Here is a 54,909-nt window from a genome sequence, read left to right as displayed (position 1 = left end):
GGCACCCGCCTCCACCGACGCGGGCTCCAACTCCGACTCCCGCTCCGGGCGGGCCTCCGGTCCGGCGAACGGGGTCGGTGCCGTCGCCCCTGCCGACCCGGACTCGGCACCGGCCCCGGCCCCGTACGCCGAAGCCTCCGCCTCCGCCGGCAGTTCCACCGGCACCAGGTCCGACTCCTGTTCCCGTTCCTTCTCGGCGGACACCCACTCCACGATCGCCGCGACCTCGGGCACCGTCCCGCCGTAACAAGCTTCCGGGTCGGGCTCCGCGGGAACCTCCGCCTCCGCAGGTCGTTTCGCGAACATCTCCGTGCGCTCCGCCGTCGCCACGGGTCCCGGCGGCTCCCCCTCGTGCGGTGGATCGGGCTCGGCCGGTGGCTCCGCCAGCAGGCGTACGTTCTGGTACCAGCCGGCCTCGTTCCAGCCGGTCGTGGCGACCGCCGGAGGCTCCGCAGGGACTTCGGTGTCGGTGGGCGGCTCGGCCGAATCCTCGGGGTCCACGGGCTCGATCAGCTCCACGGGCTCGACCGAATCCAGCGGCTCCGCCGGCCCTCGTGCCGTCAGGGCGTTGCGTGCCGCCGCCCGCAGCGCCGGTGCGCCCCGCAGCAGTTGCCCGTCGCCGTTCGGTTGCGATGTCTGTGTGGTCATCCTTGCCTCCGTCGTCATGCGAAGAGTCGTCGCCAAGTCTCGGGGCCGGGGTACCCGTCAGCGGCGCTGCCGCGCCAGCCCTGCGCCCGTTGGAAGTCCTCCACGTTGCGCCGGTCGGCCTCGCCCCACCGCGGGCCGGGGCCCGAGACGTAGTGGCTGCCGTAGCCGCGCTTCACCAGTTGGTGGCCGAGCTGGGTGACGTACGCGCCGGACCGGCCCGGCCGGAACTGACCCGCCCCCGGGTACTCCGGCCGTGCGCTCGTACCGCCGGGGCCGCCGGCCCCGGCCGTCGCCCCCGCCGCCGGGATGTCCTTGCCGAGCCCGTTCGCCAGATACCGCCAGGTGTCCGGTCCCGGCAGCCCGTCGGCCTCCGCGCCCCGCCAGCCCTGCGCCCGCTGGAACGCCTCGGTGGCACGCCGGTCGGCCTCGCCCCACCGGGGTCCGGGGCCCACGTCGTAGAAGCGTTCGCCGCCCCGGGCGACGAGCATCTCGCCGAGCCGGGTCACGTTCGCGTTGTCGGCGCCGGGCCCGAAGGACTTCGCACCGGGGAAGGCCACCGGCTTCGGCGTGTCCGCCGTGCTGCCGCTGTTGCCTCCGGTCACGCCTTTGTAGCGGTACGCGACGTAACTCGCCGAATTGTTCCAGTACGCCATCGGCGTCGACTGCGCCCGCGTGCTCGGCTTCGTCTGCTCGTACGCGAGGTAGTACGTGTGCGTGTAGTCCGTCCAGCCGCCGAAGAGCGTCACGTGCGACCCCTTGGTGGGGTCGGACGGGTTGTGGAACAGCAGCATGTCGCCGGGCTGCAGGTCCTCCCTGGCGATCCGGGTGCCGAAGTGGGACAGGCTCCCCGTCCACTCGTTGCCGTCCAGGTTCCAGGCCATCGAGACGTACCCGGAGCAGTCCTGGCGGTAGCCGTCGGACCAGTACTTCGTCATGGAGTAGGGGACCTTCGCGTCCACCCACAGCTTGGCGCGGTTGATGATGTCGGCGCGGCTGGTCTTACGCAGCGTCTCGACCGAGTGGTCCGGCGACGGTCCCGCCGACGGGGGCCCGTACAGCGGGCCGCTCACACCCTGCGGACTCGTCGGATCCGGTTCGGCCGTCGTCGCGGCCGTCGTCGCGGTCGCCTCGTCCGGCTGCGCGGTGCCGAGCGCGGGCCCCGCGGTGTCCGCGTCGGCCTCACCCGCGCCCACGCCCGTGGCGCCGAGGGCGACGCCGGCCGCGGTGACGAGGACCAGGGCGCGGCGCGCGCCGTGGGCGGCGGGGTGGCCGCCCGCGCGCAGGGACAGGCCCTGGGCCAGTCGGCGGCGTTGCTCGGCGCATCCGCCACAGGGGCAGTCGCAAGCGGGTTCGTACTCCTCGAAGACCGGTGCGGTCATGCGATCCCCTCCACACTCGACAAGATGCTGTGCGGTGTTGCACGCGCGTCAGTCACTAACGGTCCTGACTAATCACATTTTGACGGATCAAAGGTAAAAAACGACCATCCGACAGGCCACATCGCTCATCAAATGGTTGGGAGCACTCCGGAGCGTCGGGTAGAGTTCTCCAGGTCAGCAGGCGCCGCTAGCTCAGTTGGTTAGAGCAGCTGACTCTTAATCAGCGGGTCCGGGGTTCGAGTCCCTGGCGGCGCACGCACGGCTGAGGCCCTCTCGCATCACGCGAGGGGGCCTCGCTTGTTTCCCCCGGATCGCGTCGCGCGACAGGGCGGCCTTCGCGGCAACTTCACAGTCCGGCCACAGCTCCCACTTCGACCAGCACACCAATGCGGTCATATGGCACGCAAGTAGTATCTTTCACTCTTGCGATCTTGGCGGGGGTCGTAGAACCTATCCTGAAGCCGACGGGTCCAAAGAAGCACGCGTTTCTTGCAGTTGGGGCAGCTGAACAGTTTGCTCCGGTTTGCATACCGAGCGGGGTGGGGGTCCCGTTCATGGGCTGATGTCGTGAACGGCATCATGCAACCGGAAGGTCCCGATGCGTGTCTGTACTGACGGTGGCGCGCGACCTGCCGGACCGACCGACCAATCACGCACCAGCATGCGTGCGGGGGGATGACTGATGACGTCGACGCCGAACGGCGAGCGGCCGAACAACGACGCGTCCCGGACCACCCAGCTCCGGGTTCCCTCGCAGTTCCGGACCGGCGGATCCCGGCTTCGGCCCAGGGCCAAGAAGGAACTGCCCAAGTACGACTACGAGCACTACAGCCGGCTCGCCGGTCCGCTCACCCAGCCGGACCCCAACAAGCCGTACAAGGTGCAGTACCGCTCGCTGCTCTCGCAGGAGCCGCACCGGATCCGGGCCGCCCTGCTGCTCGGCGCCGCCCCGCTCCTCTCGCTCGGTCTCTTCGCCTGGCTGATGCAGCCGCAGCACTGGACCGAGCGCGACCCGAACCTGAAGAACGACACGCTGCTCATCCTCGACATCGTGATGCTCGTCTCGATCGGACTGATCGAGCTGTTCCGCACGATGAACGTGCTGTCCAACGCGCACGCGACGCTGGTGGCACGTGACCCCGTCCCCGTCGTACCGGCGAGCGGCACCCGCGTCGCCTTCCTCACCTCCTTCGTGCCGGGCAAGGAGCCCCTCGAAATGGTGACGAAGACGCTGGAGGCCGCGGTCAAGATCCGCCACCGCGGGCTGATGCACGTCTGGCTCCTCGACGAGGGCGACGACCCCGCCGTCAAGGAGGTCTGCGCGCGGCTCGGTGTGCACCACTTCTCGCGCAAGGGCGTGGCTAAGTGGAACCAGGCGAAGGGCGCGCACCGCGCCAAGACGAAGCACGGCAACTACAACGCCTGGCTCGACGCGCACGGCGACGACTACGACTTCTTCGCGTCCGTCGACACCGACCATGTCCCGATGGCCAACTACCTGGAGCGGATGCTCGGTTACTTCCGCGACCCGGACGTCGGCTTCGTCATCGGCCCGCAGGTGTACGGCAATTACGACACGTTCGTCACCAAGGCCGCCGAGTCGCAGCAGTTCCTCTTCCACGCCCTGATCCAGCGCGCGGGCAACCGCTACGGCTCGCCCATGTTCGTCGGCACGAGCAACGCCGTACGGATCTCGGCGCTCAAGCAGATCGGCGGGCTGTACGACTCGATCACCGAGGACATGGCCACGGGCTTCGAGATGCACCGCGCCAAGAACCCGCAGACCGGCAACAAGTGGCGCTCCGTGTACACCCCGGACGTGCTCGCCGTCGGTGAGGGCCCGACCGCCTGGACGGACTTCTTCACCCAGCAGCTGCGCTGGTCGCGGGGCACGTACGAGACGATCCTCAAGCAGTACTGGCGGGGCTTCACCACCCTGCCGCCCGGCAAGCTCTTCAACTACACGATGATGATCATCTTCTACCCGATGTCGGCGCTCAACTGGATCCTGGCGGCGCTGAGTTGCGCCCTGTTCCTGGGCATGGGCGCCTCGGGTGTGCAGATCGACCCGGCGATCTGGATGATGCTGTACGGCAACGCGTCGGCCCTCCAGATCGGCCTCTACATCTGGAACCGGCGGCACAACGTCTCGCCGCACGAGCCGGAGGGGTCCGGCGGTCTCGCGGGCATGGCGATGTCCGCGCTCTCCGCGCCGATCTACGCGCGCTCACTGCTCGACGCCGTACTGCGCCGCAAGAGCAGCTTCGTGGTGACGCCCAAGGGCGACTCGTCCAGCCCGGACACGCTGTTCGGGACGTTCCGGATCCATCTGTTCTTCATTCTCGTCTTCGCCGGATCGCTGGGCTCGTCCTTCTACTTCGGGCACGACCATCCGGCGATGATCACCTGGGCGTCGCTGGCGCTGCTGATCACGGCGTCGCCGATCATCGTCTGGCGTCTGGGGATCCGGGCGGAGAAGAAGAAGCGCGGGAAGAAGCACGGGGCGCACCGGGGCGGCGGGAGTACGCCTCCGCCGGCTCCACAGCAGACCCCGGCACCGCAGCAGGCCCCGGCCCCGCAGGTACCGCCGCAGACGCCTCCCGGGGCCCTCGACCAGACCGTACAGATTTCCCTTGGGGGACCTAAGCAATGAGTGCGCTTCCCGTCCGGCCGAACCACCGCAGGAATCGCGCCCGTCGCATCGCGATAGGCGCCGCGGTGGTGGTCGTGGTGGCCGGGATGAACGGGCCGGCGATGTGGCGGTTCGGTTCGGAGCAGTACCACGAGTACAAGATCAACCGGCCCGACTACAAAGCCGCGAACGGCCACTGGGACTTTCTCGACATCCCGGCGAAATTCAAGATCAATTCGATTCACGCGTCACTGCTGCACACCGGCAAGGTGCTGCTGATAGCCGGGTCGGGCAACAACCAGAAGAACTTCGACGCGAACAAGTTCGAGTCCGTCCTCTGGGATCCGGTGACGAACGACTTCAAGATGATCCCGACACCCAAGGACATGTTCTGCTCCGGGCACACCCAACTGCCCGACGGCAAGCTCCTGGTGGCGGGCGGCACGAAGCGGTACGAGAAGCTCAAGGGCGACACCACCAAGGCCGGCGGCCTGATGGTGGTCCACAACGAGGACCCCGACAAGCCGATGACACTGCCCGCGGGCACGATGTTCACCGGCAAGAAGAACGGCAAGACCTTCGAGTCCAAGGACCCGGTCCTGGTCGAGAAGGCGAAGAAGATATTCGACCCGGTGACCGGCGCCTTTCTGCGTACCGAGCCCGGACTGGGCCGTATCTACGTCGAGGCCCGGAAGTCCGGGAAGAAGTACGAGACCGGCACCGAGGACAATTACCGGGTGCAGGGCATGAAGGGCGCCGACGCCCGCAACGTCTACGGCATCGCGCAGAAGCTCGCGCTCGACAAGAAGGACTTCCAAGGCATCAAGGACGCCTTCGAGTTCGACCCGATCGCCGAGAAGTACATCAAAGTGGACCCGATGAACGAGGCCCGCTGGTATCCGACCCTCACCACGCTGAAGGACGGCAAGGTCCTCGCGCTGTCGGGCCTGGACGAGATCGGGCAGATCGTCCCCGGCAAGGACGAGGTGTACGACCCCGAGACCAAGGAGTGGGAGTACACCGGGATCATCCGGAAGTTCCCCACCTACCCGGCGATCTTCCTGATGGACAACGGCAAGCTGTTCTACAGCGGCTCCAACGCCGGTTACGGCCCCGCCGACGTCGGCCGCAAGCCCGGCATCTGGGACCTGGAGACGAACAAGTTCGAGAAGATCCCGGGCCTGAGCGACGCGGACACGATGGAGACGTCGGCGACCGTCATGCTGCCGCCCGCGCAGGACCAGAAGTTCATGGTCATCGGCGGCGGTGGCGTCGGCGAGTCCGAGAAGTCCAGCGAGAAGTCCCGGCTGGTCGATCTCAAGGAGGACGACCCGGAGTTCAAGGACGGCGCCGCACTCGACAAGGGCACCCGCTACCCCAGCGCGTCGCTGATGCCGGACGACTCGGTCCTGGTGACGGGCGGCGCCGAGGACTACCGGGGCCGGGGCGGCTCCAACATCCTCGAAGCGCGGATGTACGACCCGAAGGCGGGGAAATACACGCGCGTCGCCGACCCCGAGGTCGGCCGCAACTACCACTCGGGCTCGCTCCTGCTGCCCGACGGCCGCGTCATGATCTTCGGCTCCGACTCGCTCTACGCCGACAAGGCGAACACCAAGCCGGGCGTCTTCGAGCAGCGGGTCGAGATCTACACCCCGCCGTATCTCTTCCGGGACTCCAAGCCGACGTTGACCGACGGACCGAAGAAGATCAAGCACGGTGGCTCCGGGGTCTTCAAGACCAAGGACGCCGCGTCGCTGAAGTCCGCGAAGCTGCTGCGGCCGAGCGCCGTCACGCATGTCACCGATGTCGAACAGCGGTCGATCGCGCTGGACATGGAGAAGACGGCGGACGGGATCGAGGTGACGGTGCCGAAGAACCAGGCGCTGGTGCCGGCCGGCTGGTACATGCTCTTCGTGACGGACGACAAGGGCACGCCGTCCGAGGGCGTGTGGGTCGAAGTGCCGTAGCCCTCAAGTGGGTTGTGACGGTGGGCGGGCCCGTACGAGTACGGGCCCGCCCACGTCGTATTCCTACTTGCTACGTGCCACGTGCCACGTGCCACGTGCTACTTGGGTACGTGCTACTTGGCGTTGCGCGCCAGCTCCAGGGCGTACTCCGGATACCAGTCGCCCGCCTTCGGCCCGCCCTTGCAGTCGCCGTCCGACTCACCCGGGCGCTTGACCCACAGATACGCCTTCACCAGCGGGTCGCCGGTCTTCGTGGTCGGCGGCTCACCGAGCGCGCGGCCCGGCGGGTTGCACCAGTTCTCGCTCGGATCGCCGCCCGTGTAAGGGCCGTTGCCGTTGCGGCTGGTGTCGATCACGAAGGGCTTGTCGCCGACCTTCGCCGACAGCTTCTTGCCGAACTCCTGGCTCACGTCGGTCGGGAAGAAGTTGGAGACGTTGACCGAGAAGCCGTCCGCCGCGTCGACGCCCGCCCGCTGGAGCGGCTCGAACAGCGCGTCGGGCGACTGCCAGCCGGCGTTGCCCGCGTCCAGGTAGACCGTGGTGGCCGGCTGCTGCTTGAGCCGTTCGACGGCGCCCTTCAGCAGGTCGTACCGCTCCTCGTGGAACTCCTGCGGTGTGCACCCGTCCACCAGGTGCAGCAGCGCGTCCGGCTCCAGCACGACCGTGGCCCGCCGGTCGCCGATGCCCTTGGCGACCTTGTCGACCCACGCCCGGTACGCGTTGCCGTCGGCGGCGCCGCCCTTCGAGAACTGGCCGCAGTCGCGGTGCGGGACGTTGTAGAGGACCAGCAGGGCGTCCCGGTCGGCCTTGGCGGCGGCCTCGGTGTAACCGCGGGCCTCCTCCTCGGGGTTGTCCGGGCCGATCCACTCGCCGACGGGCTGCGAGGCGATCTTCTTGATGAGGCCGGCGTTCTTGTCGTCGCCGTCCTTCGTGTAATCGGCGACCTGCTTGGCCGCGTTGCCGTCGGGGTTCACCCAGTACGGGTCGGTCGCCTTCGGCTGCTGGCTCGACGCGGCGTTCTTCTCGCCCTTGTCCTCGCCGTCGGAGGAGCAGCCCGCGATCAGCAGCGCCGCTCCTGTGGCCGCCGCGCATGCCGTCACTCGCAGACTGCGACGCTCGCGACCGGAATTACTGCCGTACATCCACTCCCCCTCGGTGCCCGTTCGTCGGAGCCGCCCCCCAGGCGCCTCGTTCCTGCCCTGCCTGCCGCCTGCCTGCGCCTGCCCGGACAAGACCGGTCGAATCCATCCTGGCACACGGGCCGGGGCCGTAACGGCGACCGTTCGGCTTCGTGTGCGAGCTGTGACAGCGGGGCCGCGGGGAGGCCGGCTCAGCCATCGTGACGTGCCTCTTTCACATCGGTGAGGTACGCCGAGACGACCACGTTCGCCGTGTACGTACGGCTCTTGCGGTCGAAGGTCCCGCCGCAGGTGATCAGCCGCAGTTCGGCGCGGTCCGGCTCGTGGGGGCCGTACACCTTCCGCGCGTCGAACTTCTCCCGCGGGTAGACCCTCACGTCGTCGATGGTGAACTCGGCGACCGAGCCGTCGGTCCGGGTCACCCGGACCTTCTCGCCGGGACGGGCCGCGCTCAGACCGTAGAAGACGGCCGGTTCGGTCCGGGTGTCGACGTGCCCGACGAAGAGCGCGGTGCCCGCGGCGCCGGGCCGGGCGCCACTGCCGTACCAGCCGACGGTCCCCGGCCGTTCGTACGGCGGCGGCTCGACCGCCCCCGTGACGTCGAGGCCGCGGGAGACGACGGGCGCCTTTATGCCGACGGAGGGGACGTCGACGCGGCGCGGTTCGGCGGGCTCCGGCGAGTCTTGGGCCGCCGGGGGCCGCTGCTCCATCGGGCGGCCGACGGCGGCGACGTCGCCGGTCATGGGCGAGGAGGTGCCGACGAGTCCGTCGGCTCCCCAGCCCCAGAGGCCGAGCAGCAGCACGGCCCAGGCGACGCCGGTGAGCAGTCGGCCCGAACCGGTCGGGCGGTGGGTGGTCGGCATCTCGGCCATGTCGGTCTTCTCCGCCGTCTCAGTCGTCTCAGTCGTCTCGGTCGTTCAGTCGTTCAGTCGTCTCGGTCGTCTCAGTCGGAGTCCCGCGCGGCGGAACGCCTCCGACGCGCGCTACGGACGGCCACGGCCACGGCGGCGACGCCGGCGAGGACCAGACCGATCACGGTGTGCGGGGTGCTGGGGCCCGCCTTGTCGGCGGCCATGGCGGTGCTGGTCCGGCCGCCGCCACCGGCGCGGACGGGCGCGACGGGCGAGGCGGAGGAGGAGTGGGAGGGCTCGGCGGCCCGGGAGTGCGCGGGCTTCGGGTTCTTGGACGCCGGCGGGGAGGCGGGCTTGGCCTGGGGCCTGGCGGACGCCTCGTCGGAAGGCTTCGGCTTCGTGGAGGACTTCTTGGACGGCTTCGTGGACGCCTTCGTGGAGGGCTTCGTGGAGGGCTTCGGCTTGGGCTTCGGGTCATGGTCCACCTCGAAGACCGCCGCGCCCTGGTGATCGTGCCCGTCGCACCAGACGTCGACCTCGTACCTGCCGTCCTCGGTCGACGACTTGATCTTCGCCTCACCGCGCAGAGCGTCACGGCCCGCCAGCTCGGAGTCGGCGACGAAGACATCGGACCGCGCGGCCACCGAGCGGGGGTTCTCACAGCCCGTGACCTTGATCGTCACCTCACCACCGGGGCGGACGGGGGACGGCGTGACCGTCGCCTTCACGGAGTCGTGGGCGTCGGCGGCGGTGGTACCGAGGACGGGCACCGCCACCATCGCGGCCACCAGCCCGGCGGCACGGAGAGCGAGCAAGCCTGAACGCATCGTGAACCTCCTGATGAAGGAAGCCTCACGCGTCCGGCCGGATCCCGCATCCGCAGCGGGCCTCAGAAATCCCCGTACACGGCTGTGACCAGCGAGTATTCAGTCAGATCCGGTCAGATCAGATCCACCAGATCGGCGATCGAGTCGACGATCGTGGACGGCCGGAACGGATAGCGGTCGACATCGGCCGGCTTTGTCAGACCGGTCAGCACCAGGAAGGTCTCCATCCCGGCCTCCAGACCGGCGAGGACGTCGGTGTCCATCCGGTCGCCGATCATCGCGCTGGTCTCGGAGTGCGCACCGATGGCGTTCAGCCCGGTGCGCATCATCAGCGGATTCGGCTTGCCCGCGAAGTACGGGTCCTTGCCGGTCGCCTTGGTGATCAGCGCGGCGACCGAACCGGCGGCGGGCAGCGGCCCCTCGGCCGACGGGCCCGTCTCATCGGGGTTGGTGCAGATGAAGCGGGCGCCGTCGTTGATCAGCCGGATCGCCTTGGTGAGGGATTCGAAGCTGTAGGTGCGCGTCTCGCCGAGCACCACATAGTCCGGGTCGTGGTCGGTGAGGATGTAGCCGATGTCGTGCAGCGCGGTCGTGAGACCGGCCTCACCGATGACGTACGCCGTGCCGCCGGGGCGCTGGACGTCCAGGAACTTGGCGGTCGCGAGCGCGGAGGTCCAGATGTTGTCCACCGGCACGGCGAGACCCATCCGGGAGAGCCGGGCCTGGAGGTCGCGCGGGGTGTAGATGGAGTTGTTGGTGAGGACGAGGAAAGGCTTGCCCGAGTCCCGCAGCCGCTTGATGAAGGCTTCGGCGCCGGGGATGGGGGTGCCTTCGTGGACGAGGACACCGTCCATGTCGGTGAGCCACGATTCGATCGGCTTGCGCTCTGACATGTGACGGACTCCTGCCGTACGCAGTGTGCTGGTGGCGCCGCGGGCACTGCTCCGTGCCGCTCGGCGACCCCAGCCTAATCAGGTACCGATGATCTCGGCTCTCGGGAGGCGTAACCGAGGCTCGTACGGCACGGGGCCGGGATGGGGCCCGAACGCGTACGGCACGCGGCCGGGACGCGGCGGTTCGAGCGGGCCGCCGTCAGTTGCCGGTGGCCGTCTTCCAGGAGGCGACGTAACCGTCGAGCTTGGGCTCGATGCGCTCCCAGTTGGGCTCGAAGAGCGTGACGCCGTCGATCAGCCTGGCCAGCTCGATGGCGTTCTCGTCCATGGGTCTGACGTCCGTACGCGCGGGGAAGCCGCCGCCGATGCCGCTGACCTGCTTCTGGGCCTTCTCGGTGAGCATGTAGTTCAGCAGCTTCTTGCCGTTCGCGCTGTGCGGGGCGCCGTCCACGACGCCGGCTCCGTAGTACATGGCGAACGTGGTCGGCTTGCCGCCCTCCTTCGCCGGGAACCAGATCGCGATGTTCGACAGGGTCTTGGACTGGTCGAAGTTCGTCTGGACGTCACCGTTCGCGACGAGGATCTCGCCCTTGTCGACCTTCGCCGCGAGCTTGAAGGTGGAGGGGGTGGGGCCGACGTTGTTCTCTTCGAGCTTCCGCAGATAGTCCATGGCCGGCTTCTCGCCGCCGAAGTCCTGCATGGCCTTGATGAGGAGGCCCGTGCCGTCGCCGGCGACTCCGGGGGTCGAGTACTGGAGCTTGTCCTTGTACTGGGGGTCCAGCAGCTCCTCCCAGGTGGCCGGAGGGTCCGTCAGTTCCTTCTTGTTGTATATGAAGCCGAAGTAGTTGTTGACGACCGACGTCCACCGGTTGTCGGCGGACTTCCCCGAACCGTGCACCTTGTCCGAGCCCTTGGGGTCGTACGACGCCAACACCCCTTTTCGCTCGGCGTGTTGGATGTACGGCGGCAGGGCGACCAGGAGATCGGCGCGCGGGTCGTCCTTCTCGCGGACGACCCGGTCCACCATCTCGCCGGAACCGCCCTCCTCGTACTTCACCTTGATGCCGGTGTCCTTCTCGAAGTCGGCGAAGACCTTGTCGTACCAGCCGTCGTCCTCGACCCCCTTGAGCCCGTCGGCGCTGTAGACGGTGACGACGTTCCCCTCCGAGCCGCCCGAACCGCCGCCGCAGCCGGCGAGTGAGGCGGTGAGGACGAGGCTGCCGGCGACGGCGATGAGCGGGGTGCGACCGCTTCTGGAGGTGAGGGAGTTGCGGGAGTTGAGGGAATTGCGGGGCATGACGGCTCGTATCTCCTAGCGGGAGGTGGCTCGGGGCGGGGCCGGACTGTGTCCCGTACCGCTGTGCACAGACACGCCCGTTCACCACCCGTAGATCACATAGGGACCCGCGGAAATGTCGATGTCGAGGACCACGCACGCGACTTCGTGGGTCGCGGGGGTGGTCGGACTCCAGATTCGCTTCGTTCAGGCCCAGGACGAGCACGAGGGTACCGCTCACCGCGCGGCCTGGCAGCGCCCGCGCAAGGATCGAGACAGGGTCAGGGGCGGTTACGGGGACGGCGGAGGCCGACGACCAGGGCGACACCGGCGAGGACCAGCACGGCGGCGGCGACGGCGGGGCCGGCGAGGGAGCCTGAACCGGTGTCGGCGAGTGCGCCGATGCCGAGGGGAGGCGAAGACTCCTTGTGGCCTTGCGAGTTGGGGGTGGCGTCGCGGGCGGGGTCGCCGGTGGGGGCGGGAGTACGGCGCTGGTCACCGGTGCCGGTGCCGGCGCCTGCGCTGGGGGTGCCGGGGTCCGTGTCGCTGTCGGTGCCGGTGTCCGCGTCCGTGTCGCTGTCCGTGTCGGGGTCCGTTCGCGCATCCGTACCGCCTACGGAGAAGCGGTAGTCGTTCGACTCCCCCACCCAGTCGCCGTCACCGCCGCGCCGCTGCACCGTCGCCGCGTTCGCCACGATCTTGTTGGCGTCGGCCGCGGCTGTGAAGGCCAGCCTCGCCCGTACCGTGACGGTCTGCTGGGCCGGTACGGCGAAGCCCGGGAAGCCGCCTTCGAGAACGGCGATCGTCTCGTCCTCGTCCGACTTCTCCAGCGACATGGTCCGCCATTCGCCCTTGTCGTCGGTGAGTTGGAGCCGGACCTGGGCCGCGGTGAGGGACCGGTGCCGGTCGCTGAGAACGATGACCGGGTGGATGTTGTGGCAGGCCTCGTCGGTGCTGTTGCTGAGGTCGATGGACCAGGTACCCGGCCGGCCGCCGGGGCTGTACTCGGCGGGGCCGCCATGGATGCGGGTGTCGATGGGGAAGTCCGGGTCGGACGCCTTGCCGCAACTCGGCTGCCGGTCGGCCCCGGGGCCGGAGCCCGGCCCGCCGCTCGCGTCCGCGTCCGCGCCCGCATCCGCGTCCGACACAGCGGCGTTCGCGTGCACGTTCGCGTTCGCGCTCGTCGCGGGCAGCGCGGCGGGCACGATCGTGCCGACGGTGACACCGACAGCTCCGATGACTCCAAGGATTCCGGTGACGAGGGCGGGGCGCAGTCGCATGGATCGCATGGGGGACCTTTGCTGATCGCGAAGCGGTCGGGACAGTCGGGACGGTCGGGGCATGGGGGACGGCCCCGACGCTGCCACGGGCCGACCGCCGGACCGGGAAGCCACGTCCAGCTACGGTCCGAAGATCGTACGAATACGCCCCAACAGCCCCGCCCGCCTCAGCCGCGCACCGGCCCTCGCCCGAAGACCCGCGCGTGCCCGAACACCGGCGCGAGCACCAGTTGCGCGGCGCCCTCCGCGACCGGGTGGGCTCCGCCGTCGGCCATGGCCACCGGGACCACGGGGCCACGCGCACGCTCTTCGAGTACGGCTCCGACTCCCGTGACGAACCGTTCCTCGGCGGCGGCAACGGCCCGGCCACCGAGCAGCACCCGGTCGATGTCGAGCAGCCCGACCAGATTCGCGGCCCCGGCGCCCAGCACCCGCGCGGCCTCCGCCAGGTCGCCGCGTGCGACCGCCGCCATGCACAGCGCCTCGATGCAGCCGCGGTTCCCGCAGTCGCACTGTGGCCCGTCGAGCTGGATGACCTGGTGCCCGAACTCGCCCGCGCCGGTGCGGTCGCCCCGGTAGAGGGCGCCGCCGAGTACGAGGCCGGCGCCCAGGCCCGTACCGAGGTGGAGGTACGCGAACGAGTCGCCGGGCCCGCGCAGCGCGAGGCCGAGGGCGGCGGCGTTGGTGTCCTTGTCGAGGACGACGGGCAGGCCGAGGCGGGCGGCGAGCGCGTCGCGCAGCGGGAAGCCGTCCCACTGGGGGAAGCCGGTGACGCGCCCGAGCACTCCGGCGGTGTGGTCGAGCGGGCCGGGCAGGGCGACCCCGACGCCCAGCAGCCTGCCGGGGCCCGCCGGGTGCGCCGGGTCGGCCGGGTCGGCGGCCGGGTCCGCTGTGCCCGCCGTGCCTGACCCGCCAGCCGTGCCAGGAGCGTCCGCGTGCCGCTCCGCCTCCGCCCGTACCGACTCCACCTGCGCCGCCGCGGTCTCGACGACCTCGGCCGCCCCGGCGCCCAGGTCGAACGGTGCCGTACGGACCGCGACCGGCGTGCCCGCCAGGTCGACCACCACGGCCGTCAGCTCGTCGCGGTCCAGATGGAGGCCCACGGCGTGCGCGGCGGAGGGGACCAGGCAGAGCACGGTCCGGGGTTTGCCGCCCGTGGACGCCCGTTGGCCGGCGCCGGCCGCCAGACCCTCCGTACGGAGCCTGGCCGTGATCTTGCTGACCGCCTGCGGGGTGAGGCCGGTGGATTCGGCGAGTTCCAGGCGGCTGATGCCGCCCTCCCCCGCCGTACGGAGCAGGTCGAGCACCAGCGCGGAGTTGTGGCTGCGCAGCGACGGCAGATTCGCGCCGGTGTGCGGGCCCGGGTTCATGCCGGTTCGGATCCCCACCTCCACGCGCGCGCTCCTGCCCCTGCCCCTGTCGCCGTCACTGTCTCTGACTCTGCCGCTGTTTCCACTGTTGCCCACGGTGTCATTGTCACGCGCGCTTGCACTATGGCAACACCGTTGCTTAAGTGGAACGCATGACTGGCACCGGTACCCCTCTACGCGTCGCACTCGTGGGCTACGGCCTCGCGGGCTCCGTCTTCCACGCCCCGCTGATCTCCGCGACCGAGGACCTGGTCCTCGACACGGTCGTCACCTCGAACCCCGAGCGCCAGGCGCAGGCGCGCGGCGAGTTCCCCGACGTGCGTTTCGCCGTGTCGCCGGACGAGCTGTGGGAGCGGGCCGGTGAGCTGGACCTGGTCGTGATCGCGTCGCCGAACAAGACGCACGTCCCGATCGCGACGGCCGCGCTGAAGGCGGGCCTCCCGGTCGTCGTGGACAAGCCGATCGCCGGCACCGCCGCCGCGGCGCGCGACCTGGCCGCTCTCGCGGAGGAGCGGGGCCTGCTGCTCTCCGTCTTCCAGAACCGCCGCTGGGACAACGACTTCCTGACTCTGGCCCGCCTCGTCGCGGGCGGTGAGCTGGGCGACGTACAGCGCTTCGAATCGCGCTTCGAGCGGTGGCGGCCGCAGACCAAGGGCGGCTGGCGCGAGTCCGGGGTGCCGGAAGAGATCGGAGGGCTGCTGTACGACCTGGGCAGTCACGTCGTGGACCAGGCGCTGGTGCTGTTCGGTCCGGCGGCGCTGGTGTACGCGGAGTCCGACGTACGCAGGCCCGGTGCCGCGGCCGACGACGACACGTTCATCGCGATCACGCACACGAGCGGAGTCCGCTCGCATCTGTACGTCAGCGCCACGACGGCCCAACTCGGCCCGCGCTTCCGGGTGCTGGGCTCGAAGGCGGGCTATGTGAAGTACGGCCTGGATCCCCAGGAGGCCGACCTGCGCGACGGCAAGCGGCCCAACACCAAGGAAACGGCCGGAAATTGGGGTACGGAGCCCGAGTCCCTGTGGGGCCGGCTCGGGGCCGGCGAGTCCCCGGCGACGGGTGGCGGCCACCCGGTGGAGAGCACGCCCGGTGACTACCCGGCGTTCTACGCGGGCGTGGCGCGGGCACTGCGCGACGGTACGGCGCCGCCGGTGACCGCGCACGAGGCGGCCGCGGCGCTGGACGTCCTGGAGGCCGCGCGCCGCTCCGCCCGCGAGGGCGTCACGGTCGCGGTCGGGGCCTCGTCATGACGGCGGCCCAGGGCCGGTCCCTGCCGACGGTGGCCGAACTGGAGGCGCAGGAGGCCCGGTTGGTCCTGCCGCACTTCACGTACGACGACGCGTGGGCGCTCGGGAGCCTGCTGGTCGAGCTGTCGCGCGAACGCGAGGCGCCGGTCGCGATCGACATCCGGCGGGGCGGCCAGCAGTTGTTCCACTGCGCGCTGCCGGGCTCGTCGGTGGACAACGGCGCCTGGATCGACCGCAAGCGGCGGGTGGTCGAGCGGTACGGCGCGAGTTCGTTCCTGGTCGGTACCCGCTTCCGCGCCAAGGGCAGCACGTTCGAGGACTCCTCGCGGCTGGACCCGGACCGGTACGCGGCCCACGGCGGCTCGTTCCCGATCACGGTGCGGGGAGCGGGAGTTGTCGGCACGGTGACGGTCTCGGGTCTGCCGCAGGAGGAGGACCACGCGCTGGTGGTGGAGGCCCTGGAGCGGACGCTGGAGCGGATGTAGTCCAGCTGGGCCGTGCGTGAGAAGTCCCGTCCGAGTGCCCGGGTGATGCCGACTCGTACTCGTGCTCGACCCCGTACCCGTACCCGTACTCGTCAGGTCTTGATCTCGCGGAAGCCCGGGACGCTCGCGACGAGGAGCGTCCCGTCCCACAGTCGCAGCGCGTCGTCGGGCGCCGGTGTCTCGGTGACGACCGGGCCGAAGAACGCGTGCCGGGCCCCGGAGGGGTGGGTGACGGCGAGGATCGGCGTACCCACCTCCCCGACGACCAGGCTCATCGCTTCGGCGTGCGAGGCGCGCAGGGCCGTGTCGTGGTCGGTGGACAGGCCCGCCCCGGCCAGTGCCTCCGGCAGCTCCGCGGCGCTCAGGGCCTCGGCGATGTCGCCCATCCACTCGCGCGGTCCGCCGTCCTCGGCGGTCCACAGCGCGTCGTAGAACCTGCCGAGCGCCGTGTGCCCGTGCGCCGTCAGGATCGCGGCGCAGACGCGGGCGGGGATCCAGAGGTAGCCCTCCTCGTCGCCCTCGGGGTCGACGTCCTTGCCCTCGTTCAGGATCGACAGGCTCATCACGCGCCAGCGGATGTCGATCGGGCGCTGTTCGGCGACGCTCACGATCCACGACGCGGTGACGCGGCTGAGCGGGCAGGCGGGGTCGAACCAGAAGTCGACGGTGCTCCGCTCCGTACCCATCGGAGTGCTCCCTCTCGTCGACCTCGTCGATCTCGTCGATCCGACCCCGCCAAACCGCCTCGCGGCACGGCGAGTTACGCGTCCTTGAGCTCCTGACGCTGCCGCCCCAGTCCGTCGATCTCCAGCTCGACCACGTCCCCCGCCCGCAGGTACGGCTTCGGCTCCGGCCGGCCGAGCGCCACACCCGCCGGCGTACCGGTGTTGATGACATCACCGGGGTAGAGCGTCATGAACTGGCTGACGTAGCGCACCACTTCGGCCACCGGGAAGATCTGCTCGGCCGTCGTCCCGCTCTGCTTCTGCTCCCCGTTGACGGACAGCTTGAGCGACAGCGCCTGCGGGTCCGGCACCTCGTCGGCCGTCACGAGCCACGGGCCGAGCGGGTTGAACGTCTCGCAGTTCTTGCCCTTGTCCCACTGGCCGCCGCGCTCGATCTGGAACTCGCGCTCGGAGACGTCGTGGGAGACGGCGTAGCCCGCGACGTGCGCCAGGGCCTCCTCGTGGGACTCCAGGTAGCGGGCGGTGCGGCCGATGACGACGGCCAGCTCCACCTCCCAGTCGGTCTTGACGCTCTTGCGCGGTACGAGGACGGTGTCGTCCGGGCCGACCACGGTGTCCGGGGCCTTGAAGAAGATGATCGGCTCGGACGGGATGTCCGCGCCTGTCTCGCGCGCGTGGTCGTGGTAGTTCAGCCCGATGCACACGATCTTGCCGATCCGGCCGACGGGCGGCCCGGTGCGCAGTCCGGCCGGGTCGACGACGGGCAGCTCGCCGGACGCGGCGGCGGCCCGTACCCGGTCCAGCGCGGCCTCGTCGGCGAGCAGTTCGCCGTCGATGTCCTTGACCAGTGCGGACAGGTCCCGCAGGGTCCCGTCCTGGTCGAGCAGCGCCGGGCGCTCCGCACCCGCCGTACCGACACGCAGCAGCTTCATGGTCTGTATCTCCCTCTGGTCGAGCGGATCGACCTGGTCGAGCGGTGCACCCGCCGACGGGTTGCGGCCGTCGGGGGGATTGGCCGATCCTCCAAGACATCGGATCACTCCGCAAGACCCCGTTCACACCCTGGACCGCGGGGGGCCTGCGGGCACCGTTACGCGGCGGTGGCCAGCGCCCCCGCCGCCGGGACGTCCCGGTAGAGGAAGGCCCGTTCGACGGCGGTCCATGTGGTGCTTGTCACGACGTACAGCGCGGCGGCCAGCGGCACCACGCCCACCGTGATGATCGTCGCGAAGGACATCAGCGGCATCAGCTTGGTCATCGCGCCCATGCCGGGCATCTGCTGCCCGTCGGGACCGGCCGTCGGCGTCGGCATGGCGGCCATCTGCCGCTTCGTACGCCGGTAGTTGAAGGTGGCGACGGCCAGGACGACGACGAACAGCGCGACGTACACGAGGCCCGCTCCCCCGAAGATCCCGCCGTCGGCGAGTGCGTCCTTCCAGCGGTCGCCGAGGGGCGCGGCGCCGAGGGAGTGGCCGAGCAGTTCGTTCGGCTCGCCGCCGATCCGCCGGCTGGAGAAGAGGTGGTACATCAGGAAGAAGGCGGGCAGCTGGAGCAGGCTCGGCAGGCAGCCCGAGAGCGGCGAGACCTTCTCCTTCTTGTGCAGCTCCATGATCGCCTTCTGGAGGCGTTCGGGGTTCTTGGAGTGCTTCTTGCGCAGCACGGCGATCTGGGGCGAGAGCTTGGTGCGGGCCTTCTGGCCACGGGCCGCCGCCCGCGAGAGCGGGTGGACGGCGAGCCGTACGCAGGCGGTGAAGAGGATGATCGCCGCGGCGGTCGCGCCCCCTTGGAAGAGGGGGTGGAGCAGGTCGGCGATGTGCCCGACCAGGGAGGCGAAGCCGGACAGGAAGACGGACATGGGTGAGCCCTCCGAGGGTCTCGTCGTGCCGGATGGGATACGCGGCGCCGGTGATGGGCACGGCGCGGCTCGGCATGACGACCCGCGTGGGGGTCGATCGCTCAGGGTGTGGAAGTGGCGGCTGGCGAAGGCCCTACGCGGTCGTCAGGACGGGACGACCGGGGGCTCGGGGCCTGGTGCGGCCTCGTGCGTCGGGATCTCGCTGCGGCAGGAAGGCTGTGCGTTGCTCGCGGTCGCGGATCGCGGTACGGACCCGGGTGGGCGGTACGGCGGGGGCGCACCGGGCCGAGATGGCGGCGGAGGCGGCGAACGCGGTGGAGGCCGCGGCGGTGGCGGCGAGGGCGACGGCGGCGGAGAGGCTGCCGGCGTCGACGAGCAGGATCTGGACGAGTCCGAAGAGCAGGAAGAACAGCGGGGCGGCGGGGCGGGGCAGTCGGCTGGCGCGTTGTGTGGCGCGTCGGTTCATACCCTGTCCCCTCCCTACTGTCTCGTCCTCGGTCTGCGAACACCCTCCCAGCCGTTATACACGATCGGTTTCGATGGGCAGAAGCAGACGTCGGGGGGCGAGCAGCGCCCGGCTCACCGGATTGTCGGGCTCCGGATCGAGTCCGCGCCCCGGCAGCATCTGCACGTCGCGCGGCGGTACGGCCATGCCGCAGGCCGGGCACTCGCCGTAGGAGCCCAGTTCGGTCCCGCAGGCGGCGTGGGTGAACACGCGCATCGGGAGGACGCCTTCGATGTGTTCGCGGCCCCAGAGGCCGAGGGAGCGCAGGACGGGCCAGAGGGCGATGCCGCGCTCCGTCAGGACGTACTCGTCGCGCGGCGGCGACTCCTGATAGCGCCGCTTCTCCAGGATGCCGGCCTGCTCCAGCCTCTTGAGGCGGGTCGCGAGGACGGCGCGGGGGACGCCGAGGTGGGTGAGGAAGTCGTTGTAGCGGCGCACTCCGTAGAAGGCGTCGCGCACGACGAGCAGCGTCCAGCGCTCGCCGACGACCTCCAGGGCTCGGGCGATCGAGCACTGCTGGGCGGAGTAGTCCTTGCCGAGGGCCATGACCTCACCTTAACCAATTCAAGGTTCGATGAACGAACTCACCATGTTACGGTCGACCCGCTCCTGAGTTCATTCACCGAACCTTGAAAGGCGGCATCTCGCCATGTCCTCAACGCCCGTGGCCGCGAGCCCCGCCGCCTCCACCACCACCCGCGGTGCCGGGCCCGCCGCCGGTGCCACGCTCGCCGTCACCAGCGCGGCGACGACGGTCGCGCTCATGAACTACACCGTCCCGATGCTCACCCTCCCCGACCTGACCGCCGACTTCGGCACCGCGATATCCGCCCAGGCCTGGCTCCTGAACGGCGCCCCGCTCGGCCTCGCGGCCCTCCTGCTGGTCGCGGGCAGCCTCGCCGACGACTACGGCCGCCGCAGACTCTTCCTCGCGGGCACCCTCGGCCTCGCGCTCACGACCGGACTCGGCGCGCTGGCCGGCTCCACCCTCACCTTCACCCTCGCCCGCATCGCACAGGGCGCCTCCAGCGCCGCGATCATTGCCAGCAGCCTCGGGCTCCTCGTGCAGGCCTTCCCGGCCGGGCCGGGCCGGATCAGGGCCACCGGCGTCTGGGGAGCGTTCGTCAGCGCGGGAATCGCCACCGGGCCGCTGCTCGCCGGGGCGCTGGGTACGTACGGCTGGCAGCAGCCGTACGCCGTACTCGCCACGGCCTCCCTCGTCATCGCGGTCCTCGCCTTCCGCACGCTCACCGAATCCCGTGCTCCGCGCCGCGGCCGGCCCGACCTGGCGGGCGCGGTCGTGCTCGGCGCGGCCATGACCGCGCTGCTCAGCGCGCTCACGCTGGGCCGCGACGGATGGCTGCGTACGCCCGTCGTCCTGCTGCTGGTGGCCGCCGCCGTACTGACCGGCGTCTTCGCCGCCGTGGAGCGGCGCGGCGGCGCTCCCCTGATCGATCTGCGGCTCCTGGGCCGACGGCCCTTCCAGGCGGCCACATCGGGCGCGCTGTTCACGGGGCTGGCGGTGATCGGGCTGTTCAGCTACCTCCCCGCGCTGCTCATGCGGACGCTCGGCATCTCCCCGATGGGCGCGGCCGGGCTGTTCGTCCTCTGGTCGGGCACGGCCTTCCTGGTCGCCCTCCAGACCCGCCGCCTCGCGGGCCGCGTCGCCGCCCGCCACCAACTGGCGCTGGGCTTCGCCCTGCACGCGGCCGGCGCCCTGTCGATGCTGGGCGCGGTGGGCGCGGGATCGTGGGGACGGCTGGTGCCGGGCCTCCTCGTCGCGGGCGTCGGCAGCGGCCTGTTGAACGCCGCGCTGCCCCGTCTGTCGGTCGAGTCCGTCCCCCAGGAACGCGCGGCGATGGGCTCGGGCGCGAACAACACGGCCCGCTACATCGGCTCGGCGGCGGGAGTCGCCCTGATGATCGCGGTGGCGACATCGGCGGACACCCCGGAGCACGGCACGGACCTGGCGATCCTGGTGTCGTCGGGGGTGACGGTGCTGGGGGCGGCACTGGTGCTGGCGCTACGGGAGCGGCAGTAGCCCGCGTACGTACGAGTGCGGGCCACCGCTGCTCGTACGCAAAGAGAACCCCCTCCCCCTCTGCCTCCGCCCCTCCCCCCTTCGAACCCTCTACGCCCTCTCCCCGAAGGCCCTCCGCCCCGACCGGCGTACAGCAGTACGGTGTGGACCATGCGCCCCGACATCCCTGCCGACCACACGACTGAAGCCGAGCGCCTGCTGCGCACAGCGGCCCAGTACCCCGAGGACCGCGAGCCGCTGCTCCTCCAGGCCGCCGCCCACCTGGAACTGGCCGGCGCCCGCGACCGCGCCACCGGCCTCTACGACGACCTCCTCACCGGCGCCCCGGACCACCCCCACCTGGTGAAAGCCCTGAAGGCCGCGAACCTCTGGGAGTACGGCCACGAGGCCGAGGCCCGCGCGATCATCGAGGGCCTGCGCATCGCCGAACCGCTGGAACCGGCGCCGTGGGAGATCGTGGCGGAGACGCTGGAGGCCCACGACGAACTCGAAGCGGCCCACGACTCCTACACCACGGCCCTCAACCTGCTCCTGACCCCGGGCGAGGAAGTCCCGTACTCCGCGGGCTCCCTCCTCCTCGGCCGCCACCGCCTGCGCCGGCTGCTGGGCCTGGAGCACGACGACTGGGACGCCCTCGGCGACCAGGTGAACAAGACGTCCGTCCCCCTCGACGAACTCCACGACCCCAAACGCCTCTGGGCCCTCGGCTCCGACAACCCGGCCGAACTCCAGGCCGAGATCGCCCGCCTGCGCGCCGAACTGGGCTCGTACCGCTCGGCGCTCTCCCGCCCGTTCCCGGTCGCGGTCCTGCACTGGCCGGCCGCGGAACTGACGGAACTGCTCACGGCGTACCCCGAGCTCCGCACCGAGTACCCCTCCCGCGAGACCCACCTCGCCCAACTGGAGTCCTCCCTACGCGAACTCGCGGCCACGGGCACCCCGAACCTGGGCATCGTGACGGGCACGGTCCCCTCCTACGAGGCCTTCGCCGCCTCGGAAGCCGCCTCCCCCTCGGACCCCAACCTGCTCCCCCAGTACGCCACCACCCTGGCAGCCCGCGGCCGCGCCACCTCCTGGCCCCCGGCCCGCAACGCCACGTGCTGGTGCGGCTCGGGGAAGTCGTACAGGGAGTGCCACGGGGCGGGTTGACCGGAGGGAAGGTATCCACTCACTCGTCCTTTTATCGAAGTCGTGTCAGTGGTTGCTGCTACAAATCGAGCCGGAATTCACTCAGGGGGCACTGCATGACGGCAACGCGAGGCGACGGCTCTCCAGCCACAGGTCTGTACGAGCAGCTGATCACCTTGCGGCTCGAAGATCGCCTGAAGGAGCTGGAGGGCACGGGGTGGCGGGCAATCGATGCTGCCGTGAGTTCTGAGTCCACACCCCATGTTCTAGCTCGCCATATCGCGGAGACCGTCAAGCGTGTCCTGCAAGGTCTGCCTGCCGCCGAGCGCGTCTATGCCGCCAACCACATCCTTGAGTCGGTCAGCACATTGGCCGGCGCTCGTGAGTGGGTGGACATGGTCGCTGAGGGCCCGCGGCAGTTGCTGGCACTCGCGGAGCAGAAGGCGCCGGGGGTTTACGCCATCCGACCGGCCACCCCACTCTCCGACACTGCCTTGTTGACTAACTCACCAGAGGATCCCAATCTCGGTTTCGAGTTGCGTGCGGAGCTAGCTACCGCGGACCGAGTGGACCTGCTGTGCGCATTTGTGAAGTGGCATGGACTGCGAGTACTTGAGCATGCGCTTCAGACGGCCCGTGAACGCGGCGTTCCCATACGAGTCATCACCACGACCTACATTGGGGCCACCGAGCGACGAGCCCTGGACCGTCTTGTCCAGGAATTCGACGCCGAAGTGAAGGTGAATTACGAGCTTCGCTCCACTCGCCTCCATGCGAAAGCCTGGCTTTTTCGGCGAAGTTCGGGGTACGACACGGCGTATGTCGGGAGCTCGAACCTCTCCAGAGCCGCGCTTCTCGACGGTTTGGAGTGGAACGTACGCCTCTCGTCCGTGGCAACTCCCGACGTTCTCAAGAAGTTTGAGGCCACCTTTGACTCCTACTGGAGCGAAGCAGCATTCGAAATCTACGACCCAGAGACGCACGGGGAACGTCTAGACGAAGCTCTTCAACTGGCCAGTGGGAGCGGCAGCAGTGCAGCTGGCCGACGTATCACGTTGTCTGGGCTGGAAGTACGCCCGTACCCTCATCAGCAGGACATGCTTGAGCGGCTTCAGGTCGAGCGGGACGTTCACAACCGACACCGGAATCTTCTAGTCGCAGCCACAGGCACAGGCAAGACGGTAATGGCAGCACTGGACTACAAAAAGCTTCGGAGGCAACTTGGCCGGGATCTGCGACTATTGTTCGTCGCCCATCGCAAGGAGATCCTGGAGCAGTCGATCCGCACATATCAAGGCGTCCTCGATGACGGCAACTTCGGCGAACAGTTGGTCGGCGGTCAGATTCCTACTGCGTGGAAGCACGTATTCGCGAGCGTTCAATCACTCAACGCACGCGCGCTCGATGAGCTTGCCCGCGATCATTTCGACATAGTCGTGATCGATGAGTTTCACCATGGCACCGCCCCGACCTATCGGAAGATCATCGAGCATTTCAATCCAGTTGAGCTGCTTGGCCTCACCGCAACACCAGAGCGCATGGACGGACTGAACGTTCAAGACGAATTCTTCGACGGGCGAATCGCAGCCGAGATGCGTCTCTGGGAGGCTCTAGAGAATGACCTCCTCTCCCCCTTCCACTACTTCGGCATCAGCGACACCACAGACCTGACGTCTGTTCAGTGGACACGCGGCTCGTACGACGCTTCCCAACTAAGCAGTCTCTTCACGGATAATAAGGCCCGTGCCCGGCTAGTGGTAAAGGCCGTACAAGACAAGGTCACCGACCCTGCCACGATGCGGGCGCTCGGTTTCTGCGTGTCGGTTGCTCACGCGCACTTCATGGCAGAATTCTTTCAACTGGCTGGCCTCAACGCCGTCGCACTGTCCGGAGACACCCCGAGTGACCAGCGCAAGTCCGCACTCAACGCGCTGCGTTCGGGCGAGTTGCAGGTCATCTTCTCTGTCGACCTCTTCAACGAGGGGCTCGACATCCCTGACGTCGATACTCTCCTGCTACTCCGCCCGACTGCCAGCGCAACAGTCTTTTTGCAACAGCTCGGCCGTGGACTGCGACGCTGCGAGGGGAAGGCCGTGCTCACCGTACTGGACTTCATTGGGCAGCACCGCAAGGAATTCCGATTCGAGGAACAGTTCCGGGCACTGACAAACCTGACCCGCAATCGTCTCCTCACAGCAATTGAGCACGACTTTCCACAACTGCCAGGCGCTTGTCAAATCATCCTTGAGCCAAAAGCCAAGCAACTAATCATCGATAATATTCGCACCCAAATCGCAGTTAATGTGGCTCAACTTGCCATAGAAGTTCGCCAGATCGGCGCGAAAGATCTCTCCACCTATCTTGAGGAGAGCGGCCGTGAGATCCGAGAGCTCTATCGGGGCACAAGCCACTCATGGACCGCTCTGCTGCGCCGAGCAAACCTACTGAGTGGCCAAGCCCCCGAAGGCGAGGCCGCCCTCCTCAAGCGAGCCTCAGCCTTCCTCCATGTGGACGACCCAGATCGAGCCGCCGCCTACGGCCGACTCCTTGAGGACAGTGCGCCTTCATACGAAGAGCTAGACGAACAGAACCGCGCCTTCGCGCGCATGCTGTTCTTTACGCTCTGGCCGCTCGGCGGATTCGACACCTACGAGGCGGGGATCGCGTCACTACGCCAACAACCGCAATTCCGCAGCGAGGTACGCCAGATCCTCAATCACGTACTGAACCACGTGGATCACATCACGCCGCCCTTGGCCGGCACTCACGCCAACCTGCCCCTACGCATCCACGCCTCATATAGTCGCGAAGAAATCCTTACGGCCCTGGGCGAGGCGTCAATCGGCGGCTTTATGCCTGGCCACTTCCGTGAAGGTGTGCGCTGGTGTGAGGAGATCAAGACAGACGCTCTGCTGATTACTCTGGAGAAGGACGAGAAGGACTTCTCACCCCAGACACGCTACAAGGACTACGCCATGAGCGACACGCTGTTCCACTGGGAGTCGCAAAACCAGGCATCCGAATCATCGCCTACCGGCGTTCGCTACCAGACTCACCAGAATAACGGGACGCATGTGCTGCTCTTCGTGCGCCGCTTCAAGAAGACAGACATCGGCGGTGCTCAGCCGTGGATGCTCCTTGGCCCCGCCGACTATGTCTCGCACGAGGGAAGTAAGCCGATGGGAATCATCTGGAAGCTGCAGGCGCCGCTGCCTGCAGATGTCTTGACCTATTCCGCCATCGCGGCCGGATAAGAACAGAGGGAGAACCTGGTAAGGGGTTGGCGAGCCTAGCTACACTCACCGTTTACGAGGCCCCAGTACTTCCGATGGGCACGCACAAACTTCTCCCTAATCTTGTGACGCTCCACAGTCGTAAGCTTCGTAATCTTGGGCCTTGAACCATCAGCGTATCTATCTACAACATCCAGTTCATCTGTGAGATAGAGCGCGCCGCGGTCGAGTTTCACGTGACAGTTAGGGCAGAGACAAAGGACGTTCTCGTCAACATCAGGGCCGTTACCCTGCCTTCCCAATGCCTGAATATGAGCACCCTCCGCGTAGTTCTTGCCATCCGGCCCGACTGCAAGAGCTAGATTGCAGATTTGACAGGTGCCGCCATACATCTCCTTCACTCGCCGGATGACCTTAGTGTCTCGCACGATGCGTTCAACGGTCGCAGTCTTCCGTCGCAGAGCCCCATCGATTACATCGTCCAGTTGCTGCTCCAGCGGCGTCAGTTGTTGGTCTCTATCGTGGAGCCGCTGTAGTTTAAAACAGCAGATCTGGAATCCCGACTCTCCCTCCTCCATCCACTCACTAAGAACTCGATAGAGACCATCGTATCGATATCCACTAGCCGGCGAGTAGCTCTTCTCACCCCCACCGCCACGAATGACGCGCACCTCGTAACCGTTCTCCCGACTACGGCGCAAGCTGGCGTTAGCTGGATTCTCCCATGTCTGATCCTCCACTTGGCGGCCCGTGTTTCCATCTCGGCCGCCGGCGCCGGTATATATCACCTCGCTCCACGAATCGCGATCATCCTCATATCCGTTGCTGAGTACGATCGCGTCGGCCACCCGCTCGTTAGCAGAATCAAGGCCCCATGAAATGCCATCTTGATTCGCCTTATGGAGACCGGCAGCTTTCACATCGTTACGGGATCCGAAACAAGTTCCCGGTTCAACATCTATGTGCCCGAAGACAGCTCTGTACGCAGCCATGGAGGCATGCTGTCGAACCACTCGCAGAAATTCGAACAGGCTCTGCCTTATTGGCGCGCGCTGTCTTAAAATGATCGAAACATGGCTTATTTTGAGCCGTTGGTGCGGCCTGCCTCTTCTAGCTCCGCTTCATAGTGCATTTGAGCGCGATCAAGGGCTTCGTCGGGGTCGCAGCCTTGGGCGCGGAGCCAATGCAGGACGTCCGCGATGAGGTTGATCGCCGCTTTCTCTGCCACCGCTACCGACAGTGGGCTTCCCTCATCCGACGGAGGACGCTGGGCAGACCCGTGTTGGATGATGCTCATCTCGGCCTGCGCTACGCGCGGATTCCTCGGGTGCTCGTTCGACACCTCCAGTCCCGTGGCCAACTCGCACCACACCACCTTCGAGTCAGCGCGAGAGATGACACCCCAGCGATCGGCCACCGCATCGAGGATCATCAAGCCGCGCCCCGACTCCGCTTCGGACATGGGAGCAACGAGCGTAGGCAAGGCCCGGGGGTCTGGATCGCTCAGCTCGATACGGAGGTTGGCGCCGTCCGTCGAGACTGCGAGGGTGACCGGAGTTCCTGGGCCAACGTGGTTGATCACATTTGCCACCAGCTCCGATACGCAGATCTGAGCCAGATCCTCCAGGCCTGACAGACCCCACAACGAGAGATGCAGTCGCATCGCCCGGCGCACTCGGGCGACCACAGGCGGTTCCGCGGTGAACGGCACCTCCCACGGGCGCCGTTGCACGCAACCACTCGCGCCGTAGATGACCATGTCCCTCTCCTCTCGCTGGGCGACTCGCGCCGTCGCACCCCGACTGAGCCAGCTGTGACGTGCCGTGACCCGTTGTGACAGGATGGCAGCGCGCATCCCTTCATGCAATGTGCACGAGGGGATTAGCTCGAACGAGTGATTGGCGCGAGCGCTCGCTTCCGATGGGATAGAACCCCCCGTTACCGCAAGAGGAGTTGAAGTGGCCGGATCACCCACCGCACGACGCCGCCGCTTGGCGATCGAGCTCAGGAAGTTGCGCGACGAGAGCGCGTTGACCTGCAATCAGGTCGGCAAGGAGCTGGACTGGAGCGGTTCCAAGGTCAATCGCATGGAGACGGGTCAGGGAAGGGTGCAGCCTTCGGACGTGGATGCGTTGTGCCGCTTCTACAACACGTCGGACGAACTGCGTGAGTTGCTGAAGGGGCTGGCCAAGGAGTCGAAAACCAAGGGGTGGTGGCACGCGCACGGTGATGCTGTGCCCTCGTGGTTCTCGGTGTACGTGGGACTGGAGCAAGCCGCCACCAACCTGCGTACCTACCAGGGCGAGTTCATCCCCGGGCTGCTGCAGACGCCCGAGTACGCCACCGCGTTGAGTCGGGTCACACCCGACCAGGACCATGACGAGATTCCACGTCTTGTCGACGTGCGGATGCGCCGTCAGCAGTTGCTGACGGAGGGCAAAGCTCCCGACTTCTGGGCTGTGATTCACCAGAGCGCCCTCATGCACGTGATTGGCACCAGGCAGGTGATGGCAGGGCAGCTCGAACGTATGCTGGATATCGGGCAGCAGCGGAACGTGACCGTACAGGTCCTGCCGTACGACGCGGGCGCGTACCCGAGCACCGGCCCCTTCACCGTCCTTGGCTTTCCTGAGCAGGAAGATCCGGATGTGGTGTACCGAGAGGGTCTGACAGACTCCGTGTACCTCGAACTCCCTGCAGACGTACGGATCTACACGAAAGCCTTCGACCACCTCAGGGCCCTCGCCCTGAGCCCTCAGCGATCAGCCGCACTGATCCGTTCAGCTTTGGAGGAACACTCGCCATGACTTCGTCCCCCACCGATCCCCAGTGGCGAAAGAGCAGCTACAGCAATGGAGCCGGCGGCGAGTGCGTCGAGGTCGCGGCGTTCAGCGCGAACATAGGTGTGCGTGACTCAAAGACGCCCGAGGGCGCTCCCATCGCTGTGTCGCGCAACGCGTGGGCGGGATTCGTCACCGCCGTGCGGCACCAAGGGCTCGGCTGACTTCAACCGCCAACCCGAGGAAGCACGTTGTCAGCACGGCACGACATGGACGTGGAGCGTGAGTTGTGGAACGCCTACGCCGAGAGCAGCACCAACGGCGATGTGCTCGACGGTGAGCCCGTCTTTCGGTGGACTCAGTACGCCGGGCACGGGCCGGGTGTTGAGTTGTTGGGGGAGCCCGCGTCCGTGCTTGAGGTCGGGTGTGGGACCGGGCGGGCGGTGGCGTTTCTTGCGCAGCAGGGGGTGAAGGCGACCGGGGTTGATCTCTCTCCCGTCATGGTCGAGCGGGTCACGAAGCGTTGGGGATACACCGGCGCGCGGTTCGTCTGTGCCGGGGTGCTCGATCATCTGCGGGACAGTGCGGAGACGTACGACTCCATCTACTCGGTCTTCGGCGCTGTCTGGTTCACCGATCCCGTGCGGCTGCTTCCGCTGATCGCTCAGCGTCTGAACCCGGGAGGGGTTCTCGTCTTCTCGCATCCCCCGGCCATTCCCGGTGCGTACGGACCTCAGGGGATGTACAAGGGCGGCTTCGCGGGCAAGGCGATGTTCACGTATCGGTACAGCTATACGCCTCGTAAGTGGCTCGGGCTGCTCAGCGGGAGCGGTTTCGGGCAGGTCGAGACGGAGGTGCTGGACGCCCCGACGCCCGGGCATATCGGGACGCTCGTCGTGCGCGCCACCGTGAGCTGAGCCGGCGGGGCGTCAGGCGTAGTCGTCCGGGTGGTCCTGCATCCAAGTGTTGATCTTGTCGCGGGTGCCGATGAGCTCCGTACGGTGCTTTTCCAGGTTCGGCGTGGACGTGTCGTCGCCCAGGGTCTTCCAGAGTCCGGCCATCAGCTCAAGTGGCTCCTTGAAGTGGCCTGGTCCCTTCGGGTCCGCCTTCATCGCGGTGTCGAGGCCGGCCAGTTCGTCGTGGACGCGGCCGAGGAAGTAGTCGCAATCGCCCGGCGTGCAGTCGTCGTTCAAGGTGGCCTGGAGAGTGGCGAAGGCGTCGCGGACGGCCTCGACCGGTGGCGTCGTGTCGTCCGGCACCGGCTCGGCAGGGGTCGGGTCCGCCGGTGCGGTTCGGGGTGGGGAGGACGCTCTCGCGTCGTCCCGGGGCGGGTCTTCTGAGCTGGAACAGGACAGCAGCGACGCTGCCAGAAGGACAACCAGCGCGGCAGCGCCGCGGCCTTGGCGTATGGACATGTGGGCCCCCCTCGGGCTTGATCCGGATGAGCCTAGCCGTGACGGTGTCTCACGGGCGGAGTACGACCCGGGGCCGGGTGGGGCCCGTTGTGGCGAGGTGGAGTTTGGTGCGGACCGCTGCGATCAGTTCTTGGGGGTGGTCGCGGACCAGGGACGGGGTCACGCTCAGGACCGAGACGCCGTGGGATTCCAGGAGTAGGCGGCGGCGGAGTGTGGCGCGGTATTCCGTGATGCCCAGGTGGTACTCCGCCGAGTCGACCTCCAGGGCGACGCCCTCGTAGGGCCAGTAGGCGTCCGGGCGGGCCAGGAAGGTGGCCGTCGGGGTGAGGAGGGTGGGGTTCCAGAGGGGGTCGGGGATGCCGGCGTTGAGGAGGGTGTCGCGGGTTTCGCCCTCGGCGATGGAGCGGATGCCGACGCGGAGGTCGTCCAGCACCGCGCGGACCGCCGGGTTGCGCAGGGCGCGGGACGCGTGGAGTTCGGCGCGGAGGTCGTCCGGGTGGCAGCGGCCCTTCTGGACCGTGCTCACCAGGAGTGCGCGGACGCGGTCGGGTGAGGGCTCGTGTGCCGCGAAGTCGGAGGCCGCCCGGACCGCGCGGACGCAGGGGATGCCCTCGCCGCGGAGGGTCGGTGGCCAGCGGCGGGTGGGGTGGAAGTGGACGTACGAGCGGTCGCGGAGCTGGCGGCCCGCGTTGACCAGGACGTCGGCGCGGTCGGTGCGGGCGCCGCGTACGCCGTAGATGGCCAGGACCGCCTCGCCTGTCAGTACGGCTGTGCTGCCCGACATCACGGAGGTGTCCCGGGCCGCGAACAGGACGGCCGCCAGCAGCTGTTGCCAGACGTTCGGCTTGCCCGTCTGTATCAGGACGACCCCCGGCAGCAGCCGCTGCCAGCGGCCGCCCGGTGCGCAGCGGCGGGCCGCCGTGCTGGCGGCCAGGCCCGTGGCGCGCAGTTGTCCGGAGGTCGCCAGCCGCATCTGCGTGCGGGCGAGGCGGTCGATGGCCGTGGTGTCTGCTCGTGTGGGTGTCGGCATGGATGCGTTCTGCCCATCCGTGACTCTGTGTAGTGGAGATCGCGGAATGTTGTTGCTTTGTGTGGTGTGGGGAGCGTTCAACGCTCGTTCAGTACGGGAAGCGGGTGCTTCTCCGTCAATGACCCGATCAAGGCTGGTGGATGTGATCCGTGGCGCCCTAACGTTCCAGGATCATCGGCACGCTGATACGTACGTGGAACGGGGGATTTATGAGACGCAAGCGGAAGTTGGCAGCGGCACTGACAGCGGTGGCGGCAGCGGCGGTGATCGCGGGCGGGACGACAGGTGCGGAGTTCCGGCCGCCGACTGGTGCCGGGGCCGGGGAGGAGCTGGTGCCCGCGGCGGCAGCCGCCACGAGTCTGAAGGTCATGGACTGGAACATCCAGGGCGGCAACAGCTCGGACGGGGACGCGCACTGGGACAGCATCGTGAGCACGATCGCCGCCGAGGACCCTGACATCGTCACCCTTCAGGAAGTGCACAACGACGAGGGTCGTGTAGTCGACGGCAGACCCGGTATCAACCAGTACCAGACCCTGCTGGACACGTTCCCGGCGTACGAAGGGCATTTCGCCAGGAGTGACACCAACGCCTACGGGGGGTCGGCCGGGCAGCTGATCCTCTCCAAGTACCCCATCAACGAGAAGGTCAGCTACACACTGCCGAACGACGACAGTGGTGCCGTCGACCGCAGCATGGGCGGCGTCAATGTCGGCGTCGGCGGCACGGCTGTGCGCGTCTACACCACCCACCTCTCCGCCGGTGACGGCGCGGCGGCCGTCGCCCGCCGCGAGGCGCAGGCCAGGTACATCCTCGGCAAGCTCCCCGCCGACAAGATGACCACCCCGATGCTGTTCACCGGGGACCTCAATGTGCGGCCGGACGCCGGCATCCGGTCCTGGATCGCCGGTGCCGGGTGGGTCGACACCTGGACGCATGTCAATGCCAACACCGGTGCCGCCGTGGTCACCCACCCGGGCAGCGGCGACGACGCGCGTATCGACTACGTCTACGGCTCCGGCGCGATCGATGTGTCCGACGCCCGCACCCGCACCACGACGGCCTCCGACCACCGGCCGGTGGTGACCAACGTGACCATCCACAGCCCGGCCGTCACCAAGTCCGGAGCCGTGCTCGCGGGCGCGGACTCGCGGGCAGGCTCGGCCAACGTCTCGGTGTACGCGAACGCTGCCGCCAGGGTCCGGGTGTGTGACGACAAGGCGGACGGCTGGGGCGTACGGGCGTACGTCTACGGAAAGGCCGGCGGCCCTGTGGTCGTGACGGGCCAGGACGGGGCGTACGCGGATCGCTGCGGAACGTTCGACGCGGCCTCGGGCACGGCCGGTTCGCCCGTCGTGAAGGTGTGTCTCTACAAGGCGGGCGAGGAGAAGGACTGCCGGCAGAAGACGATCACCTAGGGGCGTCTGCGGGACGCCCGTTCAGGACGGGGAGCAGGTACGTCTCCTCGTACGTGAAGTGGTCGTCGAGGTCCTTCGCCAGCCGTTCCAGCTCCTGCCGCAGGGCGGGCGCTGTGGCCGGCGGGTCGTCCCGCAGCTTCGTCAGCGCCGCCGAGACCGCGCGGTGTTCCGTGCGCAGGCGCTCCAACACCGGTGCCAGCTCGGGGAATTGCCGGTCGAAGGCCGAGAACGCGCCGTCCTCGGCGGTGTGGTGCATGCTCAGCGACTCGCAGAAGCTCAGGCAGTGGAGCAGCAGCCCCTCATCGAGGGACACGGGGGATGCGGGGGTGGCGCGGAGGGCCGCCAGTTCGGCTCGCAGCTGGGCGTGGACTCGTACGAGCTCCTCGCCTATCGCCCGGTTCCGCGCCGGGTCCGTCAGGTTCAGGGGGTGCAGGGCGATCACCGGGATCGTGCGGTCGGTGCCCGCCTGGTACGCCGCGAAGCCCGGGTCCCGTGCGACCTGGAGGGCGTACTGGTGGTCGCGCTCCTCGTCCTGGAGCGGTTCGGCGCGCGCCGAGAACGTGTGGACGCCGCCCTCCTCGGTGCTGATCTCGGCGGTGCCGCCCTCCTCGGTGCCGATCTCGACGGTGACCCGGTTGTCGGCGAGCAGGTTGAAGTACCAGCCCGGATGCACCGGGGCGCCCGCGTTGGAGGCGAAGACCAGGAGCCGTTCGCCGTCGCGCGCGTAGGCGGCGGGGTTCGTGCGCCGCTTGCCGCTCCTCGCCCCCAGCGTCGTCAGCAGGACGAGCGGCGCGCCCTCGAACATGCCGCCCACCCGGCCGCCGTTCGCCCGGAACTCCTCGATGATCAGCCGGTTGAATTCCTGCATGCTCTGCAGCTGTTCGGGTTCGGTCATGGGGTGGCCCTCTCCGGATACGCTCGACCAGAAGATGCTTTTGCTTTGCAGGCAAAGATGCTTTGGATGCAAAGCTATTGAGGGGGCGGTACAGATGTCAACCGACAGCCGGCATGACGACGAGGCCGCCGGTCTCGGTGTCGAGGACGGAATCCGTACGTTGTTGCTGCTCATGCCCCGGATGGTCGGGCGCGCGAAGCGGATCAAAATCCCCGCGGAACTGGAGTCGTTCTCCCTCGCGCCCCGCCATCTGTCGCTCTTCGCGTTCCTGCTCTTCGACGGTCCGATGACCGTCAACGCGCTCGCGGCACGCCTGGAAGTCGCCCCGGCCACGGTGAGCCTGATGGTCGGCGAGCTGAGCCGGCAGGGGATCCTGCGGCGCGAGGCCGACGAGAACGACCGGCGTCGCACGATCGTCAGCATCAGCGACAAGCACCGGCCCGCCATCGACGGCTGGCTGGCGCGCGGCGCCGGGGCCTGGCGCAGGGCGCTGGAGCCGTTGACGCCCGAGCAGCGGAGGATGTTCGTCGACACCCTTGAGGCGTACGAGCAGGGGCTGGAGTAGACCCCCTGGGCCCGCCCGGACAGCGCCTAAGCGGGTGTCGGGGGCAGGAACTCCGCGATGAGCGCGTACAGTTCCGCCGGCCGGTCCAGATGTACGTCGTGGCCCGCCCCCGCCACGACCTCGACCCGCGTCCCCGCCGGGTGGCGTACGCGCATCTCCTCGGCCTCCGACGCCGGCATGGCACCCGCGTCACCCCGCACCACCAATGTGGGACAGCGCACCTGGTCCCATTCCGCCCAGAACGAGCGGGCGCCGCTCTCCGCCACGCAGGCCACCATCACGTCCCGGTCGACGCGCGAGTACAGCCCGTCGGGACGTACCTCCAGGCCCGCCGCCCAGGCCAGACCCCCCGGGCCGCCGCCGAAGAAGCGCACCGCCTCGTCGGCCGACTCGAACGGGACCGGCCACGAGTCCAGCCACTTCCCGATCTTGCCGGGCAGTTCGGGGGCCGGGCCCCTCGGTCCGGCCTCCACCAGGACCAGCGCGCGGACGAGATCCGGGTGGGCGGCGGCGGTGAGCAGGGCCGTAAGCCCGCCGAGGGACTGGCCGATCAGGACGGGGCGGTCCAGGGCCAGTTCCTCGATGACGGCCACGACGTCGCGTACGTGCGCCGCGCGCGAGACATCCTTGGGAAGGCGGTCGCTCGCGCCGTGGCCGCGCGCGTCGTAACCGACCAGGCGGTGGCCGGGGCCGAGCAGGCCCGCCAGCGCGTCCCACTCCGCCGTGTGGCCCGCGAGGCCGTGGAGCAGGAGAACGGGGACGGTGGCCCGCTCGGAGTCGGCGGACCAGCGCTCGGGAACGGGGGCCCGCTCGGACACGGCAGACCGCTCGGAGACGGCGGACCGCTCGGCAGGTCCGTACTCCGTGCAGGCCAGCCGTACGCCGTCGTCCGTCGTGACCGTGGTGACCGTCGTGATCGCGGTGATGGTTCGTCCCCCTTCGCTGAACGCCTCCGTACCCCCGTGCGTACTGGAGGGCACTCCCCCATGGTTGCCGGGTGGGTGAACCGGGCGGTCCGGCTCACCCACTCAGCGCGTGCGAGATCGTGTAGATCACCAGGCCCGCCAGCGCGCCCACCACCGTGCCGTTGATACGGATGAACTGGAGGTCGCGGCCGATGTGCGCCTCGATCTTCTTCGACGTGTGCTTGCCGTCCCAGCTCGCGACCGTGTCGGAGATCAGGGACGTGATCTCGCCCCGGTACGTCGTCACGACGTAGTCCGCCGCGTCCTCCACCCAGCCCTCCAGCTTCCGCTGCAGCCTGCCGTCCGTCGCCAGGCGGGCGCCGAGCGAGAGGAGGGAGGCACGGGCGCGCAGACGCAGTTCGCTGCGGTCGTCCTCGGCCGCGGCGATGATCATCGCGCGTACGGAGGACCACGCCGACGCGATGATGTCCTGCACCTCGGGGCGCGCCAGCAGGTCGGACTTGAGGCGCTCGACGCGCGCCCGCGTCTCCGTGTCCGACTGGAGGTCGGAGGCGAAGTCCTTGAGGAAGCGGTCGATCGCGCCGCGCGCCGGGTGCGTCGGCATGTCGCGCATCTCCGTGACGAAGCGCAGCAGTTCCTTGTAGACGCGGTCGCCGATCCTGCGGTCGACGAAGCGCGGCGTCCAGCCGGGCGCACCGCCCTGTACGGCGTCCATGACCGAATCGCCGTGCTCGACCAGCCAGTCGTGCGCGCGGGCGCAGATCAGGTCGACGGCGCGGTGGTGGGCACCGTCCTCGACCACGCGCTCCAGCGTCTTCCCTATGCCGGGGGCGATCTCGGCGGCGTCCGCGCGGCGGGTGATCGCCTCGCCCACGACCGCCTGGACGTCGCTGTCCCGCAGGACGGTCAGCGCGCCGCGCAGGGCCGTGGCCAGCTCGTCGGTGACGCGGTCGGCGTGGGCGGGCTCGGCGAGCCAGGCGCCGAGCCGGCCGCCGATGCCCAGTCCGCGCAGCCGGGTCCGTACGACGTCGGAGGAGAGGAAGTTCTCCCCCACGAACGAGCCGAGCGAGGCGCCGAGTTGGTCCTTCTTGTTCGGGATGATCGCGGTGTGCGGGATGGGGAGACCGAGGGGGTGGCGGAAGAGAGCCGTCACCGCGAACCAGTCGGCGAGCGCGCCCACCATGCCTGCCTCGGCAGCCGCCGCGACGTAGCCGGGCCAGCCGGTGATGCCCGAATTCTCGGCCCAGGTGGCGAGGATGTAGATGACGGCGACGAAGATCAGCAGACCGGTCGCGGTCGTCTTCATACGGCGGACGCCGCGCCGCTTCTCCTCGTCGGCGGCGGTGAATCCGAGCGGGGAGAACGGCGAGCGCTTGCCCGGGCCGGGGGCTTTGCCGCCGGGGCCCTCGGTGCCGGGACCTTGGGCGCCGGGGCTGGAGCCCGGCTCGGGGTCCGGACGGGCGGTGATGGCCGTCGCCGACCTGCCCGCGCGGCCGGTCACCGAAGAGGCCTCGGCCGGGCGTGCGGGAGCCGCCGGGCCGTCCGTACGAGGGGAGCCGTCCCCGGCCGGGCGTGCGTCGGCCCCGTCCGTGCCTCCGGCCTCCCCCGAACCCATCGCCTTGTCCGGATCAGCCGGATCGCGTCGTTCCATTCACTCCACCCATCTCACTCCACCCAGCCGCGTACGTGCCGCCATGCCCTACCGTCCCGTACCCAAAACCGGCCCGCCAACAGGACCCTCACCCACCTGTACACATTGTCCCTACCTCTGGTACTCCCGGCGCGCATCCCGAGTTCCCGCGCCATGCCGGATGATGTCCTTTGTACGTAGGTGAGGGAGACACGGGGGACATGAACAGACAACGGGGATTCGCCCTGCTCGCGGGCCTTATGACGGTCGTGGCGCTGGTCTGCGCCGCGATATTCGTCGGGGTCGGCGCACTGGGCGGCGGCGGGGGCCGCGACGAGGGCAGCAGCGATCAGGCCGCCGGGTCCGGAAATGGGGCGGGCGGGCGAGCCCGTACGCCGGTGGGGTCCGCGGCGCCCGCGTCCGCCGACGCGTGGGTCGGGACCTGGTCCGCCGCGCCGACCGGGATCGAACCCGGGGTACCCCACGGTCACGTGGGGCGTTCCATACGTAACGTCGTACACACCAGCATCGGCGGCACCGCCGCCCGCATCACTCTCTCCAACCTCTTCAGCCGCGAAGCCCTGCTCATCGGCCGCGCCTCGATCGCCGTCGCGGACGGCGACGGAAACGACGACGGAAACGGCGACGGAAACGGCGACGGAAACGGCGGCGACGACGACGCGGGCGCCGTCCCGGGCACCATGCGTTCCGTCACCTTCGGTAAGAAGACGTCCGTCGTCGTCCCGCCGGGCGGGCACGTCATCAGCGATCCCGTACGGCTCCAGGTTCCGTCCGACAAGGACTTGCTGGTGACGGTGCACACGCCCGCGCCCGGTGGCCCCGTCACGTACCACCCGCGCGCCCTGCGGACCTCGTACACGGCCATGGGCGACCGTACGCGGGACCTCAGCGGCGACGCGTACATCGAGCGGGCCTCGGTCTGGCGCTACCTCACCGCCGTCGACGTGCTCAACCGGCAGGCGCGCGGCTCGGTCGTCGTCATCGGGGACTCGATCACGGACGGCATCGGCTCCTCGTACGACGCCGACCACCGCTGGACCGACACGCTGGCGGACCGGGTACGCGGCAGTGGTCTGGGCGTGCTCAACGCGGGCATCAGCGGCAATCGCGTCCTGCGGCAGAGCCTCGCCATCGGCAAGGGGCCGAGCGGCGTCTCCCGCTTCGGGCGCGACGTCCTGGGGCAGTCGGGCGCCGAGGCCGTCTTCGTCGAGCTGGGCATCAACGACATCATCCGGCGGCCGAACGAGACCGACCCGGACCTGATCATCGCCGGTCTGAAGGACCTCACCCGGCAGGCGCACGCCCGGGGCCTGCGGGTCGTCGGCTCGACGCTCATGCCGTTCGGCGGCAACTCGCGCCACACCGACCGGCGCGAGGCCGTACGGGACCGGGTCAACGACGCCATCAGGTCGGGCGACGTGTTCGACAGGACCGTCGACTTCGACCGGCTGCTGCGCGATCCGTACGCCCCCGACCGGCTGCGGCCCGAATACGACTCCGGCGACGGTCTGCACCCGAGCGACACCGGCTACGCGGCCATGGGGCGCTTCGTGGATCTCGGTGACCTGGTGGGCACGGAGCCCGCGCGGCTCTGAGCGTCAGTCCGGCGGGGCGGGGCCGCGCGGCTCTGAGCAGTGCCCGGGGGCGGGGCCGGCCCTAGTCGAGTTCCTTGCGGAACCTCTTCTTCTCCAGCTCCGCCTTCCTGCGCTCCTCCTTGAGACGGCGCTTGTCCGCCGCCCTCATCTTGCGCGTCACACCCACACCGCCCATCATCGCGAACCCCGTGATGATCACCCGCGGCGATCCGGGACTCACGTCCGTCGGCTCGCCGTCCTCCCCGAAGCCACCCATCAGCCCGAAGCCGCGCACCGTGACATCCATGTCCGGCGGTACGACGACATGGATGCCGCCCATCAGCGCGAAGCAGCGGATGACCACGTCCCGCTGCTCGAACTGCGCCTCGCGCAGGTCGATCTCGCCGCCGGCCTGGAGGACGGCCCCGGTGAAGGACGGACCCGCTGTCCAGGTGCCCTTGCGGCTGAAGCCTCCCCAGAAGGCGAAGCCGAACTTCGAGGTCGCGGGGCCCCGGCCGATCCGGGAGGCCCAACGGCCCCCGACAGCGGTGGAGTCGGCGGAGGTCGACGGGGCGAGATCCGTCGTCGTACCGGGCGCGGGCAAGTCCCTGACCAGCGGTTCGAGTTCACCGTGCGTACGGGCTTTGAACGCCGCGTCGAGGCGGGTGTCGAACTCCTCCATGTCGATGCGCCCCTCCGCCACGGCTTCGCGCAGCAGTTCGGCAACGCGCTCGCGCTCGGAGTCCGAGGCGCGCATCTCAGGAAGTTCACTCGTCATACTGTCAGCCTAGTCAAAGGTGAGGCGGACGTCACAGCGCCGAGCCCGCGCGCTCACGTCGCCGTCCGCTCCGCACCCTCACAGCGCCGAACGCTCCGCCGGCTCCGGCACCGTCCTCCTGGACAGCATCTTCGCGATGACGGACTCGATGTCCGGCTCCCGCACCGACAGGTCCATCAACGGATACTCCGCCGCGATCCGCGCCACCAGCGGCGCCGCCGACGCCGCGGCCGGGAACGCCAGCCACTGCCGCGGCCCCTCCACCTTCACCACCCGCGCCCCCGGCAACTCGACCGGCGGCAGCTCGCGTTCGAGGTCGACGACCAGGGTCCGCTCGCTCTCGCCCACCTCGTGCAGCCCGGCGAGCGCCCCGTCGTACACGAGCCGGCCGTGGTCGATGACCATGACCCGCGGGCAGAGCTGCTCGATGTCCGTGAGGTCGTGCGTGGTCAGCAGCACCGTCGTACGGCGCTCCTTGTTCAGATCCCGCAGGAACTCGCGGACCCTGGCCTTGGAGATGACGTCCAGGCCGATCGTCGGCTCGTCCAGGTACAGCACCTCGGGGTCGTGGAGCAGCGCCGCCGCGATGTCGCCGCGCATCCGCTGGCCGAGCGAGAGCTGCCGTACGGGGACGTCCAACAGCTCGCCCAGTTCGAGCAGTTCGACGCAGCGGTCCAGATTCTCCCGGTACCGCTTGTCCGGGATGCGGTACATACGGTGCACCAGCCGGTACGAGTCGATCAGCGGCAGGTCCCACCACAGGGTGGTGCGCTGGCCGAAGACCACGCCGATACGGCGCGCCAGCCTCGTACGCTCGCGCTGCGGGTCGATTCCGGCGACCCGCAGCCGGCCCGCGCTCGGGGTCAGGATGCCGGTGAGCATCTTGATGGTGGTGGACTTCCCGGCGCCGTTGGGGCCGATGTAGCCGACCATCTCGCCGCGCGCGACGCGGAAGCTGATGCCGTCGACCGCGCGGACCTGGTGCTTCTCGCGGCGCAGCAGGCCCGCTCTGCGCCGTACGTCGAAGACCTTCTCGATGCCGTCCAGTTCGATGAAGCCGGAGCCGTCCGAGTCCATTGCGCGTTCCTCTCCAGTCGTCCGTTCCAGTCGTTCGGTTTCCAGCCGTCGGTTCCAGTCGTCAGTACCTCGGCCCGGCCCCGCCGTAGCCCGTGTCCGGACCTAACTGCCCGTGCTCCGGTACCCCCGCAGCCCCGCCCGCCACGCCAGCCCCGCCAGCACGCAGCACCCCACCGCCACCACCGGCGGCAGGAACGCCACCCAGTCCGGCAGCCCCAGCGGATCGTCCCGGTCCATCACGTACAGCGCGGGCATCCAGTTGACGAAGGCCAGCGGCACCACGAATGTCACCCCGCGCACCAGGTCCTTCGCGAAGACCGTGGGCGGGTACTGGAGCAGGGTCGTCCCGCCGTACGTGAAGGAGTTCTGCACCTCGGCGGCGTCCTGGGCCCAGAACTGGAACGCCGCGCCCGCCACGAACACCGCCGAGAAGATCACCGCGCCGCTGAGCACCATCATCGGGATCATCGCCACCTTCAGCGGCGTCCACGCGATGTCCACCGTCACCAGCGCGTATCCGAGCACCAGCAGGCCCTGGGTGATCCGGCCCAGCCGCCGCAGCGCGAAGCGGTCGGCGGCGACCTGGGCGAGCACCGGCACCGGGCGCACCAGCAGGGTGTCCAGGGTGCCGTCCCTGATCCGGCGGCCCAACCGGTCCGTGGAGCCCATGACCAGGTCGGCGAGGCCGAAGGACGCGCCCGCCGCGCCGTACAGGAAGGCGACCTCGGGCAGCGAGTAGCCGCCCAGCCGGTCGACGTGCGAGAACATCATCAGGATCGCGAGGAAGTCGAACGCGGTCACCGCGAAGTTCCCGAAGGCCGTCATGGCGAACGACGCGCGGTAGGTCATCGTGGACCGCATCCACATGGCCACGATCAGGCCGTACGCGCGCATCCCCTCCCAAAGAGGCGAGCGCGACCATTCCCCGTCGGCCTCGTCCGTACCGTCGGTCACTTCCCTGACGGAAGCGATATTCACCTCGTCAGCCACCCTGCACCACCACCCGTCGCGTCGCCACGCTCTGCACCAGCCGCCCGAGCGCCAGCAGCGCCACCGCCCAGCCGGCCTGGAAGGCGAACGCCCCCAGCAGCCCCCATCCGGTGTGCCGGCCGAGGAAGACGTCCGCCGGGACCTGGAGCAGCGACGACCACGGCAGCGCCCTCGCGACCTCGCCCAGGACGCCGGGGAAGAGCGTCAGCGGCAGCAGCATCCCGGAGAAGAACAGCCCTGCCAGGAAGGCGATCTGCCCCACGCCCGCGCCGTCCAGCAGCCAGAAGGCCGACAGGGCGACCAGGTAGCGCACGGCGAAGCTGACCACGATCCCCAGGAACACGGAGAAGAGGAACGCGAGCCAGACCAGCGGATCGGTGGGCATCGCCAGGTCGAAGGCGAGCGCGCCGAGCGCCATGGGGACGATCCCGCGGCCCAGCAGATGGAACGCGGCGCGCCCCAAGTCGCTGGCCAGCCACCACAGTTGGAGATCCGCCGGCCGGTAGAGATCGATCGCGATGTCGCCGGTGCGGATGCGCTCCATCAACTCGTCCTCGAAGCCGCCGCCCATCATGGCGCAGGCCATCAGCAGCGCCTGGCCGAGCCATACGTAGGTGACGGCCTGCGAGAGGTCGTAGCCACCGAGCTGGGGCCGCTGCTCCCAGAGCGCGATGTAGGTGTACGCCCCGATGAAGCCGAAGACGGTGTTGGTGAACACCCCGGCGGCGGTGGCCGTCCGGTACGTCGCGTAGCGGCGGAATCCACCCGCCGCGACGGCCGCGTACAGACGCACGTCAGCACTCCCCCTCGGTCCCGTTACGTGTGGTCTCCCCGCGCCGTTTCCGCTGTACGGCACCAAAGCGCACGACCCTAGCCCAAGGGGGTCAGCCACCGCGAGCGGTTATCCGGTCGGCGGCCTCGCGCCGGTTCGACCGTGTTTCATGGTGCCGCAGACGAATCATCCGTATAGCCCGTAAAGCCCGCAAAGTAAGTAATCCCCTAACCTCCGACATGACCCGGCCGAGGAGCCTCCGCACACATGAGTGACGCGCATCAGCAGGGCTGGGCCCCGCGCGACCCGACGGACCACGGCTCCGGCAAGGACGGACCCAAGGACGGGCACAAAGACGCGCCCAAGGACGGGACTCGCGAAGGAGGCACCGGCCGCAAGGGACGCCGCAAGCGCACCGGCTGGCGTCGGATCCTCCCCACCTGGCGGATGCTGCTCGGCGCGTTCCTGATCGTCGCGCTCCTCCTGATCGGCGGCTTCATCACCGGCTACACGCTCGTCAAGATCCCGCCCGCCAACGTCGCGGCCGTCGCCCAGTCGAACGTGTATCTGTACGAGGACGGCAGCCAGCTCGCGCGCGACGGCGAGGTCAACCGCGAGAACGTGCCGCTCTCCCAGATCCCGCAGCACGTCCGCCGCGCCGTACTGGCCGCCGAGGACCGGGACTTCTACAACGAACCCGCCATCGACCCCCAGGGCATGGTCCGCGCCGCCTGGAACACCCTCACCGGCAAGGGCACCCAGGGCGGCTCCACGATCACCCAGCAGTACGTCAAGAACTACTACCTCGCCCAGGAACAGACCGTCGTCCGCAAGGCGAAGGAGTTCTTCATCGCGATCAAGCTCAACCGCGAGGAGAGCAAGGCCCAGATCCTGGAGGGCTACCTCAACACCAGCTACTTCGGGCGCAACGCGTACGGCATCCAGGCCGCCGCACAGGCCTACTACGGCAAGGACATCCAGGACGTCGACACCGCGGAGGGCGCCTTCCTGGCCGCGCTGCTCAACGCCCCCAGCGCGTACGACGTCGCCGTCCACCCGGAGAACAGACCGCAGGCGGAGGGCCGTTGGGACTACGTCCTCGACGGCATGGTCAAGGAGGACTGGCTCTCCCCCACCGACCGGGCCGCCATGGTCTTCCCGGTGCCCGGCAAGGCCAAGCCGTCCACCGGCCTGTCGGGACAGCGCGGCTACATCGTCCAGGCGGTCGAGGACTACCTCACCAAGAACAAGATCCTCGACGACAGCACCCTCGCCAGCGGCGGCTACCGGATCACCACCACGCTCCAGCGGCCGAAACAGAACGCCCTCGTCGACGCGGTCGACGAACAGGTGATGTCGAAGGTCGACGACAAGCGCGCGGCCGACCGCAACGTACGCGTCGGCGGCGCCTCCATCGACCCCGCCACGGGCGAGGTCGTCGCCATGTACGGCGGCGTCGACTACACCCGGCAGTACGTCAACAACGCGACCCGCCGCGACTACCAGGTCGGCTCCACCTTCAAGCCGTTCGTGTTCACCGCCGCCGTCGAGAACGACTCGGTGACCCAGGACGGCGAACAGATCACCCCCAACACCGTCTACGACGGCACCAACAAGCGCATGGTGGAAGGCCCGAACGGGTCCACCGGCTACGACCCCGCCAACGAGGACGACGTCTCGTACGGCCCCGTCACCGTCAGCGAGGCCACCGACAAGTCCATCAACGCCGTCTACGCGCAGATGGCTCAGGACGTCGGCCCCACCCGGGTCCGGAACACCGCGATCCGCCTCGGCATCCCCAGCGACACCCCCGACCTCACCGCGTCGCCGTCCATCGCGCTCGGCCCGGCCACGGCGAGCGTGCTCGACATGACGGAGGCGTACGCGACACTCGCCAACCACGGCAGGCACGGCACATACACGATGGTCACCGAGATCACCAAGGACGGCGCGACCGTCCAACTGCCGCGCGGGCGACCGGCACAGGCCGTCAGCCGCCAGGCCGCCGACACCACCACGGCGATCCTCCAGAGCGTCGTGGAGGGCGGCACGGGCACGGCCGCCCAGTCCGCGAACCGCCCGGCGGCGGGCAAGACGGGCACGGCCGAGGACGACAAGGCCGCCTGGTTCGCGGGCTACACGCCCGACCTCGCGACCGTCGTCGCGATCATGGGCGCGGACCCGAAGACGGCCCAACAGAGGCCGCTGTACGGCGCGCTCGGCCTGGCCCGTGTCAACGGCGGCGGGCCGCCCGCGCAGATCTGGGGCCAGTTCACGGCGGCGGCACTGGAGGACACCGACGCCACGGACTTCGAACTGATCCTGGAGGACGGCGTGGACGAGATCTCCCCGCCGGGCGACGAGTCCGGCCGGCCCGAACAGTCCTCGTCGCCAGGGCAGTCGGAGAGCCCCGGCGCCTCGGGACAGCCCGACGCCCCCGGCCGGACCGCGGGACAGAACGCGGGCGCGGCACAGGGGCGGAGCGAAGGCGCCGACACCGGCGGGAGCCAGGGGCAGACCCAGGGCCAGACCCCGGGACAGACCAACGGCGGTACGGGCGGCGGCGGTACGGACGGGGGTCAGGGCGACGGCGGGACGCAGGGGGAGAGCCAGGGGCAGACGAACGGTCTCACCGACGGACTCATCGGAGGCGGCGGCGGAGGCGACAACGGGGGCGGCGCCGCGGCGGACGGAGGCACGGGCAACGGCGCGCCCCGCAGCCCCCGTCCGCGGTAACAGTCTCACCAGTGGTCAGTGGCCGGATGTCGCCTTCAGGCCCACCACGGCCACCAGCAGCAGACAGACGAAGAAGATCCGGGCGGCGGTCGCCGGCTCGCCGAGGGCCACCATGCCGACGACAGCCGCGCCGGCCGCGCCGATCCCGACCCACACGCCGTACGCCGTACCGATCGGCAGCGTCCGCGCGGCCTGCGAGAGCAGCAGCATGCTGACGACGATTCCGGCACCGGTGAAGAGACTCGGCCACAGCCGGGTGAATCCTTCGGTGTACTTCATCCCGATCGACCAGCCGACTTCGAGCAGACCGGCGACGATGAGCAGGACCCAGGCCATGGGAGCACCTCCGAGCGAAAACGCGGACAAGGGGTGCGTCGTCTTTCACTTGACCCGGTACGGCGCGTCTCGTCGGGGTGTCCCCCAAACGTAGCAAAGAGACGGCGGAAGGGCCCGGTGACGATCGTCACCGGGCCCTTCCGTGTCAATGGCGCCTGAGCAGCTCTAGAGGTAGAGCCCCGTGGAGTCCTCCGACCCCTCGAACCGGTCGGCCGCCACCGCGTGCAGGTCGCGTTCCCGCATCAGTACGTAGGCCACGCCCCGGACCTCGACCTCGGCCCGGTCCTCGGGGTCGTACAGCACCCGGTCCGCGGGCTCCACCGTCCGCACGCTCTGCCCGACGGCGACCACCTCGGCCCAGGCGAGACGCCGTCCGACGGCGGCGGTCGCCGGGATGACGATGCCGCCGGACGAACGCCGCTCGCCCTCCGGGATGTCGGTCCTGACCAGCACCCGGTCGTGCAGCATCCGGATGGGCAGCTTGTCATGGGAGGTGTCGAGGGAATTGTCGCTCACGCCCACGAACCTACCCGCCCGAACCCGCCCCGTACGCCGGAGGGGTGACCCCGCCCTCAGACCCGGCGCCGGCGCGCCGACATCGCGAGCAGACCGACCACACCGACGACGACCAGCGCCACCGGGACGAGCCGCTCCAGCCGCGGGGCGCCGTCGTCCGAGACGAACTTGTCCTTCACACCTGACACCGTGCGATTCACCGCGACAAACGCCTTGCCCGCGGTCTGGTCCACCCGGGAAACCATCCGGGCCTTCGCGTCGCCGACGATCGTCTGCGGATGCACCCGCACCCCGATCTCGTCGAGCGTCTCGGCAAGCTGGTCGCGCCTGCGGACGATGTCCGCCTCGATCTGCGCAGGGGTCCTGGCATCCGACACCGCGCTGCCTCCGTCGTCGTGTCCTGTTGGTTGATCCTTCGATCCTTCGCCTTCACCGACAGTCTGTCAGCTCGGCGGCCGTCGCACCCCGCGGCGCCCCTACTACGCTCGGCCCGATACAACCGGGCGACCTGCCCGCACCCGTACCGAGGAGAACCATGAGCGAGCGACTTCAGCCCGGCGACACCGCCCCCGCCTTCACCCTGCCCGACGCGGACGGCAACGACGTCTCGCTCGCCGACCACAAGGGACGCAAGGTCATCGTCTACTTCTACCCCGCTGCCCTTACCCCCGGATGCACCAAGCAGGCCTGCGACTTCACCGACAACCTCGACGTGCTGGCCGGCGCGGGCTACGACGTCATCGGTGTCTCGCCCGACAAGCCGGAGAAGCTCGCCAAGTTCCGCGACAAGGAGAACCTGAAGGTCACGCTGGTCGGCGACACCGACAAGGCCGTCCTCACCGCGTACGGCGCCTTCGGCGAGAAGAAGCTCTACGGCAAAACGGTGACGGGCGTCATCCGCTCGACGGTCGTCGTCGACGAGGAGGGCAAGGTCGAGCGCGCGCTCTACAACGTCCGGGCCACCGGCCATGTCGCCAAGATCATCAAGGACCTCGGCATCTGAGAGACGCGGACGCCGCGAGTAGAGAACACGAGCCGCGAACAGGAGCCGCGAACGCGAGCCGGAGCCCGCCGTGTCGTGGCTCCGGCTTGCGGCCGTCATGGCGCGGTGCGGAGGCTTTCCCTGAGGACTCACGTCCCCGAGGAGAGGAAACCGGCCCATGGCGGCACCCGCGCGTGACCAGGTTGCCGACTCCCCGGCGGTCCGCCGCCACCCGGCCCTCTTCCGCGCGCTCCGACGCCGCCAGAACCCCCGACTGCGCAGGTCGGACATCACCGTCACCGACGAGGCGGCGGTCAAGCGGGCGGTGAAGGCGGCGGCGCTGGGCAATGCCATGGAGTGGTTCGACTTCGGCATCTACAGCTATCTGGCCGTCACCATCGGCCATGTCTTCTTCCCCTCCGGCAACGACACCACCGAACTGCTCTCCTCCTTCGCGACCTTCGCGGTGGCCTTCCTCGTGCGGCCACTCGGCGGCATGTTCTTCGGTCCTTTGGGTGACCGCATCGGCCGCAAGAAGGTCCTGGCCATGACCATGATCATGATGGCGATCGGCACGGGCACGATCGGGCTGATCCCGTCGTACGCCGCGATCGGCTTCTGGTCCCCCGCTCTGCTGATCCTCTTCCGGCTGGTCCAGGGCTTCTCCACCGGCGGCGAGTACGGCGGCGCGTCCACCTTCATCGCCGAGTACGCCCCCGACAAACGGCGCGGCTTCTTCGGCAGCTTCCTCGAATTCGGCACCCTCGCGGGCTACGTCGGCGCGGCCGGGCTCGTCACCGCGCTCACCGCCTGGCTCGGCACCGACGGCATGGACGACTGGGGCTGGCGCGTACCGTTCCTCGTCGCCGCGCCGCTGGGCCTCATCGGTCTCTATCTGCGGCTGAGACTGGACGAGACGCCCGCGTTCGCGAAGATGGAGCAGGGCACGGTCCACGCGTCCGAGGCCGCCGACCTGGTCGAGACCAGCACGGTCTCCGACCTCGGCAGGATCTTCCGCGAGCACTGGCCGAGGCTGATCCTCTGCATCTGCCTCGTCGGCGCGTACAACGTCACCGACTACATGCTGCTGTCCTACATGCCGACGTACCTCTCCGACCAGCTCGACTACAGCGACACCCACGGGCTGCTCATCCTGCTCGGCGTGATGGTCGTCCTGATGGGGATCATCAACCAAGTGGGGCGTCTCAGCGACCACTTCGGGCGCAAGCCGCTCCTGATGACCGGCATGCTCGGCTTCCTGATCCTCTCCCTTCCGGCGTTCCTGCTGATCCAGCAGGGCGGCTACTTCGCGATCATCGCCGGGATGGCGATGCTCGGGCTCTCCCTGGTCTGTCTCCTCGGCACCATGTCGGCGGCCCTGCCCGCGCTCTTCCCCACGAGCGTCCGCTACGGCTCCCTGTCGGTCGGCTACAACCTCTCTGCGTCGCTCTTCGGCGGCACGACCCCGTTCGTGATCACGGGCCTCATCGGCCTCACCGGCGACAACCTGATGCCCGCGTACTACGCGATGCTCGCGGCCCTGATCGGCGTCGTCGCGGTGGCCTGCATGACGGAGACGGCGCGTCAGCCGCTGGAGGGATCGCCGCCGTCGGTGGAGACGAAGGAGGAGGCGGCGGCACTGGTGGTGGCGCTGGCGGCCGAGCGGAGGATCTGAGGTGGGTGGGCTGCTCTCGCTGGTCATGGGCCTGATGCTCGCCCGTTGCCGCGATCGGTGACGGGAGTTGTCCACATTCCTGTCGTGACCATCCGATTAACGGTTCGTTAGGCCGTACGGGGCCGCGAACGCGCGGCCGGATACGGAGCGAATCATGCCGCTGAGTCCCTACACACGGCAGCGCCTCGCCGAAGCGGCGGCCTCGTCGCGGACGTTGTCGGAGACGCTGGTCAAGTTGGGCGTGGATCCGAAGAGTTCGACACGGCGGTACATACAGGCGCGTATGAAGTCGATGGGTATCGCGACCTCCCACTTCCAGCGGGAGGGGACGCGGTGGACCAGGGACGTACTCGCGCCCGCCGTCGCAGCCTCGGCGACCATGTGCGAAGTGCTGCGACGTCTTGGACTCGATGTGGTCGGCGGCCACCACACCCACATCACCCGCCGCGTGAGAGCCCTTGGCATCGACACGTCGCACTTCGGCCGACCGTCCGGCACAGAAGGACCGAGGCGCCGACGGACACCGCGAGAACTGCTCGTGGAGCAGGAGGCCGCCGTCGCGCGTCGCGTGCCAGGCACACGACTGAAGGCGGCGATGGCCACGCTCGGCGTCCCCGAGTGCTGCGCGTTGTGCGGTACGGACCCCGTCTGGCAGGGCCGGCCGCTCCCGCTCGAAGTGGACCACATCGACGGAAACTGGCACGACAACCGGTTGGAGAATCTCCGCCTCCTGTGCCCCAACTGCCATTCGACGACCGACACTTACCGGCGGCGCGCGAAGGAACATCAGGGAGCGGCCGCCATTCCCGCACCGCGCGGGGCGGGGTGCCGATGAGCGGGAGTGGCCGCTACACACGCGAGCGGCTGGCCGAGGCGGCGGAGCGGTGCGCGGACATCGACGAGGTCATCGCCTTCTTCGGCACGCGCCCCTACGGCCATCTACGCCGATATCTGCTCAGGCGCTTCGCCCACTTCGGCATCGATGTCTCGCATTTCCGCCGCTGCGCGGGCAACAGGCGGGGGAACCCACGGCCGGACCCGGCCGAACTCGGCGAAGCCGTACGCCGGTCCCGTTCCGTTGCCGAGACGCTTCGACGGCTCGGAAGGCCGGACAACAGCCGTCAGCGAGCCCGGCTCCGCGGCTGGGTGGCCGATGACGGACTCAGCATGTCCCACTTCCTGGGGCAGGCGCACCAGCGCGGCAATCCGTCGCCGACCCCGACGAGAAAGCCCGAGGACATTCTCGTCAAGCACCAGCGGAAAACGCGCTCCAGAACTGTTCGTCTGCGCAAGGCGCTCCTCGACATCGGCGTTGAGATGCGGTGCGCGGGGTGTGGGACCGGGCCCGAGTGGAAGGGACAGCCGATGACACTTGAGATAGACCATGTCAACGGCGATCGGAGCGACGACCGTGCCGAAAACCTGCGGCTGCTCTGCCCGAACTGTCACGCGGTGACAGCCACGTGGTGCCGGGGTGGCGGAAGGCGCTCCGGCGACGGCGCGGCACAGGGGGCACAAGGCGCATAGAGCCTTATCGCGTATCGGAACGTTCGCAGGCCCGATAACATGGCTGGCGACCAGCGGCCGTTGCTGAATTGGTATAAGCGCGACACTTAGGATGTCGTGGGAGAAATCCCATGTGGGTTCGAGTCCCACCGGCCGCACACGACCGATGGCCCCCTCCCGGCAGGAAGGGGGCCATCGGTGCGACTCAGCCCAGCAACTCCCGCACCACCGGCACCAGCGCCCGGAACGCCTTGCCGCGGTGGCTGATCGCGTTCTTCTCCGCCGGGGTCAGTTCCGCGCACGTGCGGGTGTCGTTCTCCGGCTGGAGGATCGGGTCGTAGCCGAAGCCTCCCGTGCCCGACGGGGTGTGGCGCAGGGTGCCGCGGAGTTGGCCCTCGACCACGCGTTCCGTGCCGTCCGGGAGCGCCAGGGCCGCCGCGCACGCGAAGTGGGCGGTGCGGTGCGGGGGTGCGATGTCGGAGAGTTGGGCCAGCAGGAGGTCGAGGTTGGCGCGGTCGTCGCCGTGGGTGCCCGACCAGCGGGCCGAGAAGATGCCGGGGGCGCCGCCGAGGACGTCGACGCAGAGGCCGGAGTCGTCGGCGACGGCCGGGTGGCCGGTCGCGCGGGCCAGGGCGTGTGCCTTGAGCAGGGCGTTCTCGGCGAAGGTGACGCCGGTTTCCTTGACGTCCGGGATGTCGGGGTAGGCATCCGCGCCGACGAGGTCGTGGGTGAGACCGGCGTCGGCGAGGATGGCCTTGAGTTCGGTGAGCTTCCCGGCGTTGCGGGTGGCGAGGATCAGACGCGTCATGCGTCGATTATCCGCCGCCGGGCCGAAGGCCCGTTACGGGGTGCAGACCTTGCCGATCTCGGTGGCGGCGTCCGTCACGGGCGCGAGGTCGGGGGTGGCATCGCCGTTCTCGATGTCCTCGCGGACGGTGCCGACGCCGGTGCTGAGGTCGTCGACCGCCTTGCTGAGATCGGTGTTGTCGGTCTTGTCCTGGAGCTTGTCGAGCTCGGTGTCGATGTCGTTCAGGGCCTCTTCGGCCTGCGTCGGGTCGTTCGCCGCGGTGGAGATCGCCTCTTGGAGCTTGTCCACACTGGTGGCTATGGCGTCGGCGGTCTGGACGCAGTCGAGGGCCTTGTCGAGTGCGCCACAGCCGGCCGCCCCGGTGAACGTGAGCAGGACGGCGGCTATGGTCACCGCGGTGCGTCGGCGCGAGGCCATGGTCGGTTCCCTCCCTTGGTGCGGAGGGGCATACGGGTAGGTCCGTACGCCCCCGCTGGTCGCGACTGTAACGACGCCGCACCACCCGACTTGGTTGCTTCTTTACTTGGCGAGGGTCTCTTCCAGCACCGCGGTCTGGAGGGCGGCGAGGTCCGCGCAGCCGGCGGTGGCGAGGTCGAGGAGCGCACCGAGTTCCTTGCGGTCGAAGGGTTCGGCCTCGGCCGTGCCCTGAACCTCGACGAAGCGGCCGTCGCCGGTGCAGACGACGTTCATGTCCGTGTCGGCGCGCACGTCCTCCTCGTAACAGAGGTCGAGCAGGGGCGCGCCGTCGACGATGCCGACGCTGATCGCGGAGACGGTTCCGGTCAGGGGCTTGCGGCCGGCCCTGACGATCTTCTTGGCCCTGGCCCATTCGACGGCGTCGGCGAGGGCGACGTACGCGCCGGTGATGGCGGCGGTGCGGGTGCCGCCGTCGGCCTGGAGGACGTCGCAGTCGAGGACGATGGTGTTCTCGCCGAGGGCCTTGTAGTCGATGACGGCGCGGAGCGAGCGGCCGATGAGGCGGGAGATCTCGTGGGTGCGGCCGCCGATCTTGCCGCGTACGGCTTCGCGGTCGCCGCGGGTGTTGGTGGAGCGGGGCAGCATCGAGTACTCGGCGGTGACCCAGCCTTCGCCGCTGCCCTTGCGCCAGCGCGGGACGCCCTCTGTTACGGAGGCGGTGCAGAAGACCTTGGTGTCGCCGAAGGAGATGAGTACGGATCCTTCGGCGTGCTTGCTCCATCCGCGTTCGATGGTGACGGGGCGGAGCTGTTCGGGGGTGCGGCCGTCGATTCGAGACATGGGTGTGAGCCTAGCGGGACATGACTGAGGGGCTCGTTCCGGTTCTCCGCCCGGGGTACGGCGGTTGTCCGGATCGAGCCCCTGGGTGAGCGCCGCGCGGCAGTTACATCATGTCTTCGATGTCGGCGGCGATCGGGTCGGCGTCCGTACCGATGACGACCTGGATCGCGGTGCCCATCTTGACGACGCCATGGGCGCCGGCGGCCTTCAGCGCGACCTCGTCGACCTTGCTCGGGTCCACGACCTCGGTACGGAGGCGGGTGATGCAGCCTTCGACCTCTTCGATGTTCTCGATTCCGCCGAGCCCGGCGACGATCTTCTCAGCCTTGCTGGCCATGTCTTGCTCCCTGCTGTCCAAGGGGGTGGTGTCCCGGTTCACCGTGCGTGGACCGTGCGTCCGGATTTTCACGTTAACTCACGGTTGGCCCATCTTCACGGGCGGGTGACCGACCCGTACCGAAAGATAACGGTCACCAGTGGTACGCCGTCCGCGGCCCGGCCTCGGGAGCGTATCGCAACTGGTCTACACCACTGTGCCACGGGAGGACGCCGATGAGTTCGACGGGTGCCGACGCGTCAGCCGTTCCTCCGGCGCCCCGGCGACGGTGGCGGAACGGCCTGTTCCAGGGGCTCCAGAAGATCGGGCGCAGTCTGCAGTTGCCGGTGGCCGTGCTTCCCGCGGCGGGGCTGCTGGTCAGCCTGGGCAATCTGTTCGACGCATATCTGCACGGGGCCTTCTGGGACAAGACGACGAAGGTCTTCCTCCAGGGCGGCAACGCGATCCTGGACGGGAGCTTCGGTCTGCCGCTGCTCTTCTGCATCGGGGTCGCGATCGGCTTCGCCAAGAAGGCGGACGGCTCGACCGCGCTGGCCGCCGTCGTGGGCTTTCTCGTCTACCACAACGTGCTGGCGGCGTTCCCCGCCGACGACACGGTCACCGACGCGCTGCCCGAGGGCACTCCGCAGAACCCGGGGGTGCTCGGCGGCATTCTGATCGGTCTGCTGACGGCGGTGGTCTGGCAGCGTTTCCACCGTACGAGGCTGGTGGACTGGCTCGGCTTCTTCAACGGCCGTCGTCTGGTGCCGATCCTGATGGCGTTCCTGGGAGTGATCCTCGGGGTGCTGTTCGGGCTGCTGTGGCAGCCGGTGGGTGACGGGCTGACGTCGTTCGCCAAGTCACTGATCGATCTGGGCGCGTGGGGCGCGGGCATCTTCGGTGTCGCGAACCGGCTGTTGATCCCGATCGGTATGCATCAGTTCCTGAACACCTTCTTCTGGTTCCAGGCGGGCGAGTTCACGACGAAGGACGGGACCGTCGTCCAGGGCGACCTGACGCGGTTCTTCGCCGGGGACCCGACGGCGGGTCAGTTCATGTCGGGCTTCTTCCCGATCATGATGTTCGGCCTGCCGGCCGCCGCGCTCGCGATCGCGCACTGCGCGCGGCCGGAGCGGCGGAAGCAGGTGGCGGGCCTGATGGTCTCGGTCGGCCTGACGTCGTTCGTGACGGGTGTGACGGAACCGCTGGAGTTCTCGTTCATGTTCGCCGCACCGCTGCTGTACGGGCTGCACGCGCTGCTGACGGGTGCGTCGATGGCGATCACCTGGGCGCTGGGGGTGCACGCGGGCTTCAGCTTCTCGGCGGGCCTGATCGACTACGTCGTCAACTGGCATCTGGATACGAAGCCTTGGCTGATCATTCCGATCGGGCTCTGCTTCGCGGTCGTGTACTACGTGACTTTCCGGTTCGCGATCACGAAGTTCAACATCCCCACTCCGGGGCGGGAGCCGGAGGAGCTGGAGGAGGAAGTGGAGAAGGAGAACATGGGGAAGTGACAGTGACGTGACGTGGGCAGGGTGACCCACCCGCCGTCGGCGTAAGCACGCACGAGCCTCGCAAGCTTCCTCGGGAAAGCCCCCGGAAAAACCCTCGGACCTGCTGGTCCGGGGGTCTTTTCGTGCGCCCACCCCAAGCCCGCCGGGCGCCCGCCGCTTCGAGTCCGGATCGAGAGATTTCGAAGGTTCCTTATTCAACCCTCACCATGCTACAACTGGTCTACACCACTCAAAGGTGTAGACCACATGGCCGCGCGCCGTGTTCCCGGGTCGCCGCCACTCCCCATTCTCCCTGCTCCTGGCGGTGCCTTGTCCTCTGGAGGAAGTTGATGTCCACGGCCAGCGCCGCCCCCGCGGCAAAGAAAAAGGGCTCCGGCGTGATGTCCGTCATGCAGCGCATCGGCCGCAGCCTCATGCTGCCGGTCGCCGTGCTGCCCGCCGGCGCCCTGCTGGTGCGCCTCGGCAACCCCGACATGCTCGGGCGCGAGTCGTTCCCCACCTTCATCACCAAGATCGCCGGTTACATGGCCGCCGGCGGCGGCGCGATCCTCGACAACATGCCGCTGCTCTTCGCCGTCGGTATAGCCATCGGCTTCGCCAAGAAGTCGGACGGCTCGACGGCGCTCGCCGCGGTCACCGGCTATCTGGTCTTCCAGAAGGTCCTCGCCACCTTCACGGACGGAAACCTGCCGCAGGTCGCGAGCGTCGTCGACGGCAAGATAGTCATGTCGGACGCCCCGGTGAACGCGGGCGTCCTCGGCGGTGTCGTGATGGGCATCGTGGTCGCCCTGCTCTACCAGAAGTTCTACCGGACGAAGCTGCCCGACTGGGCGGGCTTCTTCGGCGGCCGTCGTCTCGTCCCGATCCTGTCGGCCTTCGCGGGTCTGCTCATCGGCATCGTCTTCGGTCTCATCTGGCCCGTCCTCGGCGCCGGTCTGCACAACTTCGGTGAGTGGCTCGTCGGCTCGGGCGCGGTCGGCGCCGGCATCTTCGGTGTCGCGAACCGCGCGCTGATCCCGATCGGCATGCACCACCTGCTGAACTCGTTCCCCTGGTTCCAGGCCGGTTCGTACGAGGGCAAGAGCGGCGACATCGCGCGCTTCCTCGCCGGTGACCCGTCGGCCGGACAGTTCATGACCGGCTTCTTCCCGATCATGATGTTCGCGCTGCCCGCCGCCTGTCTCGCGATCGTCCACTGCGCCCGCCCCGAGCGCCGCAAGGTCGTCGGCGGCATGATGTTCTCGCTCGCGGCCACCGCCTTCGTCACCGGTGTGACCGAGCCGATCGAGTTCACCTTCATGTTCATCGCGCCGGTGCTGTACGCGATCCACGCCGTGCTGACCGGTGTGTCCATGGCGCTGACGTGGGGGCTGGGGATGAAGGACGGCTTCGGCTTCTCGGCCGGCGCGGTCGACTTCTTCCTCAACCTGGGAATCGCGACCAACCCGTGGGGCCTGGCGCTGGTCGGGCTCTGTTTCGCGGCGGTCTACTACGCGGTCTTCCGCTTCGCCATCGTCAGGTTCAACCTGCCGACGCCAGGCCGGGAGACCGACGAGGAACTGGCCGAGCTGCAGAAGGCCGAGGCCAAGTAGGACCGCCTCGGACGTGCGTGACGTGACGGTGCCCCCGGCCTTCCCGGCCGGGGGCACCGTCACGTATCCGTTCCGCTCAGATCTCGTACACCGCGCCGGGGCGGGCCAGTTCGGCCGGTCCGCCGTACACCGCCCGCGCGTCGCTCAGGTTCCGCTCGGCGTCCGTCCACGGCGGGATGTGCGTGAGGACGAGCCTGCGCGCCCGCGCGTCGGCGGCGTGCTCGCCCGCCTCGCGGCCGTTGAGGTGGAGGCCGGGGATGTCCTCCTTGCCGTACGTGAACGCGGCTTCGCAGAGGAACAGATCCGTGTCGTCGGCCAGCTCCACCAGGGCCTCGCTGACTCCGGTGTC

53 protein-coding genes, 2 tRNA genes and 1 riboswitch (2 of these 56 running past the window's edge) are annotated in these 54,909 nt (G+C 68.9%); of the genes, 22 read left to right on the top strand and 33 right to left on the bottom strand.

Going from position 1 to position 54,909, the window contains the following annotated elements; genetic code table 11:
- A protein-coding gene (locus ACFT9I_RS12430; RefSeq protein ID WP_382563393.1) for an SPFH domain-containing protein crosses the window boundary here: on the bottom strand, nt 1-648 show its 5' end (the start). It extends 1,530 nt beyond the left edge of the window; 648 of the gene's 2,178 nt are visible here — the first part of the coding sequence; the start codon lies at nt 646-648; its stop codon lies beyond the left edge, outside the window.
- Between the two features lie 14 nt (nt 649-662).
- Nucleotides 663-2,027 (bottom strand): peptidoglycan-binding protein, encoded by a 1,365-nt coding sequence (locus tag ACFT9I_RS12425; protein ID WP_382563392.1) that lies wholly within the window; start codon nt 2,025-2,027, stop codon nt 663-665.
- Nucleotides 2,028-2,208: 181 nt separating this feature from the next.
- Here ACFT9I_RS12425 and ACFT9I_RS12420 point away from each other — a divergent pair.
- The 3 genes from ACFT9I_RS12420 (at nt 2,209) to ACFT9I_RS12410 (ending at nt 6,629) form a co-directional block, all read left to right on the top strand.
- Nucleotides 2,209-2,282 (top strand) — tRNA-Lys (locus ACFT9I_RS12420).
- A 427-nt stretch (nt 2,283-2,709) separates the two neighbouring features.
- The gene (locus ACFT9I_RS12415; protein WP_382563390.1) at nt 2,710-4,680 is read left to right on the top strand and encodes a glycosyltransferase family 2 protein; all 1,971 of its coding nucleotides are present in this window, start codon (nt 2,710-2,712) and stop codon (nt 4,678-4,680) included.
- Nucleotides 4,677-6,629 (top strand): galactose oxidase-like domain-containing protein, encoded by a 1,953-nt coding sequence (locus ACFT9I_RS12410; protein ID WP_382563388.1) that lies wholly within the window; start codon nt 4,677-4,679, stop codon nt 6,627-6,629. Before ACFT9I_RS12415 ends, ACFT9I_RS12410 begins: the two co-directional genes overlap by 4 nt.
- A 113-nt stretch (nt 6,630-6,742) precedes the next feature.
- Here the strand turns inward: ACFT9I_RS12410 and ACFT9I_RS12405 are convergent, their stop codons facing one another.
- The 7 genes from ACFT9I_RS12405 to ACFT9I_RS12375 form a co-directional block, all read right to left on the bottom strand.
- Complete coding sequence (locus tag ACFT9I_RS12405) at nt 6,743-7,771, bottom strand: glycoside hydrolase family 6 protein (protein ID WP_382563386.1); 1,029 nt, start codon at nt 7,769-7,771, stop codon at nt 6,743-6,745.
- Nucleotides 7,772-7,959: 188 nt separating this feature from the next.
- Nucleotides 7,960-8,631: a class F sortase gene (locus tag ACFT9I_RS12400; RefSeq protein ID WP_382563504.1), complete on the bottom strand. Its 672-nt coding sequence runs from the start codon at nt 8,629-8,631 to the stop codon at nt 7,960-7,962.
- A gap of 80 nt (nt 8,632-8,711) precedes the next feature.
- Entirely contained in the window at nt 8,712-9,446 is a 735-nt protein-coding gene (locus ACFT9I_RS12395; protein WP_382563384.1) for a hypothetical protein, read from the bottom strand.
- A 113-nt stretch (nt 9,447-9,559) separates the two neighbouring features.
- Nucleotides 9,560-10,339, bottom strand: a complete 780-nt coding sequence (locus tag ACFT9I_RS12390) for an HAD-IIA family hydrolase (protein ID WP_382563381.1) — start codon at nt 10,337-10,339, stop codon at nt 9,560-9,562.
- Nucleotides 10,340-10,538: 199 nt separating this feature from the next.
- Complete coding sequence (locus ACFT9I_RS12385) at nt 10,539-11,636, bottom strand: 2-aminoethylphosphonate ABC transporter substrate-binding protein (RefSeq protein ID WP_382563379.1); 1,098 nt, start codon at nt 11,634-11,636, stop codon at nt 10,539-10,541.
- A gap of 260 nt (nt 11,637-11,896) precedes the next feature.
- On the bottom strand, nt 11,897-12,904 hold the full coding sequence (locus ACFT9I_RS12380) for a hypothetical protein (RefSeq protein ID WP_382563378.1): 1,008 nt from the start codon (nt 12,902-12,904) through the stop codon (nt 11,897-11,899).
- A 158-nt stretch (nt 12,905-13,062) separates the two neighbouring features.
- On the bottom strand, nt 13,063-14,265 hold the full coding sequence (locus tag ACFT9I_RS12375; protein ID WP_382563503.1) for an ROK family protein: 1,203 nt from the start codon (nt 14,263-14,265) through the stop codon (nt 13,063-13,065).
- A 152-nt stretch (nt 14,266-14,417) separates the two neighbouring features.
- Here ACFT9I_RS12375 and ACFT9I_RS12370 point away from each other — a divergent pair, with 152 nt between their 5' ends.
- The gene (locus ACFT9I_RS12370) at nt 14,418-15,518 is read left to right on the top strand and encodes a Gfo/Idh/MocA family oxidoreductase (RefSeq protein ID WP_382563377.1); all 1,101 of its coding nucleotides are present in this window, start codon (nt 14,418-14,420) and stop codon (nt 15,516-15,518) included.
- Nucleotides 15,515-16,000, top strand: coding sequence for a heme-degrading domain-containing protein (locus ACFT9I_RS12365; RefSeq protein ID WP_382563375.1), 486 nt, complete (start codon nt 15,515-15,517; stop codon nt 15,998-16,000). The genes ACFT9I_RS12370 and ACFT9I_RS12365 overlap by 4 nt, the downstream gene beginning before the upstream one ends.
- Before the next feature lie 92 nt (nt 16,001-16,092).
- Here the strand turns inward: ACFT9I_RS12365 and ACFT9I_RS12360 are convergent, their stop codons facing one another.
- From ACFT9I_RS12360 to ACFT9I_RS12340, 5 genes are all read right to left on the bottom strand, one after another.
- Complete coding sequence (locus ACFT9I_RS12360; RefSeq protein WP_382563373.1) at nt 16,093-16,686, bottom strand: disulfide bond formation protein DsbA; 594 nt, start codon at nt 16,684-16,686, stop codon at nt 16,093-16,095.
- Between the two features lie 74 nt (nt 16,687-16,760).
- Nucleotides 16,761-17,618, bottom strand: coding sequence for a fumarylacetoacetate hydrolase family protein (locus tag ACFT9I_RS12355; protein WP_382563371.1), 858 nt, complete (start codon nt 17,616-17,618; stop codon nt 16,761-16,763).
- A 158-nt stretch (nt 17,619-17,776) separates the two neighbouring features.
- Nucleotides 17,777-18,541 carry a YidC/Oxa1 family membrane protein insertase gene (locus tag ACFT9I_RS12350; protein WP_382563370.1) on the bottom strand — a complete coding sequence of 255 codons (765 nt, stop codon included), beginning with the start codon at nt 18,539-18,541 and terminating at the stop codon, nt 17,777-17,779.
- Between the two features lie 133 nt (nt 18,542-18,674).
- Nucleotides 18,675-19,007, bottom strand: a complete 333-nt coding sequence (locus tag ACFT9I_RS12345) for a DUF6412 domain-containing protein (RefSeq protein ID WP_382563368.1) — start codon at nt 19,005-19,007, stop codon at nt 18,675-18,677.
- Between the two features lie 54 nt (nt 19,008-19,061).
- Nucleotides 19,062-19,592, bottom strand: a complete 531-nt coding sequence (locus ACFT9I_RS12340; RefSeq protein ID WP_382563367.1) for a winged helix-turn-helix transcriptional regulator — start codon at nt 19,590-19,592, stop codon at nt 19,062-19,064.
- A gap of 103 nt (nt 19,593-19,695) precedes the next feature.
- Between ACFT9I_RS12340 and ACFT9I_RS12335 the strand changes: the two genes are divergently transcribed.
- The 3 genes from ACFT9I_RS12335 (at nt 19,696) to ACFT9I_RS12325 (ending at nt 25,469) form a co-directional block, all read left to right on the top strand.
- The gene (locus ACFT9I_RS12335; protein ID WP_382563365.1) at nt 19,696-21,087 is read left to right on the top strand and encodes an MFS transporter; all 1,392 of its coding nucleotides are present in this window, start codon (nt 19,696-19,698) and stop codon (nt 21,085-21,087) included.
- Between the two features lie 150 nt (nt 21,088-21,237).
- Nucleotides 21,238-22,236, top strand: a complete 999-nt coding sequence (locus tag ACFT9I_RS12330) for an SEC-C metal-binding domain-containing protein (RefSeq protein ID WP_382563364.1) — start codon at nt 21,238-21,240, stop codon at nt 22,234-22,236.
- A gap of 95 nt (nt 22,237-22,331) precedes the next feature.
- The gene (locus tag ACFT9I_RS12325; protein WP_382563362.1) at nt 22,332-25,469 is read left to right on the top strand and encodes a DUF3427 domain-containing protein; all 3,138 of its coding nucleotides are present in this window, start codon (nt 22,332-22,334) and stop codon (nt 25,467-25,469) included.
- Nucleotides 25,470-25,504: 35 nt separating this feature from the next.
- Here ACFT9I_RS12325 and ACFT9I_RS12320 read toward each other — a convergent pair whose 3' ends face one another.
- Both ACFT9I_RS12320 and ACFT9I_RS12315 read right to left on the bottom strand, forming a co-directional pair.
- Nucleotides 25,505-26,440 (bottom strand): YDG/SRA domain-containing protein, encoded by a 936-nt coding sequence (locus ACFT9I_RS12320; protein WP_382563360.1) that lies wholly within the window; start codon nt 26,438-26,440, stop codon nt 25,505-25,507.
- Nucleotides 26,441-26,526: 86 nt separating this feature from the next.
- Nucleotides 26,527-27,207 carry an ATP-binding protein gene (locus ACFT9I_RS12315; protein ID WP_382563358.1) on the bottom strand — a complete coding sequence of 227 codons (681 nt, stop codon included), beginning with the start codon at nt 27,205-27,207 and terminating at the stop codon, nt 26,527-26,529.
- Nucleotides 27,208-27,406: 199 nt separating this feature from the next.
- Between ACFT9I_RS12315 and ACFT9I_RS12310 the strand changes: the two genes are divergently transcribed.
- Genes ACFT9I_RS12310 through ACFT9I_RS12300 form a run of 3 tightly spaced genes read left to right on the top strand, consistent with a single transcriptional unit; the run spans nt 27,407 to nt 29,145 of the window.
- The gene (locus ACFT9I_RS12310; RefSeq protein ID WP_382563356.1) at nt 27,407-28,255 is read left to right on the top strand and encodes a helix-turn-helix domain-containing protein; all 849 of its coding nucleotides are present in this window, start codon (nt 27,407-27,409) and stop codon (nt 28,253-28,255) included.
- The gene (locus ACFT9I_RS12305) at nt 28,252-28,452 is read left to right on the top strand and encodes a DUF397 domain-containing protein (protein ID WP_382563355.1); all 201 of its coding nucleotides are present in this window, start codon (nt 28,252-28,254) and stop codon (nt 28,450-28,452) included. Before ACFT9I_RS12310 ends, ACFT9I_RS12305 begins: the two co-directional genes overlap by 4 nt.
- Nucleotides 28,453-28,479: 27 nt before the next feature.
- Nucleotides 28,480-29,145: a class I SAM-dependent methyltransferase gene (locus ACFT9I_RS12300; protein ID WP_382563353.1), complete on the top strand. Its 666-nt coding sequence runs from the start codon at nt 28,480-28,482 to the stop codon at nt 29,143-29,145.
- A gap of 12 nt (nt 29,146-29,157) precedes the next feature.
- Here ACFT9I_RS12300 and ACFT9I_RS12295 read toward each other — a convergent pair whose 3' ends face one another.
- Together ACFT9I_RS12295 and ACFT9I_RS12290 are read right to left on the bottom strand one after the other, a co-directional pair.
- Nucleotides 29,158-29,643 carry a hypothetical protein gene (locus ACFT9I_RS12295; protein WP_382563351.1) on the bottom strand — a complete coding sequence of 162 codons (486 nt, stop codon included), beginning with the start codon at nt 29,641-29,643 and terminating at the stop codon, nt 29,158-29,160.
- A gap of 49 nt (nt 29,644-29,692) precedes the next feature.
- Entirely contained in the window at nt 29,693-30,673 is a 981-nt protein-coding gene (locus tag ACFT9I_RS12290; RefSeq protein WP_382563349.1) for a hypothetical protein, read from the bottom strand.
- 209 nt (nt 30,674-30,882) lie between these two features.
- Here ACFT9I_RS12290 and ACFT9I_RS12285 point away from each other — a divergent pair, with 209 nt between their 5' ends.
- Nucleotides 30,883-32,091 carry an endonuclease/exonuclease/phosphatase family protein gene (locus tag ACFT9I_RS12285; RefSeq protein WP_382563347.1) on the top strand — a complete coding sequence of 403 codons (1,209 nt, stop codon included), beginning with the start codon at nt 30,883-30,885 and terminating at the stop codon, nt 32,089-32,091.
- Here the strand turns inward: ACFT9I_RS12285 and ACFT9I_RS12280 are convergent.
- Nucleotides 32,084-32,986 (bottom strand): nitroreductase/quinone reductase family protein, encoded by a 903-nt coding sequence (locus tag ACFT9I_RS12280; protein ID WP_382563345.1) that lies wholly within the window; start codon nt 32,984-32,986, stop codon nt 32,084-32,086. The two genes, ACFT9I_RS12285 and ACFT9I_RS12280, sit on opposite strands and share 8 nt — an antisense overlap.
- A gap of 94 nt (nt 32,987-33,080) precedes the next feature.
- Between ACFT9I_RS12280 and ACFT9I_RS12275 the strand changes: the two genes are divergently transcribed.
- Nucleotides 33,081-33,551 (top strand): MarR family winged helix-turn-helix transcriptional regulator, encoded by a 471-nt coding sequence (locus ACFT9I_RS12275; RefSeq protein ID WP_382563344.1) that lies wholly within the window; start codon nt 33,081-33,083, stop codon nt 33,549-33,551.
- Nucleotides 33,552-33,577: 26 nt separating this feature from the next.
- Here the strand turns inward: ACFT9I_RS12275 and ACFT9I_RS12270 are convergent, their stop codons facing one another.
- Together ACFT9I_RS12270 and ACFT9I_RS12265 are read right to left on the bottom strand one after the other, a co-directional pair.
- Nucleotides 33,578-34,531, bottom strand: coding sequence for an alpha/beta fold hydrolase (locus tag ACFT9I_RS12270; RefSeq protein ID WP_382563343.1), 954 nt, complete (start codon nt 34,529-34,531; stop codon nt 33,578-33,580).
- Nucleotides 34,532-34,571: 40 nt separating this feature from the next.
- Nucleotides 34,572-36,128, bottom strand: a complete 1,557-nt coding sequence (locus tag ACFT9I_RS12265) for a DUF445 domain-containing protein (RefSeq protein ID WP_382563341.1) — start codon at nt 36,126-36,128, stop codon at nt 34,572-34,574.
- 200 nt (nt 36,129-36,328) lie between these two features.
- Between ACFT9I_RS12265 and ACFT9I_RS12260 the strand changes: the two genes are divergently transcribed.
- Nucleotides 36,329-37,723 (top strand): SGNH/GDSL hydrolase family protein, encoded by a 1,395-nt coding sequence (locus tag ACFT9I_RS12260; RefSeq protein WP_382563340.1) that lies wholly within the window; start codon nt 36,329-36,331, stop codon nt 37,721-37,723.
- Nucleotides 37,724-37,784: 61 nt separating this feature from the next.
- On the opposite strand, the gene ACFT9I_RS12255 is transcribed toward ACFT9I_RS12260, so the two are convergent.
- The 4 genes from ACFT9I_RS12255 to ACFT9I_RS12240 form a co-directional block, all read right to left on the bottom strand.
- Nucleotides 37,785-38,480 carry a DUF1707 domain-containing protein gene (locus ACFT9I_RS12255; protein ID WP_382563339.1) on the bottom strand — a complete coding sequence of 232 codons (696 nt, stop codon included), beginning with the start codon at nt 38,478-38,480 and terminating at the stop codon, nt 37,785-37,787.
- Nucleotides 38,481-38,558: 78 nt separating this feature from the next.
- The gene (locus ACFT9I_RS12250) at nt 38,559-39,557 is read right to left on the bottom strand and encodes an ATP-binding cassette domain-containing protein (RefSeq protein WP_382563337.1); all 999 of its coding nucleotides are present in this window, start codon (nt 39,555-39,557) and stop codon (nt 38,559-38,561) included.
- Between the two features lie 102 nt (nt 39,558-39,659).
- Nucleotides 39,660-40,511 (bottom strand): ABC transporter permease, encoded by an 852-nt coding sequence (locus ACFT9I_RS12245; protein WP_382563336.1) that lies wholly within the window; start codon nt 40,509-40,511, stop codon nt 39,660-39,662.
- A gap of 28 nt (nt 40,512-40,539) precedes the next feature.
- A complete protein-coding gene (locus ACFT9I_RS12240; protein WP_382563334.1) occupies nt 40,540-41,340 on the bottom strand; it encodes an ABC transporter permease in 801 nt (266 codons plus the stop codon).
- Nucleotides 41,341-41,586: 246 nt separating this feature from the next.
- On the opposite strand from ACFT9I_RS12240, the gene ACFT9I_RS12235 reads away from it, so the two are divergent.
- Entirely contained in the window at nt 41,587-44,055 is a 2,469-nt protein-coding gene (locus ACFT9I_RS12235; RefSeq protein ID WP_382563332.1) for a transglycosylase domain-containing protein, read from the top strand.
- Between the two features lie 15 nt (nt 44,056-44,070).
- On the opposite strand, the gene ACFT9I_RS12230 is transcribed toward ACFT9I_RS12235, so the two are convergent.
- The 3 genes from ACFT9I_RS12230 to ACFT9I_RS12220 form a co-directional block, all read right to left on the bottom strand.
- On the bottom strand, nt 44,071-44,391 hold the full coding sequence (locus ACFT9I_RS12230) for a multidrug efflux SMR transporter (RefSeq protein ID WP_354607878.1): 321 nt from the start codon (nt 44,389-44,391) through the stop codon (nt 44,071-44,073).
- Between the two features lie 32 nt (nt 44,392-44,423).
- Nucleotides 44,424-44,486: riboswitch (guanidine-III (ykkC-III) riboswitch) on the bottom strand.
- Between the two features lie 70 nt (nt 44,487-44,556).
- Complete coding sequence (locus ACFT9I_RS12225; protein ID WP_189107154.1) at nt 44,557-44,859, bottom strand: co-chaperone GroES; 303 nt, start codon at nt 44,857-44,859, stop codon at nt 44,557-44,559.
- Nucleotides 44,860-44,963: 104 nt separating this feature from the next.
- Nucleotides 44,964-45,284, bottom strand: a complete 321-nt coding sequence (locus ACFT9I_RS12220; RefSeq protein ID WP_382563329.1) for a DUF3618 domain-containing protein — start codon at nt 45,282-45,284, stop codon at nt 44,964-44,966.
- A gap of 158 nt (nt 45,285-45,442) precedes the next feature.
- Here ACFT9I_RS12220 and bcp point away from each other — a divergent pair, with 158 nt between their 5' ends.
- From bcp to ACFT9I_RS12195, 5 genes are all read left to right on the top strand, one after another.
- The gene (bcp, locus tag ACFT9I_RS12215; RefSeq protein ID WP_023541465.1) at nt 45,443-45,910 is read left to right on the top strand and encodes a thioredoxin-dependent thiol peroxidase; all 468 of its coding nucleotides are present in this window, start codon (nt 45,443-45,445) and stop codon (nt 45,908-45,910) included.
- A 157-nt stretch (nt 45,911-46,067) separates the two neighbouring features.
- The gene (locus tag ACFT9I_RS12210) at nt 46,068-47,564 is read left to right on the top strand and encodes an MFS transporter (RefSeq protein ID WP_382563327.1); all 1,497 of its coding nucleotides are present in this window, start codon (nt 46,068-46,070) and stop codon (nt 47,562-47,564) included.
- A 154-nt stretch (nt 47,565-47,718) separates the two neighbouring features.
- Nucleotides 47,719-48,399 carry an HNH endonuclease gene (locus ACFT9I_RS12205; RefSeq protein WP_382563325.1) on the top strand — a complete coding sequence of 227 codons (681 nt, stop codon included), beginning with the start codon at nt 47,719-47,721 and terminating at the stop codon, nt 48,397-48,399.
- The gene (locus ACFT9I_RS12200; RefSeq protein WP_382563324.1) at nt 48,396-49,091 is read left to right on the top strand and encodes an HNH endonuclease; all 696 of its coding nucleotides are present in this window, start codon (nt 48,396-48,398) and stop codon (nt 49,089-49,091) included. Before ACFT9I_RS12205 ends, ACFT9I_RS12200 begins: the two co-directional genes overlap by 4 nt.
- A gap of 53 nt (nt 49,092-49,144) precedes the next feature.
- Nucleotides 49,145-49,228 (top strand) — tRNA-Leu (locus tag ACFT9I_RS12195).
- Nucleotides 49,229-49,275: 47 nt separating this feature from the next.
- Here ACFT9I_RS12195 and rdgB read toward each other — a convergent pair.
- From rdgB to ACFT9I_RS12175, 4 genes are all read right to left on the bottom strand, one after another.
- Nucleotides 49,276-49,878 carry an RdgB/HAM1 family non-canonical purine NTP pyrophosphatase gene (gene rdgB / locus ACFT9I_RS12190; protein WP_382563323.1) on the bottom strand — a complete coding sequence of 201 codons (603 nt, stop codon included), beginning with the start codon at nt 49,876-49,878 and terminating at the stop codon, nt 49,276-49,278.
- 33 nt (nt 49,879-49,911) lie between these two features.
- Nucleotides 49,912-50,295 carry a hypothetical protein gene (locus ACFT9I_RS12185; RefSeq protein WP_382563320.1) on the bottom strand — a complete coding sequence of 128 codons (384 nt, stop codon included), beginning with the start codon at nt 50,293-50,295 and terminating at the stop codon, nt 49,912-49,914.
- Between the two features lie 102 nt (nt 50,296-50,397).
- On the bottom strand, nt 50,398-51,135 hold the full coding sequence (rph, locus tag ACFT9I_RS12180; protein WP_382563318.1) for a ribonuclease PH: 738 nt from the start codon (nt 51,133-51,135) through the stop codon (nt 50,398-50,400).
- 103 nt (nt 51,136-51,238) lie between these two features.
- Nucleotides 51,239-51,472, bottom strand: a complete 234-nt coding sequence (locus ACFT9I_RS12175) for a PTS glucose/sucrose transporter subunit IIB (protein ID WP_354607871.1) — start codon at nt 51,470-51,472, stop codon at nt 51,239-51,241.
- Nucleotides 51,473-51,687: 215 nt separating this feature from the next.
- On the opposite strand from ACFT9I_RS12175, the gene ACFT9I_RS12170 reads away from it, so the two are divergent.
- Nucleotides 51,688-52,968, top strand: a complete 1,281-nt coding sequence (locus ACFT9I_RS12170) for a PTS transporter subunit EIIC (RefSeq protein ID WP_382563316.1) — start codon at nt 51,688-51,690, stop codon at nt 52,966-52,968.
- Nucleotides 52,969-53,297: 329 nt separating this feature from the next.
- Nucleotides 53,298-54,560, top strand: coding sequence for a PTS transporter subunit EIIC (locus tag ACFT9I_RS12165; RefSeq protein WP_382563315.1), 1,263 nt, complete (start codon nt 53,298-53,300; stop codon nt 54,558-54,560).
- A 76-nt stretch (nt 54,561-54,636) separates the two neighbouring features.
- Here the strand turns inward: ACFT9I_RS12165 and ACFT9I_RS12160 are convergent, their stop codons facing one another.
- Nucleotides 54,637-54,909, bottom strand: partial view of an MBL fold metallo-hydrolase gene (locus ACFT9I_RS12160; RefSeq protein WP_382563313.1) — the final stretch only. Its footprint extends 480 nt past the window's final position; the window shows 273 of its 753 coding nt (coding positions 481-753); its start codon lies off the right edge, out of view — the gene reads right to left on this strand; it ends in the stop codon at nt 54,637-54,639.

It is taken from the genome of Streptomyces sp. NPDC057137 (assembly GCF_042670825.1).
GTDB lineage: Bacteria > Actinomycetota > Actinomycetes > Streptomycetales > Streptomycetaceae > Streptomyces.
This window is presented reverse-complemented; position numbering and strand designations above follow the sequence as displayed.

Bases quoted from the DNA above. Each gene is read 5' to 3' on its own strand.
- ACFT9I_RS12425 (WP_382563392.1), bottom strand. From the start codon at position 2,027: ATGACCGCACCGGTCTTCGAGGAGTACGAACCCGCTTGCGACTGCCCC.
- ACFT9I_RS12415 (WP_382563390.1), top strand. From the start codon at position 2,710: ATGACGTCGACGCCGAACGGCGAGCGGCCGAACAACGACGCGTCCCGG.
- ACFT9I_RS12410 (WP_382563388.1), top strand. From the start codon at position 4,677: ATGAGTGCGCTTCCCGTCCGGCCGAACCACCGCAGGAATCGCGCCCGT.
- ACFT9I_RS12405 (WP_382563386.1), bottom strand. From the start codon at position 7,771: ATGTACGGCAGTAATTCCGGTCGCGAGCGTCGCAGTCTGCGAGTGACG.
- ACFT9I_RS12400 (WP_382563504.1), bottom strand. From the start codon at position 8,631: ATGCCGACCACCCACCGCCCGACCGGTTCGGGCCGACTGCTCACCGGC.
- ACFT9I_RS12395 (WP_382563384.1), bottom strand. From the start codon at position 9,446: ATGCGTTCAGGCTTGCTCGCTCTCCGTGCCGCCGGGCTGGTGGCCGCG.
- ACFT9I_RS12390 (WP_382563381.1), bottom strand. From the start codon at position 10,339: ATGTCAGAGCGCAAGCCGATCGAATCGTGGCTCACCGACATGGACGGT.
- ACFT9I_RS12385 (WP_382563379.1), bottom strand. From the start codon at position 11,636: ATGCCCCGCAATTCCCTCAACTCCCGCAACTCCCTCACCTCCAGAAGC.
- ACFT9I_RS12380 (WP_382563378.1), bottom strand. From the start codon at position 12,904: ATGCGATCCATGCGACTGCGCCCCGCCCTCGTCACCGGAATCCTTGGA.
- ACFT9I_RS12375 (WP_382563503.1), bottom strand. From the start codon at position 14,265: ATGAACCCGGGCCCGCACACCGGCGCGAATCTGCCGTCGCTGCGCAGC.
- ACFT9I_RS12370 (WP_382563377.1), top strand. From the start codon at position 14,418: ATGACTGGCACCGGTACCCCTCTACGCGTCGCACTCGTGGGCTACGGC.
- ACFT9I_RS12365 (WP_382563375.1), top strand. From the start codon at position 15,515: ATGACGGCGGCCCAGGGCCGGTCCCTGCCGACGGTGGCCGAACTGGAG.
- ACFT9I_RS12360 (WP_382563373.1), bottom strand. From the start codon at position 16,686: ATGGGTACGGAGCGGAGCACCGTCGACTTCTGGTTCGACCCCGCCTGC.
- ACFT9I_RS12355 (WP_382563371.1), bottom strand. From the start codon at position 17,618: ATGAAGCTGCTGCGTGTCGGTACGGCGGGTGCGGAGCGCCCGGCGCTG.
- ACFT9I_RS12350 (WP_382563370.1), bottom strand. From the start codon at position 18,541: ATGTCCGTCTTCCTGTCCGGCTTCGCCTCCCTGGTCGGGCACATCGCC.
- ACFT9I_RS12345 (WP_382563368.1), bottom strand. From the start codon at position 19,007: ATGAACCGACGCGCCACACAACGCGCCAGCCGACTGCCCCGCCCCGCC.
- ACFT9I_RS12340 (WP_382563367.1), bottom strand. From the start codon at position 19,592: ATGGCCCTCGGCAAGGACTACTCCGCCCAGCAGTGCTCGATCGCCCGA.
- ACFT9I_RS12335 (WP_382563365.1), top strand. From the start codon at position 19,696: ATGTCCTCAACGCCCGTGGCCGCGAGCCCCGCCGCCTCCACCACCACC.
- ACFT9I_RS12330 (WP_382563364.1), top strand. From the start codon at position 21,238: ATGCGCCCCGACATCCCTGCCGACCACACGACTGAAGCCGAGCGCCTG.
- ACFT9I_RS12325 (WP_382563362.1), top strand. From the start codon at position 22,332: ATGACGGCAACGCGAGGCGACGGCTCTCCAGCCACAGGTCTGTACGAG.
- ACFT9I_RS12320 (WP_382563360.1), bottom strand. From the start codon at position 26,440: ATGGCTGCGTACAGAGCTGTCTTCGGGCACATAGATGTTGAACCGGGA.
- ACFT9I_RS12315 (WP_382563358.1), bottom strand. From the start codon at position 27,207: ATGGTCATCTACGGCGCGAGTGGTTGCGTGCAACGGCGCCCGTGGGAG.
- ACFT9I_RS12305 (WP_382563355.1), top strand. From the start codon at position 28,252: ATGACTTCGTCCCCCACCGATCCCCAGTGGCGAAAGAGCAGCTACAGC.
- ACFT9I_RS12295 (WP_382563351.1), bottom strand. From the start codon at position 29,643: ATGTCCATACGCCAAGGCCGCGGCGCTGCCGCGCTGGTTGTCCTTCTG.
- ACFT9I_RS12290 (WP_382563349.1), bottom strand. From the start codon at position 30,673: ATGCCGACACCCACACGAGCAGACACCACGGCCATCGACCGCCTCGCC.
- ACFT9I_RS12285 (WP_382563347.1), top strand. From the start codon at position 30,883: ATGAGACGCAAGCGGAAGTTGGCAGCGGCACTGACAGCGGTGGCGGCA.
- ACFT9I_RS12280 (WP_382563345.1), bottom strand. From the start codon at position 32,986: ATGACCGAACCCGAACAGCTGCAGAGCATGCAGGAATTCAACCGGCTG.
- ACFT9I_RS12275 (WP_382563344.1), top strand. From the start codon at position 33,081: ATGTCAACCGACAGCCGGCATGACGACGAGGCCGCCGGTCTCGGTGTC.
- ACFT9I_RS12265 (WP_382563341.1), bottom strand. From the start codon at position 36,128: ATGGAACGACGCGATCCGGCTGATCCGGACAAGGCGATGGGTTCGGGG.
- ACFT9I_RS12260 (WP_382563340.1), top strand. From the start codon at position 36,329: ATGAACAGACAACGGGGATTCGCCCTGCTCGCGGGCCTTATGACGGTC.
- ACFT9I_RS12255 (WP_382563339.1), bottom strand. From the start codon at position 38,480: ATGACGAGTGAACTTCCTGAGATGCGCGCCTCGGACTCCGAGCGCGAG.
- ACFT9I_RS12250 (WP_382563337.1), bottom strand. From the start codon at position 39,557: ATGGACTCGGACGGCTCCGGCTTCATCGAACTGGACGGCATCGAGAAG.
- ACFT9I_RS12235 (WP_382563332.1), top strand. From the start codon at position 41,587: ATGAGTGACGCGCATCAGCAGGGCTGGGCCCCGCGCGACCCGACGGAC.
- ACFT9I_RS12230 (WP_354607878.1), bottom strand. From the start codon at position 44,391: ATGGCCTGGGTCCTGCTCATCGTCGCCGGTCTGCTCGAAGTCGGCTGG.
- ACFT9I_RS12225 (WP_189107154.1), bottom strand. From the start codon at position 44,859: ATGCTGCACGACCGGGTGCTGGTCAGGACCGACATCCCGGAGGGCGAG.
- bcp (WP_023541465.1), top strand. From the start codon at position 45,443: ATGAGCGAGCGACTTCAGCCCGGCGACACCGCCCCCGCCTTCACCCTG.
- ACFT9I_RS12210 (WP_382563327.1), top strand. From the start codon at position 46,068: ATGGCGGCACCCGCGCGTGACCAGGTTGCCGACTCCCCGGCGGTCCGC.
- ACFT9I_RS12205 (WP_382563325.1), top strand. From the start codon at position 47,719: ATGCCGCTGAGTCCCTACACACGGCAGCGCCTCGCCGAAGCGGCGGCC.
- ACFT9I_RS12200 (WP_382563324.1), top strand. From the start codon at position 48,396: ATGAGCGGGAGTGGCCGCTACACACGCGAGCGGCTGGCCGAGGCGGCG.
- rdgB (WP_382563323.1), bottom strand. From the start codon at position 49,878: ATGACGCGTCTGATCCTCGCCACCCGCAACGCCGGGAAGCTCACCGAA.
- ACFT9I_RS12185 (WP_382563320.1), bottom strand. From the start codon at position 50,295: ATGGCCTCGCGCCGACGCACCGCGGTGACCATAGCCGCCGTCCTGCTC.
- rph (WP_382563318.1), bottom strand. From the start codon at position 51,135: ATGTCTCGAATCGACGGCCGCACCCCCGAACAGCTCCGCCCCGTCACC.
- ACFT9I_RS12175 (WP_354607871.1), bottom strand. From the start codon at position 51,472: ATGGCCAGCAAGGCTGAGAAGATCGTCGCCGGGCTCGGCGGAATCGAG.
- ACFT9I_RS12170 (WP_382563316.1), top strand. From the start codon at position 51,688: ATGAGTTCGACGGGTGCCGACGCGTCAGCCGTTCCTCCGGCGCCCCGG.
- ACFT9I_RS12165 (WP_382563315.1), top strand. From the start codon at position 53,298: ATGTCCACGGCCAGCGCCGCCCCCGCGGCAAAGAAAAAGGGCTCCGGC.